The sequence below is a fragment of the Ornithinimicrobium carbonis genome, assembly GCF_977012275.1.
The window spans coordinates 3,287,026-3,342,760 of sequence record NZ_OZ348993.1 but is presented as its reverse complement, the minus strand read 5'-3'; the positions used below and the strand labels follow the sequence as shown (position 1 = coordinate 3,342,760).

Genomic DNA, 55,735 nt, shown 5'->3' with positions numbered 1-55,735 from the left:
GGAAGTAGTCGTACTCCCTCGTCTCGCACGCGAGGTCGACCAGCACGCTGACCGCCCGGACGGCAGTGTTCACGTCGTCGCCGGAAAGTGCCCTGATGCTGTCCTGCGCAAGCGTGCGGAAGGTCGTCCGCCAGCGTGTCCTCTCCTGCCGGGAGACCCTGCGGTCGCCGGCCAGATAGGCCCCCGAGCGAGCCAGGGCGGCGAACTCCGTCACGCGTGCCAGCACCTGTCCTGCGTCGGGTGGCTGCTGGCGGGCCAAGGCCCGTGCCCCCTTGGCCTGGGGCTCGAGGAGGTCCTCGATGCGCTCGCGGACCGGAGCCGAGCCACGCCAGTAGAGGGTCCAGAGGATCTTCACCAGGTCCGCGCGGTCGAACCCGGACACCTTGGCGTGGAACTCGTCGCGGGAGAGCCGTCGTCCTGCCGTCATGCCGCGGACGATACTTCCCCTGCTGCTGACCGGAGCGACACCATTCGAACGCGACTCCCGTCGCTGGCGATCGTCGTCGAACGTTTGGCGAAGGGGACGCGTCAGGCCGTGCGGGGCCGGGCGAGGCGGCGGTGGACCTCGTCCCGCTCCTCCTCGGTCATCCCGCCCCAGACCCCGTAGGGCTCGTGGACCGCCAGCGCGTGCTCGCGGCACTCCCGCAGGACGGGGCACTGCTCGCAGATGGCCTTGGCACGGGCCTCCCGCCGGCGGCGCGACGGGCCGCGCTCACCCTCGGGGTGGAAGAAGATGTCGGGGTTGGTGGTGCGGCACAGTCCCTGGAACTGCCACTCCCACAGGGCGGCCACAGGCTCGGGCTGGTCGGACATGACAGACCTCCTCGGTCTGGGGTGGTCGTCCACCATGGCACCGAACAGTGCACCGGGATCACCTCCCTAGGGGTGAGACCGGTGCAGCGCTGCTCGACGGGCTGCTCCGCAGCGGCTGGGACGGCAGACTGGTCCCATGGCAACGAGCAGCTTCTGGTCGGGCACGGTGCGCGGCGGTGCGCCGTCGGCGGAGCAGGACGCCTCACTGGCCGGGATGGCCGCGTCCGCGAACCTCGTCCACAAGACGGTAGAGGCACTGGCCCGCGGCGACGAGGACAGGGCCCGCCGGCTGGCCGCACAGGCGGCCGCGCGTCCCTTCGACGAGCACGAGGAGATCTGGCCGGGCCCGTGGGCGGCGCACTACGCCCTCTTCGAGCGGGTCACGGACCTGGTCGAGGACTGGCCGGAGGGCGACCACGCCTGGGTCGGCGCGCTGGCAGACCTCATGGGACAGGTGTCGGGACGTCAGCTCGACGAGCTGCGTCACCTGGCGGCCGTCCTGGACCAGGACGCCCGCCTGCTGGGCGTGGACGACGCGGAGGCACGACGGCTCCGCAGCCTCGCCGGCGACGCGGACCCGCTGGCGGAGCCCAGCATCGGTGTCCCCGAGGACGAGCGGGCCGACTACGTGCTCGACCTCTCCCGGCTCGTGCTCCTGGTGCGGACGCGGCTGGAGGACCTTCTGCTCGACGACGTCGCACAGGATGGAGGATCGTGATGAGCCCGACGACGGACGACACAGGCCCCAGGCTGCTCTCGGGCGGCAACCCGCAGATCCCCAAGGGGGAGGGCGACGGGCCGGTGCAGGCCTACATCGCGGCCATGCCCGGCTGGAAGAGCGACGTCGGCCGGCGGCTGGACGACCTGGTCACGGGCACGGTGCCCGACGTGCGCAAGGCGGTGAGGTGGAACCAGCCGTTCTACGGCGCCCACGAGGACCGCTGGTTCCTGTCGTTCCGCTGCTACACGGAGTACGTCCAGGTGCAGTTCTGGCAGGGCACCTCGCTCGACCCGGTGCCACCGAAGGCCTCCAAGCACGACGAGGTGCGCTACCTGGACATCCACGAGGACGACGAGCTCGACGAGGACCAGCTGCGGTCCTGGATCGAACAGGCCAGCAGGCTGCCGGGCGCGAAGGTGTGATGACGCGCGCCCCGGTCGTCACCGACCAGGTGGGTCCGGGCCGCGGTCGGGCCGTCGGGATGGTCGGCCGGCGGTGGGGTCACAGCAGGCTCCGAGGGTCGGTGCCCCTCAGTGCCGCGCGCAGCAGGGCGTGGATGCTCTCCGGGGTGACGGGACGGGGGTTGGAGGCGGGCACGGCGGCGACGATGCGCTCGGTCGCCTCCGGAAGGTCCTGCTCCGTGAGGCCGACCTCGGCCAGCGAGCCCGGGGCGTCGGTGTCCCTGCGGAGCTGCTCGAGGGCCGCCACCGCGGCGGTGGCCCCGTCCTCGCCCGGGGCTGGTTCGCGCCCCAGCGCCGAGGCCAGCCGGGCGGCCAGGTCGGGGGGCACTGCGTGTGCGTTGTGCGCGAGGCTGTAGGCCACCACCACGGCGTGGGTCGCGGCGTGCGGCAGGTCGAACGTGCCACCGAGGACGTGGCAGATCTTGTGGTGCAGGCCCGACCCGGCGGTCGCGAAGGCCCGCGCCGACAGGTAGGCCCCGTAGAGGCACCGGTCGCGCCCGTCGACGTCGTCGGGGGCGGCCACGACGGCCCGCAATCCGGAGGACAGGGCCCGGACCGCCTCGAGGGAGAGCGCCACCACGATCGGGTCGGTGCCCGGCGCCCAGAGGTTGTCGACGCCGTGGGCCACGCCGTTGAGCCCGGAGGACACCGACAGCCCGAGCGGCAGCGTCCGGGACAGCTCGGAGTCGTAGATCACCGTCCGGGGAAGGACGACCGGGTCGATGCCGGTCCTCTTGGTGTGGTCGTCGGTCATGCCCCACATCGCGGTGGCCTCGGAGCCGGCGTAGGTCGTCGGGACGGCGACGACCGGCAGGCCGGTGGTCAGCGCGACCGCCTTGGCCAGCCCGGTCGTCGACCCGCCGCCGATCGAGACGACCAGGTCGACGCCGGCCGACTCCGCGGCTGACCGCGCCCGCTCGGCCAGGGTCACGGGCACGTGCTGGACGACCTCGTCCCAGCGCAGGGCCAGGTCGAGGTCACCGACCACGCGGTCGGCGAGCTCGCGCTCCGCCTCGCCCGCGATGAGCATGACGCGCTGCGCTCCAAGGCGGGAGATCTCCTCACGCAGGTGCCGCGGGGCCGCGCCGGTCTGGAGGATGACCCGCTGGGGGAGGGAGTCGTGAGTGAACGCGAGCGTCATACCGCGATCATCTCCGACTCGAGCCGCGCGCCGGCTGTGGGGGCGGGGTGGACGCCGGCCGGTTCGAGATCCCGAGCCTGCCCCTGGCGTTCACCGTGACCGTCGGTCCTCTGCCGTCCCCGCCGCGGTCGCCCGGCGGCGTCCGTCCCACACCGCCGCGGCCAGCGCCAGGAGCAGCAGCGTCAGTGCGGTGCCGATCGCGGCTCGCAGCCCCGCCCCAGGGTCGCTACCGTCCCCGGCCCCGAGCTGGTAGGCGGTGATGAGGACCGCCGCGCCGATCGCGGCCCCCACGCGCTGGCCGGTCTGTAGCGCGCCGCCGGCGGCTCCGCCCATCCGGGGCGGCACCTCGGCCAGGGTGAGGGTGAAGTTGGGCGAGACGACCGCGCCGCCGCCGAGGCCCGCCAGCAGCAGGGGCAGCACGAGGGCCAGCCACAACCAGGACCGGTCCTGCGCCCAGGAGGCGAGGACCGCCAGCAGCACGAGTCCGGTCATCATCACGCCCAGCGCCCGGACCACCAGCGGCCGCCCCATGCGGGTCACCGCACGGCCGGCCCACATCGAGGACACCGCCGAGCCCACGGCGAAGGGCGTGAGCAGCAGCCCGGTGGCCAGGGTGGAGTAGCCCAGTCCGTCCTGCAGGTAGACCGAGAGCACGAGGAACACACCGGTGAAACCGGTGAAGTAGAGCGCGCCGACGACGATGCCGTTGCCGTAGCCGGGCGTCTGCCGCAGCAGCGCGATGTCGAGCAGGGGTGCGCCGCCGGTGCGGGTGAGCCGCCGTTCCCACGCGACGAAGGCCCAGCCGGCCACCGGCACCCCGAGGAGCAGCCACAGGAGTCCGGTGGCGCCGGACTCGAGCGCCACGACCGGCAGCAGCAGGCACAACACGGCCAGCCCGAGCAGCACCGCCCCGCCCGGGTCCAGCCGGGTGTCGGCCTTCTCGACCTCGACCCGGGTGTCCGGCACCATCCGGGCGATCGCGCCGAGCAGCACCACCCCGATGGGCACGTTGACGAGGAAGATCCAGCGCCAGCCACCCTCCTCGCCGGCGAGCGCGATGATCACGCCGCCGAGCACGGGCCCGATCGCCGAGGCCACCGACACCACGAGTCCGAAGAGCCCGAAGGCCCGGCCCCGCTCGGCCCCGCTGAACAGCTCCTGGATCAGCCCGGTGTTCTGGGGCGTGAGCAGCCCCGCGGAGATTCCCTGGACCAGCCGGGCCGCGACCAGCACCTCGACCGAGGGCGCCAGCCCGCAGGCGGCGCTCGAGAGCACGAAGCCGGTCAGCCCGACCAGCATGAGCCGGCGCCGGCCCCAGGCGTCCCCGAGCCGGCCCCCGGTGACGAGCACGAGGCCGAAGCTCAGGGCATACCCCGACACGACCCACTGGATCGTCGCGGCCGAGGTGTCCAGGCTCGAGCGCATCGACGGGATCGCGACGTTGACGATCGTCACGTCCAGCAGGGACATGAACCCGACGGCCAGGGTGACGGTGAGGATCCGCCAGCGCGCCGGGTCGGGCTCGGCCTCCGTGGGGTTCCCGCTCTGCCGTTCCGGCGTCACGTCGTCGCCCCGGTCACCCGGCCCATGCTAGGACCCGGGGGCGTCGCTGCAGTCCACAGACTAGACGTTGCGCAGCCAGCGAGGACGGGGGTATGACGTGCTCACCCGGCAGATGTAGAGCCACGGTGTGGAGGTCCAGGGTTGCGGGACCGTCGCTCCATCCGGTGGGAGACCGCTGCCGGTCGACGCGGCGGCCGCTACAGGGCGAGGACGAAGTCGATGGGGCTGATGCCGAGCAGCAGCAACATCGCGCTGCCGGCGAGGACCACGGCGGTGACGGCGGCGAGGGCCCCCACGACGGCCGGGTGCCAGCGCCGGGCTCGCGTCCTCCTGGCGAGCCACACCAGGGCGAGCGCGACAGCGACGTTGGTCGTCACCGCGACCAGGAGGGCACGGACGTAGTCGTCGAGGTCGGGAGCCGCGACCACCCCCTGCGGCCGGAAGACCTCGAAGGCGGCGTACGCCATACCGTGAGTCACCAGCAGCGCCCAGGCGAGCAGCCCGAGACCTGCCGTCGTGAGCACGAGGAGGGCGAGCGTCCACCACACCGAGGCGAGCGTCGGGCGCGGATCGACCGAAGCGGACGCCGTCCTACCCATCTGCTGGAGTGTAGGGCGCTGCCGACGCCGGATGAGCCTAGGCTGCCGCCATGGGCGCAGGCGGGGCGACGTGATGGTCGGCATCTGGAGGCGCCGGGCCCGGCGGAAGCCCAGCTCGCCCGACCCGGTCGCGGCTTCCCTGGCGGGCATCACCGTCCCGTTGCGGCCCCGGCGGTCCGACACCGACGTGTCCTGGGAGGACCTGCCGCGCTGGATCGAGGTGTCCGAGGCCGAGGACGTCGACGGCTTCGACACCGTGGTCGGCCTCAGCGACGAGATCCAGCTCTACTGCGACCCCTTCGACGACGGACTCGACCGGGCCCTCGCCGACCAGCACGGGATCTCCAAGGTCGTCGCCGAGGACAGGGACCTGATCTACCTGCGGACCCGGCTGGCGCTGGAGGACGTGAGGGCCGCCGTCGTCCGGGCGGTCGCCGAGATCCACCACGCACGCCGCTCTCCCCGGCCCACGGGCGAGGTTCCGGACACGGTGGTCGAGGAGCTCGCCATCCAGATGGCGCCGCTGCTGCAGCAGTCCGGGTTCGCGCCCAAGCCGTCCTCTCCCAGGTACTTCTGGCGCGCCGGTGGTGACGGGTTCGCCCAGTCCGTGATGCTGAGCGCCGGAGGTGGATACGCCTCGGACGGCACCAGCTGCAGCGGGCTGGTCTCGGTCAGCGGCGGCACCTACGTGCCCGAGCTCGCGCACTGGAAGATCGCGACCCCGGAGCAGATGGTGCCCGGCTACAGCTGCGTGAGTGTCCAGGGATGGGCGCCGCCCGATCCTGGACGGATCCGTGACGTTCTCGCCTCTGTGGTGCTCCCCGCCATGGACGGGACGCGTGACCGCCGGGCACTCGCTGCCTGGGTTGCCGACGACCCTGGACGCGTGGGCATCCCTCTCACCCGGTGCGCCCGCGCCCTCGCCCAGTGGGGTCTGCTCGACGAGGCCACCCGGGTGGTCGAGCACCTCGAGACGGGCTGGCCGTCGCTGGCGGAGGCTCCCGACCTGCTCGAGGCCAAGACCCTGATCCGGCGGGGCAGGGGCGGGTGACCGCGCGCACGCCTGTCAGTTCAACTGGGTGAGCGGGGCGTAGTCATTCCTGCCTGAGCGGCGCCAGGTGGGTGAGGTAGGCGTCGAGGACGAGCTCGCCGTCGTCACTTGTGGCGTGGGTGCTGGCGGCATGCAGGGGAGTGCCGAACTCGCCCAGCAGGTCCAGCGCGGCGGTGCGTGTGTGTTCCAGGTCGAAGCGAAGCTTGCCGTCTACATGGCCCTTCATGTAGCGGATCTCGCGGGTGACCCGGAGGAACGCCGGCACCCAGGTGACCAGGTAGGCGGGAACCCCGGCGGAGACGGCCGGTTGAAGCTTTGTGGCGTCGGCGGAGAGGTATCGCTGCCAGCGGTCACGGATGTCGACGACGTCGCTCGCGTAGATCATCTTCGCCTCGATCATGGCCGCGGGACGGGTGCGGTCGTTTCCTTCCCACACGACGACGTCTGCCCGTGATACCAGTCCCGGGATGGTCTTCTCGCGCTGGGCCAGACGCGCTGGACGGAGCTCGGAGTTCAGCGCGTGGCGCAGCAGGTCGCAGAGTTCGCGCTCGCCACCCTGGCCGCAGATCTCGTAGAGCTCGTCGCCGCTCACCCTCTGCGGGGACTTCTCAAGGGCTCGGACGAGCATGCCTATCATGGTCGTCGAGTCAGACATGGAACTGCTCCAGCTCGGGGACGATGCCAGTCAGGTCGTGGACTCGGACAGCTGCTCCGTCGCCCTGCCTGAAATCCCGGACGGACGTGGACATGTCGTATCTCTCGCTGAACCTGTCCCGCAGCGAGAGCGGCGCGGTCCTGAGCGCCCACTCCACGCTCTGGGTGGAGGTTTCCAGAAACTCCAGCGGGCGCGGACCGACGACGTAGAGCTCTCTGGTCCTCGAACCGTCCGCCAGAACTAGACGGGCGAAGTCCGCGAACGTCGTCCGCTGCCGGGCGACGTTCCCACCGCTGCCCCTCCACACGGCGACCTTGAACTCGGCGACGCGACTCGACGTCTCGAGATCGAACTCCTGGTGAGGTCCCACGCCGGAGGCAAGAGACGGTCTGACCTCGATCTTCTCGCCGTCCTCAAGGATCTTTGCAAGGACCGCCAGGATGACAGTCGCGTGAATGATGTCGCTGATGCGCCCGAAGGCCTGACGGACGACCAGCGTCGAACGCAGGAGATCGTCGGTCATCTCCCGTCCCTCCAGCAACGCCAGGACATCTGCGCCGGCCTTTCCCACAAGATCCTGCTCCACCGAGGCGATGCGGTCGGTCAGGGGAAGCTCGTCCATGAAGTCGGCGAGCTGAGACGTCGCCTCCATCAGGGCGTGGCGGTCGGGTGGTGCTGGGGACGGGTTCACATCGGTCTCCTGTGTTTGCCCGGCTGGACCGCTGTCCGTGCAGCGACGGTTCCGGTGTGGTCGACGACTGGTCGGTCGGCCATGACGCGACGCGACCGCGCCCCCTGTCCGTCCGATGGGGACATTACTGGCTCAGGGGACATCGTGCTGGCAAACTTCCCTCCACGAGGCAGCAGGGGCGGCCGTCGGGGCAGGAGCATCACATGAAGGACGGCCAGGCCGGGGCGCTGCGAGGCCAGTACTCGATCGAGCTCGACGGCTCCTTCGTCGTCGAGGACGTCAGTTTCGACAGCGCCGCCAGGACCGTGATCGGCCGGGGCTGCCAGCTGCCGGACGAGGGGTGGATCCCGAAGCGACTGGTGGTGATCGGGCCGGCCCGCGAGGGCTGGCTCGTCGAGGTGCATCGTGGGCCAGCCCGCCTCTATGGCGAGGCGATGACCGCCGACGTCGACGACGGTGCACGACTGCACTTCGGACCTGGCACCCATCGGCTCGAGTGGCCCCTGCTCAAGCGTCGGGTGTCCCTCCAGGTCGACGTCGTCCTGCCCGGACGCCGGAGAGAGCTGGCTGGCCGTCCGATGTTCCGGGCCACGTCCTTGACGTCGTACCCACGTGCTCGTCGACACGTCCGCGGGGACGAGCGACGCACCCTCGCCGTCGCCTTCCGCTATCTCCTGCAGAACGAGCCCAAGCGCAAGGACCACTGGGCGAACGCCGGCAGGGAGCTCGGGATGTCGGGCGACCAGTTGCGCCGGTGGCTGCACAAGCGACGGGAGCGGCTCCAGCGAGAACTGGCCGACGGCGGTCGACCCGTGGTCTTCCACGAGCTCGACGACTACGGCCGGTGGCTCGTCACCGAGGGTCGGCTCAAGCTGGGCGACCTGCCGCCGCAGCGGTGATGGGGACGCCCGTTCCCATCGGGGAGCACGACGGCCCCGCTCGTCCTTACCGTCGTGACCAACCCGAGGAGGAGCCATGACACAGCAGTCCCAGCACCGCAGCCAGAGGATCGACGACGGCCTTGCCCACGCCTTCGGCGTCAGCCGGCAGGGCACCGGCCGCGAGGAGAACCAGGACGGCTTCGCGATCGACGACCACGTGTGGATGGTGGCCGACGGCATGGGTGGCCACGACGGGGGCCGGCTCGCCAGCGCCGTCGCCGTGGCCACCGCCACGCTGAACGTCGCCCCCGACGCCGACCTGGTCGAGGTCGTCGACCTGTGCCACGTCACGGTGCTGACCGCCGGTCAGGTGGCCGACAGCCCCGACATGGGCAGCACCCTCGTCCTGGCGGTGCGCGACCCTGAGAGGGGCACGGTCCAGGTCGCCTGGTGCGGGGACAGCCGCGCCTACGTGCTGGTCGACGGTCAGCTGCGCCGGCTTACGACCGACCACAACGTGGCCGAGGAGGAGCGTGCCGCAGGAGTCATCAGCGCCGAGGAGGTGCACGACCACCCGGGGCAGGGGATCCTCACCAGCGCCCTCGGTTGCGGCTCGGTGGACACCCCCACGATCGGGCTCGTCGAGCTCGACTCCCGCGGTCGGCTCCTGTTGTGCACCGACGGGCTCACGGCCGGGCTGCGCGACGACGACATCGCGTCGCTGCTGTCCGTCGACGGCCTCACGGACGCCGCAGACAGTCTGGTGGCCGCCGCGGCGGCCGCCGGCAGCACGGACGACACGACCGTGGTGATCGTCGACCTCGAGCGCGAGCTCATGGAAGAGCCCACCAGCACGGATGCCGAGGGCGAGCTGGAGCACGTGGTCGAGGCGGTCACGGCGTTGGGCGCGAAAGTGACCAGGACCCGCGGCGAGGTGGTGGACTTCCAGCTCGGACGCGCGTCCGGCATCGCCTACGACAAGGGCGGTCAGCTCCTGAGGGCGTCCTTCTTCCTCGACCTCGGCGACATCGACCTGGACGAGGCGATCTCCTGGGTGGAGGCACAGCCGCGCTCGCGCACCGGCAGTCTCGAGGTGGGGGAGAGTGACGGACAGGTCCTTCTTCGCCTGCTCGTCGAGCGGGTGCTCCCGCTGGAGGACGGGGACGCGGCGGTGATCGCCGCCGAGGCGAGTTCCTACGCCGACGCCTGGCGCGAGCGTCGCACGCTTGCGGCGGCGGACCTGCCGAGCCCGCGGCATGCCCCTCCGTCGGTCCTCACCCGCCAACCCCAGGACGCCTGGCTGCTCTACGGCAGCCGCAGGTCCGTCTTCGGCACCGAAGAGCGGGCCGGCTTCATGCTGGATTGGGAGGAGGGGATCCACTCGGTCAATTGGACGGTGCCCAAGCACGCACGCCCGGGGGACCTCGTGTGGATCTACTTCAAAGCGCCCCTGAAGGAGATCAGGTATGCCGCGCGGGTGGCGAGTCACCCGTACTTCGATCCCCAGTTGATCGCCGAGGCCGACCGGCCGTTGGCCGCCCAGCAGTGGTGGGCGTGGCTGACCCCGCTGCAGGAGGTGGGGCCCGTGCCGCTGGCGACGCTCCAGGAGATCGCCGGCGAGCGCCTCGTGGGGCGTGTGCACGGCGGCACCTACCTACGCCCCGAGGTCTCGAACGCGCTCGTGGACCTCGTCTCGTCGGGTCCGGCCGCGGGGGAGGGCATCTTCCAAGAGCAGGTATGCCGTCGGCTGGGGCACCGGGACGGGCTTCCGGACCCCGAGACGATGGGGTGGCAGGAGTGGCAGACCCTTCCCGCCCAGCAACTCAGGCTGGAAGTGGATGTCGAGAGGTATGTGGCCGAGCCACTTCTGCGGCGGGTGGTCGCCGCGGTCGAGGGGGCCAGCCTGGTGCGGCAGAAGCAGCTCACGAGGCTGGTGCCTGACTACGCCGTCGAGGTGAACGGTCAGGTGGTGCTCGTCGTGGAAGTCAAGCAGCGCATCACGAGAAGACGCGGTCAGGACTGGGAAGGCGTGGTCGAGGCGAAGCAGCTGCGCCGCTACATGCGGGCCCGCAGCTGTCCTGGCTTGCTCATCGATGCGCACGAGGTGCACCTTTTCGGTTCAGAGACGGGCGATCCGCAGCAGACCGCTGCACGCTCTTCCGCGAGCACGACGCTGGTGGAGCAGGTGGCGGACATGCTCCCGACCCAGGTGAGGTCCAGCGGCGGCTACCAGGAGATGCTCCGCGGGTTGCAGGCGGAGAGTCTTGTGCTCCCGCCCCTGGGGAACGTCGCACCCACCGACGTGCAGTCCCTCGGGGAGTGGTGGTGGGGGTCGACGGCGCTGCGCTACCAGGACCTCTACACCTTCGATCCGGTGTTCCTGGGTCGTGTGGTCCGTCAGGAGGACGTCTTCACACTCGCGCATGTCGGACACGGAGCCAACAGCCACGCGCTGACGTTGGTCACCCGTCTCGGTCCACTGGCGATCTGCCTTCAGATCGCGTACGGCGGGGCCTATCGAGACCGGGACGTCGAGCGGGCAAGCGCCAACAGATGGTTCCGGCAGGTGTCAGAACTTGCCCAGCATGGGGTCACGTCCGAGCCCCCGCGGCACATGCTGATCTACTCGGATTTCTCGGGCTTTCAGGCCCTCGTCAGCCTCGATGAGGTGGAGAAGGGTGGCCGGAGCGTGGTGCACGAGCAGCGACTCGACTCGGAAGTGGAACTGTTCACGCTCGCCAGCGAGCTCGTGCAGAGGCGAAGGCCCTGAATTCGTGGCGGGCGCCCTGCTAGGAGCAGAGGCAGGCGCCGGATTTCGCCTTCTGGGTGAAGCACTTCCGACAGGTCTTCGGGCCGCGGGACGGCTTGCCCGCTGACCGAGGTGCCGGGGCAGCAGCGGCTCGGCGACCCGGCCGTTTGGGTGGCAGACCGTTCTGACGTCGGCGCTCGATGATGCGAGCCTCCGCCTGCCTGCCGCGGGCCCGCGGCTTGCGGTAGCCAAGGCCCGGACCCGTGTCTTGACTCAAGGGTGGCTGCCCATGCTGGCGAAGCAGCGTGGAGACCTCCCGGATGATCTTCAGGTCCTCGAAGCAGGGGCCGCACTCCTTCATCGGCGCGTAGGCACGGCCGCCGCAGGACCGACACTTCCTAGGTTCCTCAGGACCGATGTCGCGAATGTCCTTCCCGGGTGCGGTCCTGCGCTCGGAGGCGCCTCGTGCCCTTAGACGGACCTCGCCGGGGGAGATGCCACCATCATGGAGTCGCACTCGCCCTCTCATGTATTCCTCCTCACCTGCCGTCAGCGGTCATGATCAGGCATCACAGGTCAACCGCAGGGAACCGACTCGCGTTGTTCCCGATCTTCTCCGCCACGACCGCGTCGAGGTCGACCCCCAACACGTCGGTCAGCCGCAGCAGGTAGATCAAGATGTCGGCGACCTCACCCTTCACCTCCTCAGCTCGTGGACTGGCCATCACCTCCTGAGACTCCTCGGGCGTGAGCCATTGGAAAATCTCCAACAACTCGGAGGCTTCGACGGACAGCGCCATGACGAGGTTCTTCGGCGTGTGGAACTGCACCCAGTCCCGCTCCTCGGCGAACTGGCGGAGCCGATCCTGGAGTCGCTCGACGTTCATGCCCGCAGCCAATCGGCGCAGTCCTCGTTGTGCTTGGCCAGAGCTTCGCGGGCGGGCTGCTCGTCCAGCGTCGACGGCACCGTGAGGACAGTGCCGGCGAGGGCTTCATACTCAGTGCCCTGCAGCGCGGGGGAGACACGCACCAGGAGGCTGTCCGCCTCGACGGTCAGGAGGAAGAGGTCGAAGAGGGTATGGAGGTCGGCGCGGAGGAGCAGACCGTTCCAGACCTCGTTGGTCTGCTCGCCCTTGTGCGGCCAGATGTGCGCGGCCTCCAGCACCGACTCGACTGCGGTCCCCGTGATCGCGCACCGTCCCTCGTAGGCACTCAGGAGTGCTCCGCGGAACCGCGGCTGTCCCTGTCGAAGTGCCACCATCTGGACGCGACGGACACGGAGATCCTCGTCCATGTTGTCGAAGATCCTCTCCCGCTGCGCGTCGTTCAGTGACTGCTGAGGATTCGGGTCACCACCGAGGTAGTCGTCCAGGACCGCCTGCTGCTCCGGCTTCAGTGTCCGGACGAAGGTGGGGTTCTTTGGCAGGCCAGTGGCTGCAGCGACGTCGTGCCAGCGGGGCTGCTCGGCCGCCTCGCCCGCCAGCACCTCGAGGGGGAAGCGCTGGACATACGGCTTCTCCTCGGACCCTGGCCAGTCGTCCCACGGTCCCGGCGTCACCTGATCGGCGTCGATCTCGTAGGCATTCTGAAGCACCCGCACCTTGCCAAGCAGCGAGGCCCCGCTCTGCCAGTAGTAGACGACGTCACCGGCTCTGATTCCACGCGCGGTGATCAAGTCCCAGAGGCCGTGCTCCTTCGCGTACTCCCAGTGCTGGGGGTAGTCCTTGCTGATCGTCAGCAGCCATGCCGCCACGGCATGCGCCTTCCGTGTTCATCACGGGGGAGGCGTGTCCAGCACTGGAAGCCTGTCGATCCGTCGGTGTGTGGTTGTGGTCATGGGCGGCTAGGCCGCCCGCTACCTTCGGAGCAAGCTCCGGAGGAAGTCCCTGGTCTGCGGGTCGGTCGAGTAGATCCAGGCGCTGCGCATTCCCCGGGTCAGCAGGACCTTGTAGACGTTGCGCACCAGCCGGTCGAAGTCGCGGTCCGACACTTTCGTGCGGTTGCGCAGCACCGGGTCGCGGTTGCCCTCGCGCACGGCTCGCCACCGCCCGTCGCGCCACACCAGGTCCGGCCCGATGATGATCCCCGCGTGGTCGTACTCGAACCCCTGCGCGGTGTAGATGCACCCCACCTGCCCGAAGCCCGCCGGGTCCGTCGCCCACAGGGCCGCCGCCGGTGCGCCGCCAACAGACCGGTCACCCTTGAGGTTCCACGGCCGCGACCAGTCGCCGATCCGCACGTCCTGCACGAGCGTCCCGTCCGGCTCGGGGTCCGACCACGGCCAGCAGTAGCCTGCGGCCATCCTCGCCGTGTATCCGTCTTCCTGCCGCAGCGCCAGCACGTGCTCCAGCTCGTCGGGGGAGTCCACGACACCCACCTCGAAGGCAGGGTCACCACCCCACCGGATCGGCCCGCCGGGCGCCAGCCCGAGCAGCCGCTCGACCCACTCGACATACAGCGCCGACCCACCGCAGCGGAACTGGTCGTCGAGGTCGATCTCGTGCACGTCCATGCCCAGCGACTCGGCATACTCCGTGATCGCCTGGACCGTGCCCATCTCCCCAGGCCGCACGACCTGGTTCTGGTCCAGCAGGAAGACCGGCACCCGCGCAGCGCTCAGCAGCTCGTCGAGCTGCGGCCGACCCGTGCGGTGCTCCTTGCGGGTGTACCGCGACTCCGACGTCTCCCGGATGCGGTGCGCCTCGTCGAGGATGAGGCACTCGAGCTCGTTCGGCTCGGCCGCCATGAAGCTGTTGAAGTAGCTGAACATCTTGCGCACGCGCGGCGCCCGCGCCGCAGCCACCTTGCGCAGGGTCTTGGTGAACGACTGCGAGCCGGTCGCGTGCATGACCGCACGCCCCTGCCGGGACAGCTCGCCCATGACCGACAGGGCGATGACACTCTTGCCGCTCCCCGGCCCGCCGCTGACGACGATGGCCGTCTTGGTGCTGCCCCGCCGCGCTTTCTCGACCGCGTGCAGCACCAGCTCGTAGGCGTCGCGCTGCTCGTCGAGCAGGACGAACTGCTCACGCCGCTGCATCTCGTCGGCCGCCAGGGCCAGCAGCTGCTTTGAGGGGGCGATGCGACTGCTCAGCAGCCGATCGGCATATTCGGCGCCCGGCACCCCGGGCGCGAAACGGCTCCTAAGGAAGTCGAGGAACTCGCCCCGGTCCTGCCCGCTGAACATCCGCGCCGGCCTCTCGGGGTCGGGGACAGTCATGTCCCGCAGGTCCGCGATGCCCAGGTTGGTCGCGTTGTGCAGGTATGCCGTGCCCGCGAGCTCGTGCTCGTCCTCGGCCAGCGTGACGACGAAGTCGGTGAGGTAGTCGCAGTAGCCGCGCACCTGCTCCAGCGGGTGCAGCACCGGGTGGTTGCCGTAGCCGTCGATCCGCACCAGCACGTCGCTGTCCTCGAAGCGCTCCGCCTCGCTCCACTGCTTGAGCTCGACCACGAGGTATGACGCACGCCTGGTCTGCGGGTGCTGCCCGACGAGGACGACGTCGGCGCGCTTGCTGGTGAGCGGCAGCTGATACTCGACGAGCATCTCGACGTCCCCCAGCCCGGCGTCGAGTAGGTCGGCGCGCAGGCGGGGGAGACTGCGCTCCCACGAGCGCCGTTCGGAAGGTGAGGCCGACCGACCGGTGGTGATGGCCATCTGCTCCGCGATGTGCTGGGACAGCTGCGCTTCGGCGACCGACAGTCCGTGCGCGGACGATCGATGCAGGAACACGAACAGGACTCCCCAGGCAGCACGAAACTCGTGCGGGTGGGGGCGTGTCCAGAGAGGAAGCCCGTCGGGCCGCTATGACAGACGAACCATACAAGTCGTCACTCCCATGCCGGTCGCGGTGTGCCGCGGGTAGAGTGCGTCGTGCAGGGATGCGCCGGTGAACTAGGCGCAAGATGCCAGGGAGGCAGCAATGAGTGTGGGACCCAGCCATCTGCCCCCGCCAGCGCCCCGACGCCGGCCTCCACCGCCACCGATGACCAGTATGCCCCCACCGATCCCGGGCACGGGACTCGGTGCTCGTTCTCCCCGCGTAGGTGCTGAGGCAGTTGTGCCTCCGCCACTCCTCATCCAGCCGTCGCAGACACCGATCCCGGTGCACGCCCACATCCCCCGTCAGGAGCCCAACTCTCTGCAGGGACAGAGTGGCTTCGCTCCGCCAGCAAGCTCGGCGATGGACAAGTCGGTGGGCTTGGCGTACGTCTTGTGGCTCCTTCTCGGCCTGATCGGCGTCCACCACTTCTACATCGGCAAGATCGGCCGCGGGGTGGGGTATCTGCTGACCCTGGGCTGGTTCACCATCGGGTGGTGGGTGGACCTCTTCACGCTGGCGTCCCAAGTCAGGAGACTCAACACCGAACGACGGATGGGCCTGAGATGAGTCCAAGGCGGGGACGCAGGGCCATAAAGGTCGAGGTGGTCGAGCAGGATGAAGAGTACGAGGAGATCGAGGGCAAGTTCAGATTCTTGAAGGGCACCACGCCCGACCTGTCTCGAAAGACTCCGGGCGCGCTGCGCGCGACGACGCGCGACGACCAGAGGCACCTCGTAGGGCAGGCCGAGTTCATCCCAAGAAAAGATGACGACATAGAAGTATGGAGTCTGTCCGCGGACGACGTCTGCGAGACGGACGAAGATCCTCCTGACGTATTCGACGCCGTCCCGTGGCCCTTGGCCGTCGGCTTGCTAGGCCTCAGCGTCGTGGGCGCCATAGTCGAAGCCCGCAAGGAGAAGGAAAGGGTCAATGAAGCGGAGCAGCCGGCGCGGGAGATGGAGGCCGTCGTTGCTGCCCTTCCCCCTGCTGGTTGGTACTCGGTTGCATCCGACCTCCATGAGCTCCGCTATTGGGACGGCTCTGCCTGGACCAATGAGTTTGCAAGAGTGCGGGATGCCTCCACCGCTGTCCCTGCCGATTGGTACCCAGACCCCACCGCGCCGGCAAGCCGTTTGCGCTACTGGGACGGATCGTCATGGACAGAGCACCTCCAACCGACGAACGTTCCCGCTGACTGGTACCCCGATCCTTCAGACCCATCGTTCTTGCGATGGTGGGATGGCGCAATGTGGACCCACCACGTGGCTCCCGCGGTTGACGACGGGCGAGCGGGCGGGCTGTCGGTTGCTGTGAACGTCGGCCAAGACGACATCTACATGAGCTGCGGGGAATGGGAGGCTCACGTACGCGCATGGGCTGCCGCTGGCGCCCTCGAGCAGTCGCTGTGGTGGCGCATCACGCACGCCCACATCACGGATGCCTACCCTGGGATCTTGGAGACTCAGCGACGGATGCAGACCCTGACACCCGCCGAGAGCGCTGCGTGTCTGCAGTCCATCGTGCAAGGCAACCCAGCACTGACCCAGCAGTTTGCAGTGCACGAGCTGCTGGCGTTTCTTACCCGAGGGGAAGGGCGAACTGGCTCTAGACATCGGATGATGCTCAACGAGTGGCCCTAAGCCTGGCCCTGGGACGAGGTGGCACTCGACGTGATCAGTTCACCGCCTCGGAGCCACGCTCGTCCATGGCCCGCGTCTCCTCCAGGATCTCGTCCACATCGACGATCTCCTCCTCCGAGAGCGTCGGAACTGACGAACTCGTCCACTCACCGGGATCGATGCCGTACCTCTCCGACAGGGCGCGCAGGCGGTACACGGCCTGCGCCCGCTCGAAGGTCTTGTCGACGAGGGATGCCGTGAGGGCGGCATTGATTCCGATTCCAGCCACCGGCACGAGCTGAGCAAGCTTCCTCTGGGTGAGGCGGAGACCAAGGCGCTGGTAGACCTTCTGGAGCACTTTCACCAGCAGGTGCTTGTTCAGCTCGTTCCACGTCGCCCTGCGCATCATGCGCTGGGTCAACCGCGACAGGGCGGCCAGGGCCTGGGTTTTCGCACCGACATCACCGGCCATTCCCAAGGACAAGACACCCATCGCGAAGAGTTCCTCACCCGGATCTCGCATGTCGTAGCCGTACCGGCTGGCGATATCTCCTACGGCGCGTCCCATGAGCGCCAACGAGGCGACCGCATCCACGGCGACAGCGGCTACGACCACACCGGCAGTCGCACCGCCGCTGACGGTCGTCGCCACCTCTGACCCCGTCACGGCGACCGCAGTCGCTGCGCCCTCGCCCGCGGCGATGCCGGTGTAGAACTTCCGAGACGGCTGACGATGGTCCCTGTCCTCGAGCGGAAGCTCACGAACCTCGGCCATGCCGAGAACAGCCGTGCCCTTGCGTCCGTACATCTTCAGGACCGAATCGGCGGTGGCGGTGCGCAAGGCGGGCCTGAACGTAAGGGACAGGGTGCCGTCCATCGCGCGGCTGACGACGCCCTGGACGGATTCGGATCCTGGCAGCTCCTGGAACCGTTCTCCGGCACTTGAGACAAGCGCCGCGGTTCGCGCACGAACACGCGCGGGGACGATCTTGCGCCGAGACGCGTGCAGCACCCGGATCGAGTCGTCCCAGGCCCGTCGCTCATACGGTGTCATCCTGCTCAGGTCCGCCATACCTTCTCCTGCAGTTGTGCCGTTCATGCTCAACGCTCTTCGAACTGCGACTGGTCGAACTTGAGCACCGTCGCGTTCTCCTTGACCGTGCGCACTGTGGATTCGTCAAAGCCGGCATGGTCCTCCGCCTCAATCTCGACCCGCACTGTGACCGTGCGTCCAGGCTTGGCCAGGTGGACCAGCACCTCGTCGGCGATCTGCCTGAAGTCCAGCGTGTACCGGATCGGGTCGAGCACTGCTGTCGCGAAGTATCGGGTCATCACTTCCTCACCCGGCGAGGGAGGTGGCAAATCAGGGTCTGGTCCCGGCGACACCGGAGGTACGACCGTCACGTCGGGCGTGTCGGGTCGCTCCAGTGCCTCGAGCCGACGCTGCTCAAGAGCGACCTCGGGCCTGACCACCAGCCATTGGTCCGTCGGCTGGGGCGCCGGTGACTCACCGGGCAGCCACAGCCCCAAGTAACGCCCCGCTGCCTCGTCATACCGCTCCGCCAGAGCCACCCCGTCCCGCTCCCACGTGAGCGTGGTCGACTGGGTCAGCCCGTCCGTCAGGACGCCGCGAGCGGTCAACCGGGGCATGTAGGGGTAGTCCGTGTAGAGCCCCCACAGCTCGCCGACGCTCATGTGACCTGACGCCCACACTGTCGGCACCTGGTTGATCGCCATCCGCGCCGACGTCATCGCATGGACGTCGGCCAGGTCGCCGTCCGTCTTCAGTCGCTTGCCGACTTTCTCGGCGAGGGAGCCAGATCCCTCGACCTTGGTCTCGGCGATCACCCACGGCTCACGAGCGTTCGGCTGCCGTGCGTGCAGCACCCACTGGTAGGTCAGCTGCAGCCGGGCGGCAGCCGTCTCGTCCGCACGTTTGAGCTTCTCGTTCGCCTGCGCTTTTTGGTTGTCGGTCAGGTCCAGATCCGTGCTGGAGAGCACGTACCTCCAACCCAGGTACTCCCTCACCGAGCGCTCCAGCTCCTCGAGCCTCGACTCGTCCGCTGCGAGGAAGACGAGCATGTTGCGGTGGGTCCTATTCGAGCTCCCGCGCTTCTCGAGGGTCTGTCGTGCCGCATCGACCGCGGTCGAGCCCGGCTCCGTCCCGCGACGGCTCCTGTGAGACACCTTCGGGTGCAGCACCACAAGACGAGCCTCATCGGTGTCCGGTACGTCCGCGTCGGACTGCGGGCAGACATGGACGGCGCCGAAGATGCCACGCAGGCGGCCTTCCTCGGCCAGCCGCCTGACGATCTCCGCCCAGACGTCTTCGGGGTGCAGCCGCTCGGCCTGGTCCTTCGCGCTTCGGGAGATGTTGGCCTGGAGGTCGTACCAGTGCTTGCCCTGCCCTGAGTAGTAGTAGGTGGCCCGGTCCCCGAGGGCGTTGAGCGACGCGTGGAAGTCCCCCGTGCGGTCGCCAGGGACTGCCGTCCCCAGGAAGACCCGCTGGGTGTCGAGCCCCTTGTGCGCCGACCCGATCGTCGGGACCGCGCCGAAGAAGACCGTCCGCGCCAGTCGCTTCGTCAACGATCGGGACCCAAACTGCGTCTTCTCCTTGTCAATCCGCGCAGGTTCGGACTCCAGCCCGTCGACGTCCGCGTCGATGACTGCCTTCCACGAGTCCTGGAGGTACTGCGAGATCTCGGAATTCACCGAGGCAGCCGCGAGTGGGAGAGAACCTGGCATGATCAGCGGCCAGTTGTCCTCCCCCACCCAGAGCGCGTGGACGACGGCGTTCATCAACCGGAGCACACCACGCGTCCGCTGGAACCGCTCAAGGCTGGACCAGTCCTCGTAGAGACGTTCGAACAGCTCCGGATGGATCGGGTAGGTGTGCCTGATCCTCTCCTCGTAGTTCGGGTCGCGGGACTCGGCGGGGAAGTCGCCGGGGTTGGCTCGGTAGAAGTCCACGAAGGCACGCGCTGTGGCACCGATAGCCGCAAGGGCCTCCGCGTCGGGCGTGGTGAAAAGCCGTTGGCGCACGATGTGGTATGCCTCGGTGGACGACGCGGACCGCCACTGCTCGGCAACGCGACGCACGACGTTCTGCAGACGCTTGAGCGCCTCCATGCCGTGGGATCCGCCCACCTCTTCCATGTGGCCGACTGGCGGCTCCTGCCCCGCCTCGGAGACGCCCGTCTCCGATGCCGGGATCGAGATGGCGAGAACTATGCCGCCCGTGCCCTTTGCCGCCTCTGTCAACGACTGCGCGAACGTGAACTGATTGTCGAAGGTGCCGCCGGTGATCCGCTCCTCGTCCGGGCCTACGCCGTACAGGCTGCGGGCGTAGGCCACCCACTCGTCGATCAGGATGACCGCGGGGGAGTATGCCGCGAGGAGGCGGTGGAGGGCGGCGCCGGGCGGGGTGGAGGCTCGGTCGGCGTCGGCGACTATGGCGTAGCCCTTGGCGCCGCCGAGCTGCCAGGCCAGCTCCCCCCAGATGGTGCGGACGAATGTGCCGTCGGGCTTCTGCTCGCCGGTGGGGGCGAAGTGGTTGCCGACGATGGCTACCCGGTTGACGCGCTGACCGTCGAGCAGCTCGAAGTTGTGGGCGGCGAGCAGCTCCTGGACCTCCTGAGGGTAGTCACCGAGTCGCGTGGCCCCGGCGAGGTGCCACAGGGAGAGCATGGAGTGGGTCTTGCCGCCGCCGAAGTTGGTCTGCAGGTTGATGACGGGAGAGGCGTTGTCGTCACCGCGGAGCCGGTCCACCGCGCGACCTATGAGGTCTCGAAGGCCCTCGGTCAGGTAGGTGCGGCGGAAGAACTCGACCGGATCGGCGTAGTCCCTGCCGCTCTCCTCGCCGCTGGCCACCTTGTACAGGTCAGCCGCGAACTCCGAGGCCTTGAAGTTGCCGCTCGCCACGTCCTGGTGGGGCGGAAGGACCTCGCGCCATGGACGCAGCCCACCTGAGAGCGGACTGGTCGACACGGTCTGCTTGAGGGTGCGTCGGTCGTCCTTGTCGGCGCTGACGCGACGCAGGTTGGTGCGGATGCGGGCCACCTGCTCGGCCGCGGCAGGAGCGCCGACCACCGTCAGTAGGCGTTCTGCGGTGTCCAGCGCGCGGTAGGCGTCGTCGTCGGTGAACGGCTTGTTGTGCGCCCAGGCGTTGCGGACCTCGCGAAGCTCGCTGGCGTAGGACTCACCTGCGCGCCCGATGGCGTCCGACAGCGGATACCAGTGGGGCCGGTACCCGGTCGTGATGTTCTTCTCGGTCAGCATGCGGAACTGCACCTGCGGGTCCAGCGGGTCGTACTCCTTCCCGGCCGGCGCACCGTTGCGCACGTCCTTGCCTTGGACGAGCTTCGTCCAGTCAGCACCGAGGGCAGGGTCGTCACGTCCCACTGCGGTGGAGATGAAGTCGTCCAGCGCCGGAGCGAGAAGCTCGAACATCTGCCCGATGCGATCGCGATTGCTCAAAGCCATATCAGGACGCCTCTTCCTCGATCAAGTCCTCAGCAAGCTGTGCTTCGTCGAAGTGGGCGGAGTCCTCTTCCGCGTGACCTTCGTCGACGTCACGCTGGACGGACTTGCCGATAGCGGTCTCGACCAGCAGACAGAGCCGTTCTCGCCGGGCGACGAAGTATTCGTCGAAGTCGTCACTGCGCAGATGTGAGGCGTCGATGAGGTGGGTCGAAAGCAGCTGGTCGAGCCGCGTCGCGTCCACCTGGGCACGAGACTCGATAGAGCGCAGGTATTCGGATGGGGCTGCGCCCCCGATGGTCCTGTTGGTGCGAGCGCTGATCGTCGTCTTGTTGACGATGCTTTCGCGGCGCTCGTCGTCGATGGCATGGTCCGCACACCACTTCTGCGGGAAGACGTGGTGGATGTCCACGGCCAGGTCCATGTACTGCACCTTGTCGAGCGCCTTGTCCTCCATCCAGTCCCTCGCGCCTCCTCCCAGGATCAGAGCAGCGATGCCCTTGTATGCCGCCGCATTACGCGTCCGCAGCGAGTGAAGTCGCGACTCGGTGAAGTTGGCGTCGGCAACGGTGCGGGGCAGGGGCTGTTGGGCATCTGTGGCCCACGGCGGGACCATCTCGATGTCGCGGGCGAACCGGCTCTCGATGGCCGACCCGTACAGTTCGCCCAGGACGCCGCACCAGTACCAGCGAGCGAGCCGCTCGCTCACCCCCAGCAGGTCCGCGTCTTTTCCGAGGACGACCTTGATCGCGGCCAGCGGGACCAGCTGCTTGGCATAGGGCACGTCTCGCTTGGTGAAGATATGGCGGTCTGCCAGGAAGGTCGCCGCCCACACGAACGCTTCCCGCAGAGGCTCGCGCCACTCCAGGTAGTCGTTGAGGGTGAGCTTCAGCACGTCTTCGCGCTTGGCCGAGATGGCCGGTGGTCTGTCGGACGTGTCCGCCAGGTGGCGCTTCCGCGTGGTGAGCATGGTGACGGCTTGGAGGAAGTCGGTGTTCTCAACGGCGGTCAGCACCTGCTGTGCCGCCCAAGATTGCTGGATCTCTCGCCAGTCGTCGTTGAGCCTGAAGTCCTCACCGGTGCGGGCGAAGTGTTCTGGGTCACCGGCGAACATGGCAGTGAGGAGTTCGAAGACGTTGAGCGGCAGGCCCCCGATGTTGACCTTCTCGAAGACCGTCGCCACGGCGGCCTTCTCTGTCCGCTCGTCCAACACGATGGCGGGGATGTCGTACGTGGCAGCCGGCTTGATGAAGTCCTCGTGGAAGCGTTTGCCGAGTGCGCGGTCCTCAAGTTCCAAGATCCAGCTCATGTAGTCGCCGTACAGGAGGTGCAGAGGGAAGTACCCCTGCTCTCGCTGCTTGTGCTCGTCGCTGAGGTCCAGAACCACGTCCTTGCCGAAATTGGTGCGGATGACACCGTCGGCAGGAACGGAGATCACAGCCTCGTCGACCCGGTCCGAGCCACTGAGGGCCGTCTCCATGTGGACCAGGTAGCGCCGCTCGAGCAGCTTGCCCCGGCTGTCCTTGGTGTCCACGTGGCCCGTCCCGCTGAGCGCCTGTGTCAATGACGTGAGCCGCTGCTGACCGTCGAGAAGCAGGAAGAGAGCCTCATGGCCGGGAAGGAGTTCCACACCCTCGATGGCCCTGGGCTTGAACCGTACCTGCGTGTTGCCTGTCTTGAGCAGCATGACCGCACCCATGGGGTGGCCGCGCAGGACAGTGATCAGCAGCTGCCTGATTCTCTCGTCTTCCCACTTGTAGCCGCGCTGGAAGTCAGGAAGCTGGATGCCCCCGGAGCGGGTCCATGTCAGATACTCACCCAGCTCGTACATCGGTGTCAGGAACCCCATGGTGAACTACTCCTCCTCGAACGTGAACGCGTCTTGCCTGCTGCCGGGTCGGGCGTCGGCGGCGTCGATGATGTCCGGCCACGAGGTGACCACGCTGTTGAACGCGATCGCGTCCTGAGTGCGGCCGTCCTGCTCCGCAATGCGGAACAGCAGGTGGCCGAGCTCCTTCAGGAGGTCAGCTTCCACGTCGCCCTGCGTCCTCGCCAGCGTTTTCGACAGAAATGCGCCAGCGCCGGTGATGCCGTCAGCCTCGAGTACGCGCAGCAGGTGGTGCAGCACCTCCCAGGTGCTCACCTGCAGATCGGCACCCACGTCATAGGTCGCATCGAGGTTGGCAGGCTTTCGGAGCGTGACGCTGCCGGCGCGGGAGGTGAGGATGCCGTAGCGCTCGAGTGCGTCCACCGCAGTGTTGCGGGCCCGGGCCAGGTTGTCCGCGTCACCGTACTTGCCTGTGCCGTACCCGTGCTGGCGGTACCACGCGATCGCGAACCGCGTCGTCGCGTCGAAGTCAGTCTCCTGCTCAGCGAGAACCTGATCGAGGATCTCGTTGATTCGTTCGAGCGCTGATCGGACGGACATCGCGCTACCGTCCGGCTCGAGGACGGCGGAGTAGCGCGAAAAGACTGCCATGCCCGGACCGATCGCGGCCTGCGGTAGGTCAACCGGTGCGATCGCACCTTGCTGCAGCTTGCGAAGGGCCTCGGGAAGTTCTGCCTGTAGAGCGGCGATGAAGCCTCGCCGGTCGGTCGTGGACGCGTCGTCGGGGCGAGGGCGAAGCGCAAGGACGATGGATGACGCCAACGCGTTAGTGCCCGCACCGATCATGCGTGTGGACATTTCCGTCCGTACTGGCCATGTTGCGGTGACCGCCCATCCACCCTCAATCATCCCCTCCAGAAGCGTCTGCCAGCCAGAAGAGGACTCGCCGGAATACGACGACTCTGACTGCTTAAACGCGTAGTAGACAGTCATCAGAGTGTCGACGACGGCTGCCTGTCGAGCCTGTCGGAATACATCTCGAAAACCGTCTTCGAAGAAGGTCTTGGCGCCCTCTTTGCCCTGGTGGCGATACTGGTTTGCCACGAGTTCGTCGTTCTTTGGAACGAGCAGGGTTGTGAGCAGTGACGGGTGAACTGCTCGCAGTGTTTTGCGAAGCCACACGTAAAAGAAATCCGAAAGGTCGGAATAGCCTATGTTGTCGTAATACGGCGGATCTGTCGAGATCGTCATCGCCAGCGACCGTCTGCGTGCGTCGGCTTGATTTGCAGTCCCTATGGTTGCAGCTGGCGAGCTCGCCACAACTTTGGAGGCGCCGTCGACCACTCCAGTCCAATCACCGCCCGCACCTGCAAAAGGCATCGTCTCTGCGTAGTCCCACACCATGGGTATCGCCTGTCGACCGAATGCTGGCGCTGTCTTGTCGGCGTCTGGACGCCATCTCGCGAGTGTGCAATGAAATACCGACATTTTGCTGGCGCAGAGACCCAGATATGTGGCGACGGCGTCTGCGTAGGCGGTAGCGTCGGTGCCGCCCGCCTCGAGGGGGTCGCCCTCGTCCATGCCGGAGGCAAGAGCGTCGGCGAGGACTCGATCGCGGGCCTCCATGACGAGGTCGCTGAAGGTGGTGAGGGCGGTCAGCTGCCTAGCGGTGAAGAGGTTCACGAAGCGAGTCAACCCGTATCGGTAGACGTTGATCCGCCCCGGCCAATCGAAGAGCTCACCTGGGGGGACATCCTCCGGTGCCTCGACCGCCGCAGCTGTCACGTCTTTCGGTGTCGGGGCCAGGTAGACCCTCGAGCGACTTCCCTCCGCGACAACGGCCATCAGCCTGGCGCCCAACCCGATCTTGCGACTGGTCGACCGGACATGCTCCAGAGTGACGCCCGATTGACAAGCGATGCAGATAGCACCAGTGCGTCCGACCGTTCCATCAGTCGTGGTGGTCGGCGCCGTGGCCTTGTCGTGGCCGATGTCGAACGTCACCCGCAAGCCTGACGGATGCATGGGGTCGCCGACGACGGAGGGCACGACATACGCCTCCTTGCCCTTCTTCTTTCCAAGCCACCACGACCTCACGAGCGGCATCTCGATCCCGCACGCCGGGTTCGGGCAGGTAACAGTGCGAGCCCAGATCCACGCAATGACCGTTGCTTTGGTGCCGTCAGGCAGGTCGGCCTTCGGGTAGAGGTGACCGATGCGCCGCTGGGCCTCGTCGCGCATCCACTCACCGTAGGCGCGGACGTCAGCCGCCAGCCCCTGGGCTCTCTGCCAGCTGACGAGCTCGTCCTGCAGCGAGGGGTGAACCGGGGGACGGCCGGAGAACTTCGGCGGGATCTCGATGAGCGCCTTGTTGATGAGAACGGCCACCGGGTTCAGATCGGAGGCGTGGACCTCCAGGCCGAGACGCTGTGCCTCGAGCGGGATCGTCCCTCCGCCCGCGAACGGATCCAGGATGGGGGGCGGGTTGCCGTTGGTGGACTTGCGGATCTCCTGGCGTGCCTCCTCGAGGACGCGCTCGTCCTTCGTCGCCTCCCACGGGACGAGCCGCTCGAGGATGCGGTGCAGCCGTTCCCGCTCAACGCGCTGATCCTCCTCCGTAGGGAACTTGTCTGGGTGGCTCGACGGATCGTCGACCAGCTGGGCGAAGAGCACAGCCCGGGCGGCGGCGAGGGGGCGACGGGCCCACCACAGGTGCAAGGTCGAGGGGTGGCCGTGGCGGATCGACTTCTCTCGCGCCGACTCCCGGTTGATCACCTCGAGGGGGAGTGCGACCTCGATCAGCTTGCGCCGTGGCGTCTCTGCCATGTGATGCCCCATCTGTCGTCAACGCTGGGCGCGCCGACGACATCCCCTGATGCGGATGGCCTGAGCGTGCCCACTCACTTCCGTCACACCATACAAGTCGGATTGGCGGCTCCTGCGGGCGGAGTAGCACGTAGCGGTTGCCATCCGAAAGGCGGGGAGCGCCACCCAGAAGACGGCAAACTCACACGGGATCTCGACCGGAGACCCACGTTTTGTTCCAGCTCAGGACGACCTTCTCGGTGAAAAGACTGCCGAGGTCGACGGTGCGGAAATGGTCGACCAAATAGCGGATCTCGTCGTGCTCGGGCCCGCGAGGGTCGACCTTGACGAGCACCAAGCGGTGGGCGTTGGTGGTGTTCTTCCCGACCATGACCTCGCTGTGGGTCACGACGAAGTCGTCGGCTCCTTCGACACGGGCCTTGACCTCAAGAAAGACAGTGCTCCCGTCGGGGGAGACAGAGGCGATGTCGTAACCCTTGTTGTTGTGGGCCATCTCGGTGGGCTCACGTCCCAGTGCACGCTCGGCGGCCAACGCAGCGTCCACGCCTCGACGTTCGCTCAAGGTTGTGTCGACAGGGGGGCGGTCGCCAGGAGGCTCGGTCGTGTCTCGATTTACGTCGTCCAGCCACGACGCGGGCACGACGACGGCTGCGCACGCCACCCGCGGGGGAGGGGTGCGCATGGTGCGCTGACGCTCGATGTGCGCCAGTCTCTGGACGAGCCGAGCCTGGAGGTCGTCCGCCTTCCGGCTGAGGCTGGCCGAGGACTCCTTCACCGCCTGCCCGACCGACTCCTTCGCGGACGCGGCCAGTGCCTCGCTCCCGAGACGGGTGATCTCTGCGCGCAGCCTCGTCTCGACCGCGCGAGCCGCAGCGTCGAGCTCCTCCCGGCGGCGGGGGGCGAGCTGCGCGACATAACCGGGGAGTTCGTGCTCGACGAGCCAGGAGACTGCCGCCGACTCCGCACCGTCCAGCCACGCCATACTTCTGGCTCTCTCCGTCAGCGACTCCTCGGGAGCTGCGACGCAGTCGAGGTACGGGGCGGCGCCTGCTGCGGTCACGGTGCCGTGCTCGTCGGCGTAGGCGTAGCCGAACGTGCGCCCGACGACCTCACCCGTACCGTCGAGGACCTCCTCGGTGACGCCGACGAGGAGCCGTGGCTCGTCGAGGTCGGGGGAGACTAGGACGGTGCCGCGCTCGAGGGCTTCGCCGGCTTGGTCGAGGGTCACGGCCATGACGGCGTCGTGCAGCGGGTGACCGGGTGCGAGCAGGTCGGCGCGTTCGCTGCCGGGGTGGTCGATCGACGCGATGTCGAACGTGACGCGAAGGTAGCGGGAGGCGATCGCTGCCCTGCGTGTGCGCAGCTCGGCCGGCACGCGGCTGATCTCGTAGCGCCCTTTCTCGCGTCGTGCAATGCGCCCGCCGAGTCGCTCGAAGCCGGCGCGGAAGGCCATCTCGATGTAGTGCGGCTGCAGCCGACGTGCGCGGGCCTCGTCCATGCGGCGCCGGAGGTTGGCCAGTTCCTCGGGGGAGAGGATCTCGTGGGCCAGGGCCTGGTTCATCAGCTCGTTCAGGCCCTCGGCCACACCTGCGTCGATGACCTCCTGCATGCGGGCACGCACCTCGGGTTGGTCGCCGTAGCGGATGGCCTCCATGAGCAGGTCGCGAAGGGCTTGGTCGCCGAAGGCGTCGCCACCGAGGACGTCGAAGATCTTGCCGCCGTACGCCTCGCGCTGCTCGTCGATCTTGTCCAGGAGACGCTTGAAGACCTCACCCTCACGGGTCGTGATCGCCACGAGGTTCCAGAGACGGCATACCTCGGTCTGCCCGATGCGGTGGATGCGGCCGAACCGCTGCTCGATGCGGTTGGGGTTCCACGGAAGGTCGTAGTTGACCATGAGGTGGGCGGCCTGGAGGTTGAGCCCCTCCCCGGCGGCGTCGGTGGCGACGAGCACCTGGCACTCGGGGTTCTTGGTGAACTCCTCGGCGATCCGGCGACGCTCCACCCGGTTGACCCCTCCGTGCATGGCGACGATCGCCTCCTTGCGCCCGAGCAGGGTGCCGATGCGCTGGACGAGGTAGTCAAGGGTGTCCCGGTGCTCGGTGAACACGATCAACTTGCGCGGCGTCGCCCCGTCGCGCCTCAGGACGTTGCCCTCGAGGATGGAGCGCAGCTCGGCCCACTTGACGTCGCGCTGGCTCGACCGCACCAGCCCTGCCTGCTGGACCAGCACGTCGAGCTCGGCGATTTCGGTGCGGAGCTCGGCCTCCGTGCGCGCGGCGGTGGCCGCGTCGACCAGCTCCTCCTCCCAGACCTCGGCCTCCTCCGCGGACCAGTCGTCGTCGGCCTCGGGGAGGTATGTGGTTGGTGCCGGACTCGCGAGGACTCCGACGCCGTTGGCGAGGTCGTCCGCACGACTGCGGAGGCGGGCGGTGCGTCGGCGAAGTGACTCGTGGATGGCGGCGGGACTTGAGGCAAGGCGGCGTTGCAGCACGGTGAGGGCGAAGCCAACCGTGCGGCGACGGCCGCTGTCCAGGGCGTCCGCTCGGCCCATTCCTTCCCGGACGTAGTCGGTGACCGAGTCGTAGAGGTCCTGCTCGAGGGGCGACAGCTCGTAGCTCACGGTCTCGGCGCGCCGCTCCGGGAAGAGCGGTGTGCCGTCGAAGGTGAGGAGGTCCTCCTTGATCATCCGCCGCATGAACCTCGAGGTGTCGACCTTGCGGTTCGGTCCATCCGACGCGGCCTTCCCGGCGAACTCGTCCCGGTCGAGCAGCGAGAGGAAGGTCTGGAAGTCCGCCTCGACCCCGTTGTGGGGTGTAGCCGTCATCAGGAGGAGGTGCCTGGTGATGTTGCCCAGGCGTTCACCGAGGTCGAAGCGACGAGTGCGGTTGAGCTTGCTGTTGAACCAGCGGGCTGACATGCGGTGTGCCTCGTCCACGACGACGAGGTCCCACTCGGAGTCGTTGAGCTGCTCGAGCAGGAGCTCATTGCGCGCGAGCTGGTCCATACGGGCGATGAGGTAGGGCTTGTCATCGAAGACCGAGCGACCCGGCGCGGTGTCCCCGTCACCCGCGGCCAGGACGCCGAAGCGCAGGCCGAACTTGAGGAAGAGCTCGTCCTGCCACTGGTCGACCAGACCGCCCGGTGCAACGATCAGGCATCGGTGGACGTCGTCGCGGAGCATGAGCTCCTTGATGAGCAGGCCGGCCATGATGGTCTTCCCTGCGCCGGGGTCGTCGGCCAGCAGGAAGCGCAGAGGTCGCCGGGGAAGCATCTCGCCGTAGACGGCGCGGATCTGGTGGGGGAGCGGCTCGACCTCGCTGGTGGCCACGGCGATCATCGGGTCGAAGAGACCAGCCCGCTGGATGCGCTGCGCCTCGGCCGCGAGCTTGAAGTCGTCGGCGGGGGCGTCGAAGGGTCGGCGGGAGCCGACCGCGAGGCTGAGGCGGTCCTCGTCCGAGCGGTAAAGGACTGCCTCTTGGATCGGGCCGGTCGGTGGGCGGTAGACGAGGTTGAGGGCATCGGCCCCGTGCCATGCAACGGCAACCACGGTGACGGAGGTGTTGGGTACGACACCAGTGACCGAGGTACCCGCGTTGATTTCTTCGAGACGCACGGTCCTGACCCTATGCGGCCAGTTTCCCGATGGGCTCCGGGGCCGTGGCTGAGAACTTGACCAAACGGATCAGTCGACCTCGGGCTGGCCCTCCAGAGCGCCGTCGATGGCACTCACCATCGCCTTGGCCATCTCCTGATAACCACCCCGCCACTTCTTGCTGCGCTCGTAGTTGTCGTCATCGACGAAGCTGCGAAGCGTCTCGAGCTGCTTGCGGGTAAGGAAGCCCGACACGACGTAGCCAAGAACCTCCCCGCCCTTCTCGACAGGCTGGGCATCGAACGTCACGGGGCTGTACCTGGGCATCGCTTCTCCTCGCACTACGTTGTTCGTGTGTGAACTATAGGCCGAACGGGGCACACCGTGCTGCGTCCTTAACCGGTGCGGCGAGTGTCCGGTGGTCTACGATCTGGGTCCTGACGACACTGTCGGGCTCAGCGTCATCAATCCCTCATGTGAGCAGGGAGAGCTGGCAAGGGTGACCAACGAAGGATGGACTCGCGCAGGGACCGACTGAAAGCAGAGTAGATGACCGAGACCCCAAACGAGAACGACTTCGATGAGGTGCTCGACACAGGCATTCGGACCTGTACCAGCCATCTCGAACCCGACGACCTATTGGAGGTGTTTCGCGGCCGATCAGGTGAGGCGGAGCTCAATGACCTGCTCCGACACGCCCTGAACCGTAGCGTCCGAGAACGTGGCTGGGTCGCCGAACGTGAGGTGACTGACGGGGTCGAGGGGTTAAGGCGAGTGGATCTTGCCGTGACGGATACTTCCCGTGGTTGGACACGTCCCGCCCGGGTCGCGTGGATCGAAGCCAAGCTCCAGTACCCGGCCAACGCGTTCATCAGTCCAGGTATGTTCACCGGCTTGGCAGGCAAGTCGTCGGCCGCCGACGAACACAGGCTCGCCGCGGCGGCGACCTCGACGCCGAAGTACTTGTTGACGTGGGTGCCTCACTTGGCGAGGTCGGTCCGTCCCATCAAGTACGCACGTGGGCACATTCGGCGCGGTGATGAGTGGGTCTCGAATCCCGCATACGACCAGTGGCGAGAGGTAGGAACGCGGCTGCTCGAGGGCCTTGGCTCCACTCGCGTACTGACGATCCGAGAAGAACGTGGCAGCAGCGGAGACCTGACCTTGGACGCCTGGGTTACGCGCATCGCAATCCCACGGAGCGATTGAGGGAGCTTGGCCGGGCAGGGGCTGTACTTCGGAGCGGGCAGCAGGAGACTGCTACCGATCCTGTGGCCCTGTTGAGCTGACCACGTCGACGGTGCCGCCGCTCATGCACAAAGTCGCAGCTACCTCTGAATCGCCGACGGCGCGGCCGACCAGATCGGCGTAGGCGAACACCTGGGGGGCGTAGAACCTCGCCCTCGACTCAATGGCCTCCGCAGGAACGTCGTCCGTCTTGTAGTCGACGACCACCAGGCCCCCGTCGTCCTCGCGATAGAGCAGGTCGACGAACCCCTCCAGCACCGTGCCGTCCTCCTGCACCGTCGCGACGTAGGACTCCCGCCAGTGGTCGTGCTCGGCGGCACGGCGCACCACGTCCGAGTGCAGGAACGATCGGGCCAGGTCTCTCACCACCTCGGCGTAGTCCGTCACGCTCTCGGCCCAGCACTGGGCCGCCACGGCGTCGTCCAGACCAGCACCTGTGGCGAGGTCGACGGTCTGCATCACGCCGTGAACAGCACGGCCTATCGCCGAGCCGTACCGCCCCTTGACCCACGCTGGCCGTTCCACGTCGCGGCCCCCCTTCGCTGTGGACCTCGCCACCTGATCGCCCTCTGCCACCGCGACGTTTCCGCCCATGCCAGCGTCTGCGGACGCAGTCCCCGCCGGAAGACCGGTCAGCTCGATCTCGGGGTCGGTGCCTTCCACCCCGGACGCGCTGATAGCACTGCGTCGCCGTGACGCGGCGACCGCCTCGTCCAGGCCTGCGCGCCACGACGTCCAGTCTGGTGGCCGCGGAACGGTCCGTGCCGCCCTGACCGGCTGCGGCTCGCCGGGACTCCCCACGGATTGAAGCGTCGCCGCGCCACCCACCTCCGCAGCCCCGACGCCCGCCAGCAGGTGCGACATGGTGCCGTTGCCGCTGCGGCCGTTCGCCGACCGGTGCATCGACACCACCAGGTGGTCCTTCGCCCGGGTCGTCGCGACGTAGAGCAGGCGCCGCTTCTCCAGGTCGCTCATCTGCTCGTCGACCGGCTGGGCGTCGGCGAAGTCACCGGTGGTCAGATCCTTGCCGAGTGAGATCGCGAAGCCGTCGTCGGTCCACAGCAGCTGGACGCCGCCGCGGTTGTTCGGCTTCGACGACAGGCCCGAGACCACCACCATCGGGAACTGCAGCCCCTTCGCAGCGTGGACGGTCATGATCCGCACCGAGTCGACGTCCGACTCCGGCAGCACCGCCTCGCCGGCGCGGGAGGTCTCCGACGCCTGCGCCTGCGCCCAGGCCAGGTAGGCGCGCAGCCCGCCGTGCTCGGTCTCCGACCATGCCCGGGCCTGGTCCACGACATACCGCAGCCGCCGCTGCCAGGTGTCCCGCACGCGAGGTCCGTGCGCCGCCACTTCCTGCATGCGGCGGTCGACCATGAGCCGGGTGAGCACCTCGCTCGGGGTGAGCCAGCGCGCCTCGTCGTGCAGGCTCCGCAGGTATGCCGTGGCCCGCCCCACGGGGTGGTCGCTCAGGTGCTCGGACACCGGGCTCAGCAGGTGGAAGGTTCCGCCGTCCCGGCGGTAGGTGAACAGGTCGTCGTCACCGCAGCCGAACAGGCTGGACCGCAGCGCCGTGACGAGGGAGAAGCCGTCGGAGGTGTCCGCGATGCTGCGTAGGGCGGCGAAGAGGTCGCGCACCTCCTGGGCCTGGTAGACGATCGAGCTCGACTCGGTGCGGTAGTCGACACCGGCCGCGTCCAGCGCCTCCTCCAGGAAGGGCACCGACGTCCGGGCGGGCACCAGGATCGCGATGTCGTCCTCACGCAGCGGTCGCCAGACACGACGGCGCCGGCCGTGCTCGTCCCGCTCGTCCGTCTCCGCCTCCGTGGTCCACCCCTCGTCGAGGGCGCGCCGGATCGCGGCCGCGACGTCGGTCGCCTCCCGGCGGCGCACCTCGTCGGCGGACGGCTTGTCCGTGTGCTCGTCCGAGCCGAGCACGGCGACCGCCGGCCCGACCGTCGGGGCGGACCGGTGCGGTGCGAGCGCCTCGTAGGCCGGCTGCCTGTCGGGCTGCTCGGTGATCAGCTGGGCGAATACGGCGTTGACCCACTCCAGCACCGGAGCGCCGCTACGGAAGTTGGTGGTGAGCGAGACATGGTCGCCCAGCGTGTCGCGCGCCTGGAGGTACATGCGGATGTCGGCCCGGCGGAAGCGGTAGATCGACTGCTTAGGGTCGCCCACGACGAAGAGGGAGCCGGCCGGCACCTCCACGTCGCGCCAGTCGGGCTGGTCGGCCGCCGCGCCGCCGGCGATGCGGACCGCGATCTCGACCTGGATCGGGTCGGTGTCCTGGAACTCGTCGAGCAGCAGCCGCCGGTAGCGCTGCTGCAGCGTCTGCCGCACCTCGGGGTTGCGCAGGAGCAGGTCGCGGGCGAGCACCAGCAGGTCGTGGAACTCCAGCCGGCCCTCCCGCCGGCGCGCGTGGGCGGCCTCGAGCACCCGCTCGCCGCACCAGCGTACGATGACCCGCAGGCAGCGGTCCTTCAGCTCGGCCAGCACCTGGGCGACCTCGGTCTGCCAGGTCCTGCAGTCGGATCTGAGCTGTCCCAGGTCCGACCAGTTCTTGCCCCGCCCGTGGTGCCACCGCAGAGCCTCCACCGCCTGCAGCGACTCGACGGTCGATGCGGGGTCTGTCGCTCCCGCGCGATGCGCCTCGACCCACTCGGCCAGCTTGGTGAGGCGCCCGACGAAGAGATCCTCGGGGTCGGCACAGGTGTCGGCGTTGGCGGCGAGCTCCACCGCCCGCTCCACGAGGTGGTCGACGTCGGGCAGCGTCGCGGGTTCCGGCGCCGGCCCCCCGACGACGTGCGTCTCCACGAGGTCCCAGTCCGCGTTGAGCTTGGCCACGATCGCGCGCACCTGGTCGACCTTCACCCCGGCGGCCAGGGCCAGCTCGAGCGTGGGCGCGAGCTTCTCGTCGTCCAGCAGCAGCCCCCGCAGCTCCGCCCACCGGGCCTCGAACGCGACGGAGGAGCCGACCTCGTCGAGCACCTCGACCAGCGGCGGCACACCGGCCTCGATCGGGTGCTCGGAGAGGATCCGCTGCGCGAAGGAGTGCAGGGTGCCGATCGCGGCCAGGTCGAGCCCCTCGAGCGCCGCCTCGGCGCGGGGGCGCTGCTCGTCGTCGCCCACGCGTGCGACGTGCTCGAACGAGGCACGCAGCCGGTCGCGCAGCTCCGCCGCGGCGCGCTCGGTGAAGGTCACCGCCGCCACCGCCTCGATCGGTATGCCGTCGCGCAGCACGAGCGTGGACACCCGGTCCACGAGGGACTTGGTCTTGCCCGACCCCGCGCCCGCCTCGACGAAGAGGGTCTCGTCGGTCCGCTCCCGGATGCGCCGGCGGGCGGCCTCGTCGGTGAGCTGCGTCATACCCCGTCCTCCTCGGCCTCGGCCGGCGCGGCCAGGGCGTCGGGCTCCACCAGCCCGGTGTAGTCCTGCAGCTCGGGCGTCGTGCGGAGCAGCTCCCACCGCTCGCGGATGTCGGCGTGCCCGAGGCCGTCCGGGTTGCACGCCGAGCACTGCGTGAAGCTGTAGTCCGCCCTCTCCGGCGCCCGTTGGGGGAAGGCTCCCCGGGCGATGCCGTCGACGAGCAGGGCGAGCGTCTCGGCATACCGCTGCATGACCGCCTCGGTGAGCGGCAGCTGGACCCGGCCGGTGTCCTTGCCGGCGAACCAGTAGAGCGCCTCGACCGGGGTCTGCCCGTCCCCGTGCGCCGCCCGGGCGGCCAGTGCGTAGGCCGGGAGCTGCAGCTTGCTGCCCCCGAGCACCGGGTCGTCCTCCATGCCCTGGAATGAACCCTTGCGGCCGGTCTTGATGTCCGTCACGAGCAGACCGCCGTCTCGGCGCCGGTCCACCTTGTCGGCGGACCCGCGCAGCAGGACCTCCCGGCCGTCCGGCAGCGCGACGTGCACGGGCGCCGCGCCGTGTATCCCGAACCTCAGCTCGCTGGTGACGACCGCCGCGCCGTGCTCCGCGCGCCAGGCGTCGTCCTCGCTCAGCATCCGGTCGAGGACGGTGCGGAGCCACTGGCGCTGCCGGGCCCACAGGCGGTGATGCCCGGTGCGCCCCTCCGCCTCGTAGCGCTCGCCGAGCTCCTCCCCGAGCTCGAGCAGCCGCGCCCGCTGGGCCGGGGTCCACGGCTGCCCGTGACTGGGCAGCTGCCCCTGCGCCGCGGCCTCGGCGACCAGGCCGTCCAGGGCCTCGTGGACGAGGGAGCCGAGGTCGGCGGCGCTGATGGTGATGATCTCCTCGGGGGCCTCCACCGGCTCGACCCGCAGCAGCCGCTGCAGGAAGTAGGCGTGCGGGCAGGTCGCGTAGCTCTCCAGGGCGGTGGGGGAGACGGCGGACGTGCCCGCCCCGTGGTCGGGGAGCCCGGTGACGCCCGCGAGGTTGCCGTCGAAGCGGCTGAACGTCTCCCCGCGACGAGCACGGACCAGCTCTTGCGTCGCGGCCACGACCGGGTCGTGCGGGGCGACGCCTGCCAGGTGCGCCCGGACCCGCCACTCCTGCTCCGTGGCCGGGTGCCGAGTCGTGCGCAGGCTGCCGGCGAACGAGGGGGAGCCCTCGATGGTGTCGCGCGCGTTGCTCGCGCCGCGCTCCCACTCGGTGGCGGGGAGGTCGGGGTCGCCGCTGAGCGCGCGCAGCGAGGGGAGCAACCAGCGCGAGGGGAGCCGGTGGGAGTGCCGGCGCAGGTCGCCGCGGGGGAAGCTGGCGGTCACGTGCGGGGCGGAGTCGAACGCGGCGAGCAGGCTCCGGAGCGTCCTGTCGGCGCGGCGTCGGCGGCTGCGCAGGGCCCAGCCGGTGGCCTCCCGCGCGCGCTCGGGCAGGAGGGAGTCCTCCCGCAGCGTGCCGGGGCAGAGGTCCTCGGTCAGACCCACGACGAAGAGCGCGTCGAGGTCGAGCCCGACCGCCTGCTCGACCGGGGCGACGAGGACGCCCTGGCCGAAGGTGCCGACGCGGGGGAGCGCGCCGTCCAGCTCGAGGCCCAGGATCTCCTCCACGCCGGCGAGGGACGGGGTGGTCGGCGTGCTGTCGAGCGCGCGCAGCCGCGACAGCGCGCTGCGCACCGTCACGAGGGCGTGCTGCTCGGCGGGCGGCAGGTACCGGTGGGTGGAGGGCGGCAGGAGGTCCTCGAGTATGCCGTGCAGCACCTCGGCGGCCGCGGTCCAGGTGGGCGCCCGGTCCAGGTCGGCGAGCCGGCGGCGCAGGGTGGCCATGAAGCGCTGCATCGAGGCGGTCGCGTCGCGGTGCCGGGTGAGCCGGTCGCGGGTGCTGTCGTAGAGGTCGTCGTCCTCGAGCTGCCGCTCGAGGGAGTGACGGTGGAAGTCCAGGCGCTCGTGCCAGTCGTCGCCGGAGACGACGCCGGCCTCCCGGGTGATGCGCTCCCAGAGCGGGAGGGGCAGCGTCGTGGTCCCGCGGTCCGGGTCCTCGAAGGTGGTGACGGGGAGCTCGCCGACGGCTCTGAGCACGTCGGCGCGGCGGTAGCCGGTGCGTGCGGTCTCCAGCAGGCCCAGGACGAGCCGGGCGACCGCCCGCTCGGCGACGGGGCGCACCCCGGGGCCGTTGACCTCGATGCCGGCGGCGGCAAGGTGCTCGTGGAGCAGGCGCGCGTAGGGGTCGCGAGCGGCATACAGGACCGCGACGCGGTGCGCGGGAGTGGTCCGCAGGGTCTGCACGACGTCCCGGACGACGCAGCGGACCTCGTCGTCGGAGTCGGACGCGTGCAGGACGCGCTGCACCGTGGGTGGGGTGCGGGGCGGCGGGGGCGGGACGTCGGGCGCGATGGCTGCGACCGACTCGGTCACGGCGGCGTCGGCGCGAGCGTCGCCGGTGTGCCCGGCGACGATGTGGGTGTCGGTGAGCCCGGCGAGCGTCGCCGCCAGGGCGGTCTCGGCGTGAGTCAGGTCCAGGGGCAGGTAGATCACCACGCTGCCGAGCTCGGCCGCGCGATCGGCCGTGAGGGTCGCCGCCGCCGTGTGGAGCAGGTCGGTCTCGTCGTAGTGGCCGTCGGCGATCCGCTCTCGCGCTGCGCGGTGGACGCGCACGACCTCGGCGCACAGGCTGCTGGTCCCGGAGACCAGGTCGCACGCGGAGTCGTCCACGTCGCGCAGGTCGTGGTGGGCGCGGGCGAGGGCGCGCGCCGTCGACGGGTGGTCGGCCACCTCGCCGAAGACGCCCGGGTCGTCCAGCAGCACCCCGCGGACCGTGGCGCCGACGAACGCGCGGGTGGCGGGTCGGCGGCCCGTACCGGTGAGCCGTGGTGCGGCGAGCTGCTCGGCCAGCCGGGGGAGCGTGGTGATCCACAGGCCTGCGACGGCCGGCCGGTCGGGATGGAAGCCGCGAGCGAGGTGGCGGCGGGCGACGATGCCGGAGATGTTGCTGGGAACGACGAGGGTGACGGGGTGAAGGGGGTCGTCCTGCTTGAGGTGGGCGACCACCTGGGTGAGGGCGTCCGGCGCCGATCGGCCGTAGGACGACCACGTCACATCTACCGGCACCGGCCCTCCTTCAGTGTCCTGATGACACCGTACATAGAGCGCCGAAGGCCTTGGGGCAGGGCATCCGCCGCGGAGAACACTTGTTCTTCGCTTAACTGAGAGATATCTTCCGTCTATGCGAAGTCAGGGGCCAGCCCTGCTGCCGATCTTCCGCTCGCAGCACCAGGCAGAGCTGCTCATGTGGCTCTTCCTGCACCCGGAGCAGGAGTACGGGGTGACCGAGCTTGCCGACCGTGTTCGTGCCCCGCTCTCGACTCTCCACCGTGAAGTGGTCCGCCTCGAGACGGCCGGTCTGATCTCCAGTCGGAGCCTGGGGCGCAACCGTCTTCTTCGCGCCAACCTGGGGCACCCGGCGAGCCGACCGCTGGCCGAGCTCCTCGACCTGAGCTTCGGTCCCAGGGTGGTCGTGGCGGACGAGTTCGCCATGCCGGGGGCCGAACGCGTGGTCATCTTCGGGTCCTGGGCTGCGCGGTACGCGGGCGCGGTGGGGCCTCCGCCGCACGACATCGACGTGCTGGTCGTGGGAGACGTCGACCGGGCAGACGTGTACGAAGCGGCGGAGCGGGCCCAGGAACGTCTGGGTCTGGAGGTCAACCCGGTCGTGCGGTCTCCTCAGGAGTGGCGTGAGCCTGTGGATGCGCTCGTGGCTCAGATCAGGAGCACCGCTCATACTGCTGTGATCGGAGGCGACGAGGGGGAGGGCTGATGGTCCGGTGGGGACAGGGCGAAGCTTCGGTGCGGTCCATGATCGAGGCGGGCGATCTTCAGCAGGTTTCGGGTGGGGCCGCCAACGGTGAATCGCTCCTGACCAGAGCGTCCACGACACTTGAGAGCGCTCGGTCCGTCCTTGAGAACGACCCGGACTCTGCGTTCGTCCTCGCCTACGATGCCGCGCGTCACGCGTTGACAGCCCTGCTGACGCACCAGGGTCTGAGGCCGACGACCCGAGGCGGGCACTACGCTGTCGAGCGCGCGGTGAAATCTCAGTTCGGCCCCGTCTTCCGTCAGTTCGGTGCTCTGCGGCGTCGACGTAACGAGCTCGAGTACCCGACGCGTCCAGGCAACGACGCCACCACGGACGAGGCTCGCGACGCAGTCGAGCGGGCCGCTGAGATCATCGACGACGCCGCGCGACTGCTACCGGACCTGGGGCTCTTCTGACCTGACCAGTTCGCCCCACCTCCGGGGGGCATGGAGGACTTCACCGTAGGGGCGGGTCTTTACCGGGCTGATGCAACGTGTTCCTCGACACCGAGGAGAATGGCTGAAACCCAGGACGGGCCGGGGAGACGGCCGCGGACGACGACGGAGGCGCGATGCGGCATACCCCGCACTATCTGATGACCGACCCGGACGAGGTCCGGCGACTGATCCGGAACCATCCGTGGGCGACGATCGTCTCGCCGAGCAGCACCGGTCTGGTCGCGTCGCACTACCCGGTCATCCTCGACGAGCGCGCCGACGGCCCGGACATCACCATCCTCAGCCACTTCGGGCGTCCCGACGACCGGCTGCACGAGCTGGGTCGGCACGAGATCCTGGTCATCGTCCAGGGGCCGCACGACTACATCTCGCCGAGCTGGTACGCCCCCGGCGACCTCGTGCCGACCTGGAACCACGTGACGGCACACCTGTACGGGACGCCCGAGATCCTCGACGAGGAGGAGAACTACGCGGCGCTCTCCCTCCTGACCGACCACTTCGAGCGGGACCGGCCCGGCGGTCGCTCGCTCGCCGAGGACGAGCCGGCCACCCGGCGGGAGGCCAGGGGCGCGGTGAGCTTCCGGATGCGGGTCGACCGGTTCGACGCGCGCGCCAAGCTCAGCCAGAACAAGTCGCCCGAGGTCATCGACAACGTGATCGACCACGTGGCGGAGCACAACGCCGGTCTCGCTGAGGAGATGAAGCGGGTCCGGGAGGGACGCCCGGAGTTGTGATCTCGCGCCAGGACGATGCCGGTTCGCCCTGGATGTGTGGTCGGCTCAGTCGAGGCCCAGCACGGTCAGCATCGCCTCGTCAACGGCACTCATCTCCGCAGACTCCAGCCGCCCCGCGAACTCGCCCAGACGGACCTCGGGATCGATGACGGTCAGCTGTTCGACCATCACGCGCGTCTTCACTCCGTCGATCTCCACCTCGGGACGGAAGGACGCCTCGCGTCTGCCCGTCGACGTCGGCGCCACGAGCCAGGTCGACAGCGGAAGGTCGTCGGACTGCACGACCACGACATATCGCGGGCCGGACTGCCCGTGCCCTCGGGCATCCTTGGGCGCCCGCAGGCGGTAGACGTCACCACGCACTCGCGTCGTCCATCTCGGCAGCCAGCTGGCGCGAGGCGGCGACATCCTCAGGATCGTCGCGCAGAGCCTCGGCCTCAGCCCTCAGCCGGGCTCGTCGGTGCGCGCGCTCTGCCTCGAGGATCGCTGCACGGGCGGCCTCCGAGCGCGAGAGGCCCCCACTGGTGAGCACGGCAAGAGCATGCTCCACCGCCGCGTCAGTGCGAATTGTCAGCGTCGACATACGACAAACTGTACAACGAGGTCCGTGTGCTTGGCCGAGGCTTCCGTCATGGCCTCTGGGAGAGGATGGGCCCGTGGATCAACACGACCTGCTCATCCGCCATGCCGTCGCCTGGGCCGACAAGCGCCGGCAGCCGCTCGACCGTGACCTGCTCGAGACGGTTCTCAACCTGCGCGACTTTCTCGACCTCAGCGCCGCAGGACTGGCCGGCCGGCAGCGCCGAGCACCTGATGCTCGTCCGCTGGCCCTCCCACGGCCCCTCCGGCGTGCCCGACGTCGACCGGCTGGTCGAGACCCTGGACAGCTTCTGGCGCTTCCTGCGGGGCACCGGCCGGATGGCGTCCTCTTCGGCCGACCCACGTGAGCTGGCGAAAGAGGCGCGGCGCGCGGCGCCGCGCATGCCCGACGCCTGCGCCGACCCGACGCGGCACGGCGCGGCCAAGTCGCTCGTGGAGTTCGGCGAGAGCATCGGGCTGACGCTGGACGGCGCCGGGTCGATGGAGGAGCTCAACGAGCGGATGCAGCAGATCGTCGAGGCGTGGAACGCGTTGCCCGACGACCAGCGGATCGCTATGTCCTCCCCGTCGGCGCACCAGGGGAGCCTGCGCGGGATGGCATCGACCGACCTCATGGCCTCGCTCAGGGACGACGACGGTCTCGAGGACGTCTTCGGCCTCGGGGACGAGGACGGCAACATCCCCTTCGCCGACCTGTCGGAGGTCGCCGCCGACGTGCGGGCGGCGCCGTTCGTGCAGCAGTGCCGGCGCCTGGTCGAGTGGGTGGGGGAGCGGGGCAGGGAGATCACCTCCACGGAGGTGCTGCGGCTGGCCCCCGCGCGCGAGGCGTACGACCTGCTGGGGCTGAGCGAGTGGGAGCGCGAGGCGGACCGGTTGGCCTACGGCGACCTGGTGTCCGAGCTCCCTCTCGAGTCGCAGGAGCTCTGGGTGGCGGCGGCGAGGGAATCCTTCCGCAGCGCGGCGGACTGCCGGCCGTTGCACCGGCTGTGGACGGCCTGCCTGGAAGCGGGGCTGCTGGAGCTGAGCCGCACCCGGGTCTACGCCGCCTGGGACGAGCCCACCTCCGACGAGGAGTGGCGCCACCTCGGTGTCGTCCTGGCCAGCGCCGTGCTGATCCACGCCGCCCCCATCCACGTGTCACCGCTGATGGGTGCGCTGCTGCACCTGCTCGACCCGGCGCGGGAGTCCATGCCCCTCACGGAGCTCGAGGACTGGTGGTGGCAGAGCCCCAAGAACCACCACACCCTGGTAGGGCGTCGGGACGAGTCCGCGCGCAGTTGGAGCGACAGTGCTCTCCACCGGGCGCTGCACGAGATGGGGGACCTGCGGGTATGGCGCAGGGAGGGTGACGCGCTCCTGCCCACCGCGTTCGGCCACGACGTCGCGCTGATGGCGACGACCCTGGTCGAGGAGGGCGTCGTCGACACCTGACGTTCGGGGCGCAGCTCCGCTATCGCGTCAGCGTCCCGGCGCGAGGCGGGGAACCCGAGCAGCCGTGTCGCCTCCGCGAGGCGGTCGTGATGGTCACCACGCCCAGCAGGTCGTCCTCGCGCATCAGTACGACCTCCGGGTGTCGCGCTGGTCCGCGCGGTCCTGGCTGAGCGCCTCCGACAACGTGGTGCCCGGGGCGCCCTCCGGCCGAGGAAGGTCCGCCAGCCGCCTGCTGGGCGGGCGGGCGAGCCCAGCGGCATCCATCACCTCGTCGAGATCCCCGTCCCAGCCGGAGCCCTCGAGCGCAAGGAGATCCTCACGCGTGGGCACCGGGCCGGCGAGCCGGCGCAGCGCGAGGTCGACAGCCTCCGTCTTGGTACGTAGCCCGTACCGCCGCATCACCGTGGCGACGAGCGCGTCGTCGATGTCGATGTGGGCGCGCGACATGCACCCAACGCTACGCCTGACCGTCCCAGCCCGTCCCTCGGCGCGCACTGCGGGACCTCTTCGCAGGCGGGCGCATTCCGGACGCGCGGCCCGTCAATGGCCCCTGAACGCCTCCTCCAACCACCAGGACGCCTCGTCCTGCGTGACCTTGGCATGCACCAGCATCGGTCCGGACGGGCCGCCCGCCACCCACTCGCGCACGGGCGCGAGGTCCTCCACGGACGTGACGGTGACCCCCTCCATCCCGTAGCCCCGCCCGATCGCGGCGATGTCGGTCGGCGGGAACTGCACGGTGGCCAGGTCGTGGCCGCCCGGCCCGAAGTGGTGCACCTCCGCGCCGTAGGCCTCGTCGTCGTAGACCACGACGAGCATCGGCAGGCCCAGCCGCACGACGGTCTCCAGCTCGGCCGCGGCCATGAGCGCACCGCCGTCGCCGAGCGCCGCCACCGGCAGCCGGTCCGGCCAGGCGAGCGCGGCACCGATCGCCGTGGCCAGGCCGAGCCCGATCGACTGGAAGGCCTGCGTGAAGCAGAAGCCCTCCTCGTCCGGGACCGACAGGAACATGCTGGGGTAGCCCATGAAGTTGCCCGAGTCGACCGCCACGACCCGTTCGGTGGGCAGTACGTCGTCGAGGGCGATCGTCAGAGCACGCGGGTCGATCCGCCCGTCGCCGCTCCTGTCGTCGAAGGGCACGTCGCGCCACCGCAGCTGCGCCGCGAGCCGCTGGCCCACCTCGGGGGTCCGGTACGCCGTGCGCGTCGCCTCGAGCGCGTCGCCCACGGCCTCGGCGGTCCGGGCCACGTCGCCGACCACGCCGAAGGTCAGGTCGCGGTGTGTGCCGATCGCGTCGGGCGTGTCGTCGACCTGCACCACGGTCGCGCCGTCGGCGATGAGGCGGCCGTGGCGCATCGTCCACATGTTGAGGGCGCAGCCCCACCCGACGATGAGGTCCGCGCCGCGCACCAGCTCGGCCGTCAGCGGCGTGGAGAAGCCCCCGGAGACGTCGATCTGCCAGGGGTCGTCGGAGAAGAGTCCCTTGGCGACGGCCGAGGTCGCGAGCAGGGCGCCGGACTTCCCGCCCAGCGTCCGCAGGGCATCCCGCGCCTGCGCCGACCGGCTGCCGCGTCCCGCGACGAAGACCGGCCGCTGCGCCGTGGACAGTGCAGCCACCAGCCGCTGCACGTCCCCCGCCGACGGCTCGACCGGGTCCGGGGCGGGCGGCAGTCCGACGCCGTCGAGCGCGCCCGCCGGCACCTCGTGGCCCTGCACCGGCAGCGGCAGGTTGAGCACGACCGTCCTCCGGCCGTGCACCGCCTCGGCCAGCGCGGCGACGGTCTGGGCGACCGCCTCCTCGCCCGAGGTCACACGGTGCGGCACGGCGCCGACAGCCCGCGCCATCGCCTCCTGGTCGACGAAGAAGTTGGACCGTGGCTCCCTCACCTCGGCGGCCACGACCACCAGCGGCGTGCGCGACTTGGCCGCCTCGGCGATGCCCGTCATCGCGTTGGTGAAGCCGCACCCCTGGTGCACGCTCACCGCGGCGGGGCGACCCGAGACACGGGCATACCCGTCGGCCGCGGTGGAGCCCCCGCCCTCGTGGCGCGTCGCGACATACCGGGCGCCCGCGGCGACCATCGCGTTGGTGACGTGGAAGTTGCCCGAGCCCACCACGCCGAAGACGTGGTCGATGCCGCAGGCGACCAGGGCCCGCCCGACCGCCTCTGAGACGAGCATGTGACCAGCCCGACCTAATGCTCGACGAGGGCGAGCACGCGCACGGGAGAGCCCGAGCCGTCGACGATCTTCAGCGGCGGGGCGAGCACCATCGCGCCGGTCGGGGGCAGCTTGTCCAGGTTCTGCAGCTGGGCCAGGCCGTACTTGCCCGCACCCAGCAGCAGTGCGTGGCACGGGAACGCCGGGTCGAAGGAGTGGGCGGCGCCCGCGTCGGTCCCGACGGTCTCCACCCCGATGCCGATGAGGTCGGTCTCCTCGGCGACCCACCGCGCGCAGTCGACCGACATGCCCGGGCTTGTCGGGCCGGTCTCGGTGTTGTTGATCATGTCCTGCTGCGTGGTGCGGCTGGACCAGCCGGTGCGGCAGAGCAGCCAGCCACCGGACGGCAGCGGGCCGTGCTCCTCGACCCAGGCCTTGACGTGCTCGCGCTCAAGAAGGAAGTCGGGGTCGGCCTCGACCCGGTCGACGACGTCGATGACGGCGGCCGGCCGGAGGAAGACGCCGACCGGCACGCTGGAGACGTCGTCGAGGTCCTTGCCCGTCACCCAGTGGTTGGGCGCGTCGAAGTGCGTGCCGGTGTGCTCGCCGGTGCGGAAGTTGTTCCAGTACCACGCCGGGCCGCGGTCGTCGTAGCGGCTGATCTCCTCGTGCTGGAACTGCGCCGTCTGCCCGAACTGCGGCGGCAGCTCCAGGAGCGGGGTCTCGGACGAGAGCGGCGCGGTGAGGTCGACGACCTCCACGCTGCCGTCCCTCAAGGCGTCTGCGAGCTGGGCGAGGACGGACATGGTGGCCTCCGAGGACGGGGACGAGTGGTCCGCGCAGCCTATGAGGGGCCTGTGACGGGCGTCAATGAGGCAACAGAAACGCCCCGTCGCCTTCACTTCCGGGCCGGTCGGCCCTAGCCTTGGCCGACCTCGACCCGACTGACGACGGAGCTGGCCATGACGACCCGTGACCTCATCAACCCCGACGCACTCCACCCCGCCCCCGGCTTCAGCCACGTGAGCGTCGCCCAGGGAGGGCGCACGGCATACATCGCCGGCCAGGTGGCCCTCGCCCCCGACTTTTCGGTGGTCGGCGGGGACGACCTGCGTGCCCAGACCGTGGCCGCCATGCGCAACCTGCAGATCGCGCTCGAGAGCATCGGCGCGGGATGGGATCAGGTGGTGCGCCGCACGATCTACACGACGGCCCCGACCGAGTACGAGGCGATCACCGCCGGCATCGAGGAGGTCCAGGGCAGCGACCAGCACCCTGCCCAGACCATCGTCGGCATCACCGGGCTCGCGGTTCCCGGCCTGCTCATCGAGATCGAGGCGACCGTCGTGCTCGACTAAGGCGGCGGTCCCTCAGCGCCAGGGTCCGAAGTCCGGCGCCCGCTTTTCGGCGAAGGCGTTGGCGCCCTCCTTGGCCTCGGGCGTCTCGACGAAGAGGTCGAGGCCGGCGAAGGCGATGTTGCCCAGGCCCTGCATGTGGTCGGAGTCGGCGTTGAAGCTGTGCTTGAGGAAGCGCAGGGCGGTGGGGGAGTAGGAGGAGATCTTTCGGGCGTACTCCCGCGCCTTGTCCATCAGCTCCTCGGCCGGGACGACGTCGTTGACGAGGTTCCAGCGCTCGGCGGTGTGCGCGTCGTACAGGTCGAGCAGGAACCAGATCTGGCGGGCGCGCTTCTCGCCGACCACGCGCGCCAGGTAGGCCGAGCCGAAGCCGGCGTCGAAGGACCCGACCCTCGGTCCGCTCTGGCCGAAGCGGGCGGTCTCGCTGGCGATCGACAGGTCGCAGAGCACGTGCAGGACGTGCCCGCCACCGACCGCGACCCCGTTGACCGCGGCGATGACCGGCTTGGGGATGTCGCGCATGGTCTGGTGCAGCTGCTGGATCTGGAACAGGCCGAACTCGGTCTCGCCGTAGCTGCCGGTCTCCGCACGCTCCTTGACGTCACCGCCGGCGCAGAAGGCCTTCTCGCCGGCCCCGGTGAGGATCACGCACGCCACCCGGCTGTCGGCCCAGGCGTGCTTGAAGGCGGCGAGCAGCTCGTCGACCGTCCGGCCCCGGAAGGAGTTGTAGCGCTCCGGACGGTTGATGGTGATCACCGCCCAGGTCTCCTCGATCTCGTAGGTGATGTCGGTGAACTCGTCCGGCTTCATCGGTGCTCCTCATCGTCGGTATGTCGCAATCTTGACGGTCGTCATGGAGCGTGGCAAGGTCGCCGCCATGCCGCCACCTCCCGGAATGCCCGTCGCCCTGGTCACCGGAGCCGGGCGCGGCATCGGCGCCGGAGTCGCGCTCGCGCTGAGCCAGGAGGGGTATGCCGTCGCCCTCACCGCGCGCAGCCGGGAGCAGCTCGAGGAGACAGCGGCCGCCTGCCCCGGTCCCACGCTCGTGCTGCCGGCCGACATGACCTCGCCCGGCGCGGTCGAGGAGCTTCTTGACAGCATCGAGGAGCAGTGGGCGGGACCCGAGGTCGTCGTCGCGAACGCCGGTGCCGGGGTCTCGGCCTCGGTGGAGAAGACCACCGACGAGCAGTGGCAGCAGATGCTCGACCTCAACCTCACCGCGCCGTTCCGGATGCTGCGCCGCACCATCCCGGCGATGAAGGCGGCCGGTCACGGTCGGATCGTCGTGGTGGCCTCGGTGGCGGCCAAGCTCGGGGAGCCCTACATCTCCGCCTACACCGCCAGCAAGCACGGCGTGCTGGGGCTGGTCCGATCGGCCGCCATGGAGCTGGCCCGGACCGGCGTCACCGTCAACGCGGTGTGCCCCGGGTACGTCGACACGCCGATGACCGAGGCGACGGTGCGGGGAATTGTGGAGAAGACCGGCCGCACGCCCGAGCAGGCCCGGGCTGCGCTGGAGGCCAAGCAGCCGATCAACCGGCTCATCACGGTCGACGAGGTGGTCGAGGCCGTGCTGACCTGCGTCCGCAACGGCGGCATGACCGGTCAGGGCATCAACGTCGACGGAGGAGGGCTCCAGTCATGATGCAGGGGAGCGGTAGCGGTATGGAGCTCGTCAACCCGCCGGAGCTGGGGGAGCCCAAGGGCTTCAGCCACGCCGTCGTGGGCACCGGGCGGGTGGTGTTCCTCGCCGGACAGACGGCGCTGGACCGCGAGGGCAGGATCGTGGGGGACACGGTCGTCGACCAGTTCGAGGTCGCGCTGACCTCGCTGCTGACCGCCCTGCGCGCGGCCGGCGGTCAGCCGACCGACCTGGCCAGCCTGACGATCTACATCGTCGACATGGACGACTACAAGGCTCACGCCCGCGAGATCGGCCGCGTCTGGAAGACGCTCATCGGCAGCCACTACCCGGCCACGGCGGGCATCGGGGTGTCCCGGCTCTGGGACGTCGAGGCCCTCGTGGAGGTCCAGGGGATGGCGCTGCTGCGCTGACACGTGTGGCGGACACGTGTGTCGGGTTGTGGACGAGCGACACGGGCACGGCATATGGTGCACATCACACACGCGGCGCGACGGGGCGTCCGCACCACCTGAGGAAGGTTCTGCGCACATGACCACTCGACGCACGGCATCCATGCTCTCCCTGGTCGCGTCCGGAGCGCTCGTCCTGGGCGGCTGCGGAGGAGGCACCCTCGGCGGCGGCGGCGACGGCGGGGGCGACGGCGATGACGCCACGGCCGAGGGCCCCATCAAGGTCGGCCTCCTCGTGCCGCAGTCCGGGGTCTACAAGAGCCTGGGCGACGACATGAAGGCCGGCTTCGAGGTCTACCTCGAGGAGCACGACAACATGCTCGGTGGCCTCGAGGTCGAGGTGATCCTCGCCGACGAGGGCGAGACCGCCGACTCCGGCAAGGCGGCCGCGGACAAGCTGGTCAAGCAGGACGAGGTCGCGGTGGTCACCGGCGTGGTCAACTCCGCGGTGATGAACGGTGTCGCGGACCTCTTCGAGACCAGCAAGATCCCGCTCGTCGGCTCCAACGCCTCACCCACGACGCTCACCGACGCCACCTACATCTGGCGCACCTCCTACGTCAACGACGAGCCGGGGGAGGCGCTCGGTGCCTACGTCGCCGAGAACGTCGACGGCGGCGTCTACTTCCTCGCGGCCGACTACCAGGCCGGCAAGGACGAGGTCGAGGGCTTTAAGAAGACCTTCGAGCCCGCCGGCGGCGAGATCGTCGACGAGGTCTACACCCCCTTCCCGGGCACCACGAACTTCCAGCCGTTCCTGGCCAACGCCCTGTCCTCCGACGCCGCGGCGCTCTTCTCCTTCTACGCCGGCGGCGCGGCGGTCGAGTTCGTCAAGCAGTACGACCAGTTCGGCCTCAAGGGCGAGATCGATCACTACTCGGCCGGCTTCCTCACCGAGGGTGGAGTCCTGCAGGGTCAGGGCGACTCGGCCGAGGGCACCTTCACCGCGATGAACTACAACTACGACCTCGACAACGAGCTCAACACCAGCTTCGTCGAGGCCTACAAGGCCAAGACCGACCGCAACCCGACGACCTACGCGATGGCCTCCTACGACGCCGCCAAGGTCCTCGACATGGCCATCGAGGCTGCGGGCGGGGCCGACTCCGAGGCGATCAACACGGCGATCGGCGAGATCACCGAGGTCGAGTCGCCGCGCGGCACGTGGTCGTGGTCCGACATCGGCACCCCCGTGCAGATGTGGTACCTCCGCGAGGTCCAAGAGGTCGACGGGGAGCTGACCAACGTCGTGGTGCAGGAGCTCGGTGAGCTGGGCAGCGACTGAGGCAGCGGGCGCGACGGTCCCCGGACGCTCCTGCATGCTCCCGACCTCATGATCGGTTGGCTCGACGCGAACTTCGTCTCGATGGTGGACGGGGTGGCCTACGGTCTCCTGCTGTTCACCCTCGCCGTGGGGCTGTCCCTGGTGTTCGGGATGATGGACGTGCTCAACCTGGCGCACGGCACGCTCTACCTGGCCGGCGCGTACACCGCGTACGCGCTGTCGGACGGGAGCTGGCTCGGCCTGCTCGTCGCGCTCGTGGTGGGGCTGGTCGTGGGGCTGCTGGGGGGCGCCTTCCTGGCCGCTGCCGTGGCGCCGCTCCAGGGCCGGGGGCATCTGGACCAGGCGGCGCTGACTCTGGGCATCATGCTCATCGCGGGCGAGCTGCTGATCATGGTCTTCGGTGCCGAGGTGCTGCCGACGGCGCCGCCGAGCGCCCTCGGCGGCTCCATCTCGCTGCTGGGCAACGCCTACCCGCTCTACCGCCTGGTCTTCATCGGCGTCGCGGGTCTGCTGGCGGCGTTCGTCTACCTCGCCTTCGAGCGGTCCTCGGTCGGCGCCCTCGTGCGGGCGACGGTGGCGGACCGCGACATGGTGCGCGCGATGGGCGTGGACACCCGCAAGATCCTCTTCGGCGTCTTCGGCTTCGGCGCGGCCCTCGCGGCGGTCGGCGGTGTCCTCGGCGCGCCCATCATCGCGCCCGGCCCGGGCATCGACGAGCGGGTCCTGGTGCTCTCCCTCGTCGTCATCGTCATCGGCGGGCTCGGCTCGGTCCGCGGCGCGCTGCTGGGTGCCCTGCTCATCGGTCAGGTGCAGACGCTCGGCGTCGCCGTCGTGCCGGCCTACGCGCCCTTCCTGCTCTTCGGGGCGATGCTCCTGGTCCTCGCCCTGCGCCCGCAGGGCCTGTTCGCCCCGGCGCGCGCATGAGCACGCGGACGACGGGTATGCCGTCGCGCACCCCCTCCCGGCGCCCGTTCCCGGTGCGCACGGCGCTTCTGGTCGCGGCCGTGGTCGCCCTGCTGCTGGCGGTCCCGTGGGTCTTCGGGACCTTCACGGTGATGACCTTCACCCGCGCCGTGATCTTCGCCGTGCTCGCCATGAGCGTCAACCTGCTCACCGGCGTGACGGGCATGCCGACGCTGGGCCAGGCGGCCTACTTCGGCGTCGGCGCCTACACCGGGGCGCTCGTGGGGATCCATTGGTCCGAGCTCGGCGTCGTGCAGCTCCTGGTGGCCACCCTGGCCGGTGTGGTCGCCGCGGTGCTGACCGGCCCGCTGGCCATCCGGGGCCGCGGCGTCGCCTTCCTCATGATCACCCTGGCGATCGGCGAGATCGCCTACTCGGCCGCCGGTCGACTCGACCGGGTGACGGGCGGGACCGACGGGCTCAGCGGCATACCCCCGGTCGTGGTCGCACCCGGTGGCGAGGGGCTCGTCAACGAGGGCCTTGTCTACTACTACGTGCTGGCCGTCGCCGTCCTGGCCTACGTCGGGGTGCACGTCCTGCTGCGCTCGCCGTTCGGGCTGACGCTGCGCGGGATGCGCGACAACGAGCCCCGGCTGCGCTCCGTCGGCTACCGCACCGACTCCTACGCCCTGGCGGCCTACGTCTACGCCGGCGGCCTCGCCGCGCTGGCCGGGTCGCTGTGGACCTCCTCGCAGCGGTTCGTCGCACCCGGCGACATGGGGTTCTCGATCTCGGCCCTGGCCCTGCTCGCCGTGATCGTCGGTGGTGTCGGCTCGATGTGGGGGGCCTGCCTGGGGGCGCTCCTGGTGGTCTTCACCCGCGACTACCTGGGCCAGATGTTCTCCGGGCACTCCTCCCTCCTGCTCGGCATCCTCTTCGTGCTGACCGTCTACCTGCTGCCCCAGGGCATCGCGGGCGGGCGGGCGCAGTGGCGGCGGATCTTCCCCCGGGACCGCGGCGGACGGTCGCCCGGGTCGACCAGCCGGAGCGCGTCGCCGGCGGGAACGCCGGCATGAGCGAGCAGCCCGCCCTCCGGGTCGAGGGCCTCTCCCGGCACTTCGGCAGCCTCAAGGCCGTCGAGGACGTGAGCTTCGAGGTGCGGCCCGGAAGCCGGCACGCGGTCATCGGACCCAACGGGGCGGGCAAGTCCACCCTCTTCGCGCTCGTCGCCGGTGCGCTGCGGGCCACCTCGGGGCGGGTGTGGCTGCGCGGCGAGGACGTCACCTCGCTCTCCGAGCACGCCCGGGCCCGGCGCGGGCTCGTGCGCACCTTCCAGCACTCCTCACTCTTCCTCACGGCGACCGCGCGGGAGAACGTCATGCTGGCCGTCCAGCGCCGGCACGGGGTCCAGGCGCAACCCTGGCGCGCGGTCGCGCGGCGGCGGGCGCTGGTGCAGGAGGCCGACGCCGTCCTGGAGCAGCTCTTCCTGCACCACCGGGCCGGACAGGCCGCCGGTGCCCTCTCCCACGGTGAGCGTCGCCAGCTCGAGGTCGCCGTCGCCCTCGCCACCTCTCCCTCGGTCCTGCTCCTGGACGAGCCGGCGGCCGGCATGTCGCCCGCCGACACGGCGGCCTTCCAGGAGATCGTGCTCGGGCTCCCGTCGGAGGTCACCGTTCTCCTCGTCGAGCACGACCTCGACCTCGTGTTCGGTGTCGCCGACGAGGTGACCGTCCTGCACCTCGGCCAGCACCTGCTCACCGGTGCGCCCGACGACGTCCGCGCCAGCGACGCGGTGCAGAATGCCTACCTCGGCGCGGAGGACACCTCCGAGCTGTTCATCGAGGGAGAGGTATGACGAGCACCAGCCAGGAGGGCCCGGGTCGGGGCGGCGCGGGTCGGGGCGGCACGGGCCGACCGGGAGCGGCGGACCCGATCCTGTCCGTCCGCGGCCTCGTGTCCGGCTACGACGGCTCCCGGGTCCTGCACGACGTCGACCTCGACCTGCCCGAGGGGGGCGTGCTCGCCCTCCTCGGGCGCAACGGCGTCGGCAAGTCCACCCTCGTGAGCACGATCATGGGGCTGGTCCGACCGATGAGGGGCTCGATCACCGTGGCGGGCCAGGAGGTCGCGGGCGCCCGTCCGGACCGGATCGCCAGGCTCGGCGTGGGGCTGGTGCCCCAGGGGCGCCGGGTCTTCGCACCGCTGACGGTGGCCGAGCACCTCGACGTCGCCGACCGCGCGGGTCGCAAGGGCGACTGGACCCAGGAGCGCGTCCTCGAGCTCCTCCCGAGGCTGGCGGAGCGGCTGCGCAACCGGGGCGACCAGCTCTCCGGGGGCGAGCAGCAGATGCTCGCGATCGGGCGTGCCCTGCTGACCAACCCCACCGTGCTCCTGCTCGACGAACCCTCCGACGGGCTGGCGCCCTCGGTCGTCCACCAGGTCGCCGACGTCGTGCACGAGGTGTGCAACGCCGGCATGTCCGTGCTCATCGTCGAGCAGAACCTGCGTCTCGCACTCTCCGTCGCCGACCATGTCGTCGTCATGCAGAAGGGCGCGGTGCGGTGGGAGGTCCCCGTCGAGGAGTTCCGCCGCAACCGGGCCAAGGCCGAGGAGCTGCTGGGCATCTGAGGCGCTCAGCGCACCTGGTCCACGAACGTGTGCGAGGGTCCCTCCAGCCTGCGCTGCAGGGCGAAGAACAGGTCGGCGGCCCTGGTGCCGGACCAGTCCCGGGGGAGCAGCTCGGGTGCCAGACCGGGGTCGAGGTAGGGCAGGCGGCGCCAGGAGGTGAGCACGCGCACGTAGTCGGCGAAGGCGGTCCCGGGGTCGTCCTTGCTGCGCCGGGCGCGCCACCGGGCGAGCACCGGCGCGTGGTCGTCGCAGAACTGCCGGTAGAGCTCCTCCAGGCTCTGCAGGTCCCACCAGGAGCCGACCTGCTCGGCCGCCCGCCCGAAGCCGAGGTAGTTCGCCTCGAAGAGGTCGACGTAGTCCGCCAGCTGTTCCCGGACCAGCACCTCCCGGGCCTCGGCCTGCAGGTGGGCGGGTGCGATCCAGACCCCGGGGCCGACGGAGCCGAACCCGAGCCAGGACAGCCGGGACCGCAGGGTGTGCCGGCGCTGCCGCTCGGACTCGGGGACGCTGAAGACGGCGAGCACCCAGCCCTCGTCGAGCGTCCCCCGGCGGCGGCGGAAGATGCGTCGGTCGCCCGCCTCCAGGATCTCGCGCGCCTGGGCCGACAGGGCGTAGCCGGCGCGGCCGTCGAGCCGTTCGGCCTCCAGGATCCCCCGGCGCTTGAGGCGGGAGATCGAGGAGCGCACGGCCGGCTCGTCGACGTCCAGCTCGGCCATGAGGCGGATGAGCGTGCTCACGCTGAGCCAGCCGCCGACCTCGCGGGCGTAGAGCCCGTAGATGGTCACGATGAAGGCGCGCAGCCCGGCGTCGGCGCCGCGGCCGTCGCGCGGTGCGACAGGGACGGCAGATAGCGTGCCCTTGACTGTCGTCATGCAACTAACATACTGGGAGCCTGTCGGCACCGTGGCCGGCGGGAGCGAGACGAGAGGGGCCCCGATGCCGCAGAACGAGCTCACCCCGAGCGCGCACGTCGACACCTTCTGCCGCGACAACCTGCCGCCACGGGAGCTGTGGCCGCAGTTCTGCTTCGACGTGCCCGAGGTGCACTACCCCGAGCGTCTCAACGCGGCCACGGTGCTGCTCGACGACGTCATCGACGGCATGCCGGGCGGTGCCGACCGGCCCTGCGTGCTCGCGACCGACGGCACGCGGTGGACCTACGGCGAGCTGCGGGCCCGCGCCAACCGGGTCGCCCACGTGCTGGTCGAGGACCTCGGACTCGTCCCGGGGAACCGGGTGCTCCTGCGCGGGCCGAACAACCCCTGGCTGGTGGCGGTCTGGTTCGCCGTGCTCAAGGCCGGTGGCGTCGTGGTGCCCACGATGCCGATGCTGCGACCCAAGGAGCTGGCGGCGATCGGGGAGGTCGGGCGGTTCGACATCGCGATCTGCGACCACCGTTTCACCGAGGACCTGCTGCGGGCCGGCGTGAAGGACCTGCGGACCTTCACCTACGGGGGCGCGGTGGAGGGTCTGGCGGACATCACCGCCCTGGCGGAGAGCAAGCCCGACGTCTTCGACGACGTGGACACGGCCGCGGACGACGTGTCGATGCTGGCCTTCACCTCCGGCACGACCGGCCGCCCCAAGGCCACCATGCACTTCCACCGGGACATCCTGGCCAACGCCGACACCTTCTCCCGCTACGTCCTGCAGCCGCGGGCCGACGACGTCTTCATCGGGACGCCGCCGATCGCCTTCACCTTCGGCCTCGGCGGGCTGGTCGTCTTCCCCCTCCGGGTGGGCGCGAGCACGCTCATGGTCGAGAAGGCCACGCCCGAGCAGCTGGCCGACCTGGTCGCCGAGCACGGCGCCACGGTCTGCTTCACCGCTCCCACGGCATACCGGGCCATGCTCGCGAAGGGGAAGGCGCCGCAGCTGCGCACCCTGCGCCGCGCGGTCTCCGCGGGCGAGCACCTGCCGCGGGACACCTGGGAGCGCGTCAACGAGGAGACCGGGCTCCGGCTCATCGACGGCATCGGCTCCACCGAGATGCTGCACATCTTCATCTCCGCGGCCGACGACGACATCCGGCCCGGCTCGACGGGCAGGCCGGTCCCGGGATACCAGGCCAAGATCGTGGACAAGGCCGGCCGCGACGCCCCCGACGGGACCCCCGGGCGGCTCGCGGTCAAGGGTCCGACCGGGTGCCGCTACCTCGCCGACGAGCGCCAGGTGCTCTACGTCCAGGACGGCTGGAACCTGACCGGTGACACCTTCATCCGGGACGAGGACGGCTACTTCTGGTACCAGGCGCGCTCGGACGACATGATCATCAGCTCGGGCTACAACATCTCCGGGACCGAGGTCGAGGAGGCGCTCATCTCCCACCCCGAGGTCATGGAGTGCGCGGTCGTGGGCGCCCCGGACGAGGACCGGGGGCACGTGGTCAAGGCCTACGTCGTGCCGCGCGGCGGGGTCGCCGCGCTCGGCGGGGCGGAGGGCGAGGCGACGCTGCGCAAGGCGCTCCAGGACCACGTCAAGGGGATCATCGCGCCCTACAAGTACCCGCGGCAGATCGACTTCATCGACGCCCTCCCGCGCACCTCGACCGGCAAGGTGCAGCGCTTCGTGCTGCGCCGGGAGGCCAAGGAGGGCGCCTCCTCGTGACCCGGGCCAGCGTCACCCGCGTCGTCGACTGGTGCGACACCGACGCCGCCGGGCACTACCACCACTCCGCGGTCATCCGCTGGGTCGAGGCGGCCGAGAACGAGCTGCACACCACGCTGGGCCTGCCGCAGCTCTACGGCGCCGTGCCCCGCGTGCGCTACGAGGTGGACTACCTCGACCGGCTGTGGTTCCGCGACGAGGTGACCACCTCCCTGTGGGTGGAGCAGGTGGGCGGCTCCTCGCTCGTCTACGGCTTCGAGGTCGAGGGTCCGCGCGGGCCTGCCGCGCGGGGACGGATGGTCTGCGTCAACGTGGGCAGCCGCTCCGGGCAGGGCCCGCACGACGGCGAGGGGCCTCCGGCGACCCCGTGGCCAGACGAGGTGCGGGCGGCGCTGACCTCCTGAGGCCGGGGGACACGGCATCTAGCGCAGCTCGTCGACGTCGCCGTCCCAGCCGGTGCCCTCGAGCTCGAGGAGCTCCTCACGCGTGGGTACGGGGCCGGCGAGCCGACGCAGCGCGAGGTCGACGGCCTCCTCCTTGGTGCGCAGCCCGAAGCGCCGCATCACCGTGGTGACCAGTTCGTCGTCCATGCCGACGTTCGTGCGCGCCATGTCCCATCTATACACCTTGGGTGTCGGCTCAGAGCGGCATGAAGCGGCCGCCGTTGACGTCGAGCACGACGCCGGTGATGTAGGACGCCCCCGGACCGGCGAGGAAGAGCACCGGGTCGACGATCTCGCGCAGCTCGGGGAAGCGCGCGAGGGGGATGGCGCCGAGCACCTCGTCGCGCTCGCCCGCCGGCATCTCGTCGTACATCTGCTGCAGGCGCCCGGTGAGGAAGAGGCCGGGCGCGACCGCGTTCACGCGCTGTCCGCGGCCGCCGACCTCGCGGGCGAGCCGGCGGGTCAGGCCCAGCACCGCGGCCTTGGACGCGGCGTACGGCACGCCGGTCACGGGGGAGGGCTGCCGCCCGCCGATCGAGGACACCGTCACGACCGCGCCGTCGTCGGGCATCCGGGCCAGCGCGGCCTGGGCGCAGTAGAAGGTGCCCTTGACGTTAACGTCCACGACGAGGTCGACGTGCTCGGGCTCGATCTCGTCCAGGCCCTTAGGCGTGCCCAGCGACCCGCCGGCCAGCGTGACCAGCACGTCCAGGCCGCCCAGGTCGGCGAGCACCGAGTCCATCACCGCCACCACGGCGTCCCGGTCGCTGACGTCCAGCTCGTAACCCCGGGCGGGCACCCCATACCCCTCGCGGAGCGCGGCCGCGGCCTCCTCGGTGCCCTGCACGTCGAGGACCGCCACGGCGGCACCCTCGGCGGCGAAGCCCTCGCCGACCGCCCGTCCGATGCCGCCCGCCCCGCCGGTCACCACGGCGACCTTCCCGCCGAACGCGCCCTCGCCCGCCATCGCAAACCTTCTTCCGTGTCATTGACGACCGTCGTGAAGTCAACATAGTCTGCCGGTGCTGGCAACGACAACGGCGAAGGAGTCGGT

The 55,735-nt window shown here is 69.8% G+C and carries 49 protein-coding genes (1 of these 49 cut by a window edge); 22 read left to right on the top strand and 27 right to left on the bottom strand.

The genetic code is table 11. From position 1 onward, the window contains the following. Positions 1-427 carry the start of a hypothetical protein gene (locus ACWHYA_RS15350; protein WP_425940856.1) on the bottom strand. It extends 461 nt beyond the left edge of the window, so only the first 427 of its 888 coding nucleotides appear in the window; the start codon lies at positions 425-427; its stop codon lies off the left edge, out of view. A 101-nt stretch (positions 428-528) separates the two neighbouring features. Then, positions 529-813: a WhiB family transcriptional regulator gene (locus tag ACWHYA_RS15345; protein ID WP_425940858.1), complete on the bottom strand. Its 285-nt coding sequence runs from the start codon at positions 811-813 to the stop codon at positions 529-531. A gap of 136 nt (positions 814-949) precedes the next feature. On the opposite strand from ACWHYA_RS15345, the gene ACWHYA_RS15340 reads away from it, so the two are divergent. Continuing rightward, positions 950-1,531 (top strand): hypothetical protein, encoded by a 582-nt coding sequence (locus tag ACWHYA_RS15340; protein WP_425940860.1) that lies wholly within the window; start codon positions 950-952, stop codon positions 1,529-1,531. Continuing rightward, complete coding sequence (locus ACWHYA_RS15335) at positions 1,531-1,956, top strand: DUF1801 domain-containing protein (protein ID WP_425940862.1); 426 nt, start codon at positions 1,531-1,533, stop codon at positions 1,954-1,956. The genes ACWHYA_RS15340 and ACWHYA_RS15335 overlap by 1 nt, the downstream gene beginning before the upstream one ends. A gap of 79 nt (positions 1,957-2,035) precedes the next feature. On the opposite strand, the gene ACWHYA_RS15330 is transcribed toward ACWHYA_RS15335, so the two are convergent. From ACWHYA_RS15330 to ACWHYA_RS15320, 3 genes are all read right to left on the bottom strand, one after another. Next, positions 2,036-3,136, bottom strand: a complete 1,101-nt coding sequence (locus ACWHYA_RS15330) for a maleylacetate reductase (RefSeq protein WP_425940864.1) — start codon at positions 3,134-3,136, stop codon at positions 2,036-2,038. Positions 3,137-3,226: 90 nt separating this feature from the next. After that, a complete protein-coding gene (locus ACWHYA_RS15325; protein ID WP_425940866.1) occupies positions 3,227-4,699 on the bottom strand; it encodes an MFS transporter in 1,473 nt (490 codons plus the stop codon). 197 nt (positions 4,700-4,896) lie between these two features. Further along, positions 4,897-5,298 carry a hypothetical protein gene (locus tag ACWHYA_RS15320; protein ID WP_425940867.1) on the bottom strand — a complete coding sequence of 134 codons (402 nt, stop codon included), beginning with the start codon at positions 5,296-5,298 and terminating at the stop codon, positions 4,897-4,899. A gap of 70 nt (positions 5,299-5,368) precedes the next feature. On the opposite strand from ACWHYA_RS15320, the gene ACWHYA_RS15315 reads away from it, so the two are divergent. Then, on the top strand, positions 5,369-6,349 hold the full coding sequence (locus tag ACWHYA_RS15315) for a hypothetical protein (protein WP_425940868.1): 981 nt from the start codon (positions 5,369-5,371) through the stop codon (positions 6,347-6,349). 43 nt (positions 6,350-6,392) lie between these two features. Here the strand turns inward: ACWHYA_RS15315 and ACWHYA_RS15310 are convergent, their stop codons facing one another. Together ACWHYA_RS15310 and ACWHYA_RS15305 are read right to left on the bottom strand one after the other, a co-directional pair. Further along, positions 6,393-6,941 (bottom strand): hypothetical protein, encoded by a 549-nt coding sequence (locus tag ACWHYA_RS15310; protein ID WP_425940869.1) that lies wholly within the window; start codon positions 6,939-6,941, stop codon positions 6,393-6,395. Positions 6,942-6,996: 55 nt separating this feature from the next. Beyond that, on the bottom strand, positions 6,997-7,695 hold the full coding sequence (locus ACWHYA_RS15305; RefSeq protein WP_425940871.1) for a hypothetical protein: 699 nt from the start codon (positions 7,693-7,695) through the stop codon (positions 6,997-6,999). A gap of 203 nt (positions 7,696-7,898) precedes the next feature. Here ACWHYA_RS15305 and ACWHYA_RS15300 point away from each other — a divergent pair, with 203 nt between their 5' ends. Continuing rightward, the gene (locus ACWHYA_RS15300; protein WP_425940873.1) at positions 7,899-8,594 is read left to right on the top strand and encodes a hypothetical protein; all 696 of its coding nucleotides are present in this window, start codon (positions 7,899-7,901) and stop codon (positions 8,592-8,594) included. Positions 8,595-8,670: 76 nt separating this feature from the next. Beyond that, positions 8,671-11,346: a PP2C family protein-serine/threonine phosphatase gene (locus tag ACWHYA_RS15295; RefSeq protein WP_425940875.1), complete on the top strand. Its 2,676-nt coding sequence runs from the start codon at positions 8,671-8,673 to the stop codon at positions 11,344-11,346. 548 nt (positions 11,347-11,894) lie between these two features. Here the strand turns inward: ACWHYA_RS15295 and ACWHYA_RS15290 are convergent. From ACWHYA_RS15290 to ACWHYA_RS15280, 3 genes are all read right to left on the bottom strand, one after another. Further along, a complete protein-coding gene (locus tag ACWHYA_RS15290) occupies positions 11,895-12,212 on the bottom strand; it encodes a nucleotide pyrophosphohydrolase (RefSeq protein ID WP_425940877.1) in 318 nt (105 codons plus the stop codon). Further along, positions 12,209-13,078: an HNH endonuclease gene (locus tag ACWHYA_RS15285; RefSeq protein WP_425940879.1), complete on the bottom strand. Its 870-nt coding sequence runs from the start codon at positions 13,076-13,078 to the stop codon at positions 12,209-12,211. The genes ACWHYA_RS15290 and ACWHYA_RS15285 overlap by 4 nt, the downstream gene beginning before the upstream one ends. A gap of 102 nt (positions 13,079-13,180) precedes the next feature. Further along, a complete protein-coding gene (locus ACWHYA_RS15280; RefSeq protein ID WP_425940880.1) occupies positions 13,181-15,055 on the bottom strand; it encodes a DNA/RNA helicase domain-containing protein in 1,875 nt (624 codons plus the stop codon). A gap of 451 nt (positions 15,056-15,506) precedes the next feature. Here ACWHYA_RS15280 and ACWHYA_RS15275 point away from each other — a divergent pair, with 451 nt between their 5' ends. Together ACWHYA_RS15275 and ACWHYA_RS15270 are read left to right on the top strand one after the other, a co-directional pair. After that, positions 15,507-15,713: a TM2 domain-containing protein gene (locus tag ACWHYA_RS15275; protein WP_425940881.1), complete on the top strand. Its 207-nt coding sequence runs from the start codon at positions 15,507-15,509 to the stop codon at positions 15,711-15,713. 35 nt (positions 15,714-15,748) lie between these two features. Continuing rightward, a complete protein-coding gene (locus tag ACWHYA_RS15270) occupies positions 15,749-16,786 on the top strand; it encodes a DUF2510 domain-containing protein (RefSeq protein ID WP_425940883.1) in 1,038 nt (345 codons plus the stop codon). 34 nt (positions 16,787-16,820) lie between these two features. On the opposite strand, the gene ACWHYA_RS15265 is transcribed toward ACWHYA_RS15270, so the two are convergent. From ACWHYA_RS15265 to ACWHYA_RS15240, 6 genes are all read right to left on the bottom strand, one after another. Beyond that, positions 16,821-17,837, bottom strand: coding sequence for an EcsC family protein (locus ACWHYA_RS15265; RefSeq protein ID WP_425940885.1), 1,017 nt, complete (start codon positions 17,835-17,837; stop codon positions 16,821-16,823). A gap of 29 nt (positions 17,838-17,866) precedes the next feature. Beyond that, the gene (locus ACWHYA_RS15260) at positions 17,867-21,214 is read right to left on the bottom strand and encodes a Swt1 family HEPN domain-containing protein (RefSeq protein WP_448095606.1); all 3,348 of its coding nucleotides are present in this window, start codon (positions 21,212-21,214) and stop codon (positions 17,867-17,869) included. 34 nt (positions 21,215-21,248) lie between these two features. Continuing rightward, positions 21,249-23,093, bottom strand: a complete 1,845-nt coding sequence (locus ACWHYA_RS15255; RefSeq protein ID WP_425940889.1) for a GmrSD restriction endonuclease domain-containing protein — start codon at positions 23,091-23,093, stop codon at positions 21,249-21,251. A gap of 6 nt (positions 23,094-23,099) precedes the next feature. Next, entirely contained in the window at positions 23,100-25,898 is a 2,799-nt protein-coding gene (locus tag ACWHYA_RS15250; RefSeq protein ID WP_425940890.1) for a DUF1156 domain-containing protein, read from the bottom strand. A 181-nt stretch (positions 25,899-26,079) separates the two neighbouring features. Beyond that, positions 26,080-29,448 (bottom strand): helicase-related protein, encoded by a 3,369-nt coding sequence (locus ACWHYA_RS15245; protein WP_425940891.1) that lies wholly within the window; start codon positions 29,446-29,448, stop codon positions 26,080-26,082. 135 nt (positions 29,449-29,583) lie between these two features. Next, positions 29,584-29,802, bottom strand: a complete 219-nt coding sequence (locus ACWHYA_RS15240; RefSeq protein ID WP_425940892.1) for a hypothetical protein — start codon at positions 29,800-29,802, stop codon at positions 29,584-29,586. 240 nt (positions 29,803-30,042) lie between these two features. Here ACWHYA_RS15240 and ACWHYA_RS15235 point away from each other — a divergent pair, with 240 nt between their 5' ends. Further along, the gene (locus ACWHYA_RS15235) at positions 30,043-30,702 is read left to right on the top strand and encodes a hypothetical protein (RefSeq protein WP_425940894.1); all 660 of its coding nucleotides are present in this window, start codon (positions 30,043-30,045) and stop codon (positions 30,700-30,702) included. A gap of 51 nt (positions 30,703-30,753) precedes the next feature. Here ACWHYA_RS15235 and ACWHYA_RS15230 read toward each other — a convergent pair whose 3' ends face one another. After that, positions 30,754-34,110, bottom strand: coding sequence for a UvrD-helicase domain-containing protein (locus ACWHYA_RS15230; RefSeq protein WP_425940895.1), 3,357 nt, complete (start codon positions 34,108-34,110; stop codon positions 30,754-30,756). Then, positions 34,107-37,238: a PD-(D/E)XK nuclease family protein gene (locus tag ACWHYA_RS15225; protein WP_425940897.1), complete on the bottom strand. Its 3,132-nt coding sequence runs from the start codon at positions 37,236-37,238 to the stop codon at positions 34,107-34,109. Before ACWHYA_RS15225 ends, ACWHYA_RS15230 begins: the two co-directional genes overlap by 4 nt. Before the next feature lie 115 nt (positions 37,239-37,353). On the opposite strand from ACWHYA_RS15225, the gene ACWHYA_RS15220 reads away from it, so the two are divergent. The 3 genes from ACWHYA_RS15220 to ACWHYA_RS15210 all read left to right on the top strand — a co-directional run bounded on the left by ACWHYA_RS15220 (position 37,354) and on the right by ACWHYA_RS15210 (position 39,175). Further along, positions 37,354-37,944: a hypothetical protein gene (locus ACWHYA_RS15220; protein WP_425940899.1), complete on the top strand. Its 591-nt coding sequence runs from the start codon at positions 37,354-37,356 to the stop codon at positions 37,942-37,944. Between the two features lie 38 nt (positions 37,945-37,982). Continuing rightward, positions 37,983-38,399, top strand: a complete 417-nt coding sequence (locus tag ACWHYA_RS15215; RefSeq protein WP_425940901.1) for a HEPN domain-containing protein — start codon at positions 37,983-37,985, stop codon at positions 38,397-38,399. Between the two features lie 155 nt (positions 38,400-38,554). After that, positions 38,555-39,175 carry an FMN-binding negative transcriptional regulator gene (locus ACWHYA_RS15210; RefSeq protein WP_425940903.1) on the top strand — a complete coding sequence of 207 codons (621 nt, stop codon included), beginning with the start codon at positions 38,555-38,557 and terminating at the stop codon, positions 39,173-39,175. Between the two features lie 45 nt (positions 39,176-39,220). Here the strand turns inward: ACWHYA_RS15210 and ACWHYA_RS15205 are convergent, their stop codons facing one another. Together ACWHYA_RS15205 and ACWHYA_RS15200 are read right to left on the bottom strand one after the other, a co-directional pair. Then, positions 39,221-39,583, bottom strand: coding sequence for a type II toxin-antitoxin system PemK/MazF family toxin (locus ACWHYA_RS15205; RefSeq protein WP_425940905.1), 363 nt, complete (start codon positions 39,581-39,583; stop codon positions 39,221-39,223). Then, positions 39,528-39,758, bottom strand: a complete 231-nt coding sequence (locus tag ACWHYA_RS15200; RefSeq protein ID WP_425940907.1) for a hypothetical protein — start codon at positions 39,756-39,758, stop codon at positions 39,528-39,530. Before ACWHYA_RS15200 ends, ACWHYA_RS15205 begins: the two co-directional genes overlap by 56 nt. A gap of 230 nt (positions 39,759-39,988) precedes the next feature. On the opposite strand from ACWHYA_RS15200, the gene ACWHYA_RS15195 reads away from it, so the two are divergent. Continuing rightward, on the top strand, positions 39,989-41,206 hold the full coding sequence (locus ACWHYA_RS15195) for a hypothetical protein (protein ID WP_425940909.1): 1,218 nt from the start codon (positions 39,989-39,991) through the stop codon (positions 41,204-41,206). Positions 41,207-41,329: 123 nt separating this feature from the next. On the opposite strand, the gene ACWHYA_RS15190 is transcribed toward ACWHYA_RS15195, so the two are convergent. The 3 genes from ACWHYA_RS15190 to ACWHYA_RS15180 form a co-directional block, all read right to left on the bottom strand. Continuing rightward, complete coding sequence (locus tag ACWHYA_RS15190; RefSeq protein ID WP_425940911.1) at positions 41,330-41,653, bottom strand: type II toxin-antitoxin system VapB family antitoxin; 324 nt, start codon at positions 41,651-41,653, stop codon at positions 41,330-41,332. Positions 41,654-41,746: 93 nt separating this feature from the next. Then, complete coding sequence (locus ACWHYA_RS15185) at positions 41,747-43,387, bottom strand: thiamine pyrophosphate-binding protein (protein ID WP_425940913.1); 1,641 nt, start codon at positions 43,385-43,387, stop codon at positions 41,747-41,749. A gap of 14 nt (positions 43,388-43,401) precedes the next feature. Then, on the bottom strand, positions 43,402-44,172 hold the full coding sequence (locus ACWHYA_RS15180; RefSeq protein WP_425940915.1) for a cyclase family protein: 771 nt from the start codon (positions 44,170-44,172) through the stop codon (positions 43,402-43,404). Between the two features lie 156 nt (positions 44,173-44,328). Between ACWHYA_RS15180 and ACWHYA_RS15175 the strand changes: the two genes are divergently transcribed. Then, entirely contained in the window at positions 44,329-44,724 is a 396-nt protein-coding gene (locus ACWHYA_RS15175) for a RidA family protein (protein ID WP_425940916.1), read from the top strand. A gap of 12 nt (positions 44,725-44,736) precedes the next feature. Here ACWHYA_RS15175 and ACWHYA_RS15170 read toward each other — a convergent pair whose 3' ends face one another. Then, positions 44,737-45,531: an enoyl-CoA hydratase-related protein gene (locus ACWHYA_RS15170; protein ID WP_425940918.1), complete on the bottom strand. Its 795-nt coding sequence runs from the start codon at positions 45,529-45,531 to the stop codon at positions 44,737-44,739. A gap of 67 nt (positions 45,532-45,598) precedes the next feature. On the opposite strand from ACWHYA_RS15170, the gene ACWHYA_RS15165 reads away from it, so the two are divergent. The 7 genes from ACWHYA_RS15165 (at position 45,599) to ACWHYA_RS15135 (ending at position 51,631) form a co-directional block, all read left to right on the top strand. Continuing rightward, the gene (locus ACWHYA_RS15165) at positions 45,599-46,366 is read left to right on the top strand and encodes an SDR family NAD(P)-dependent oxidoreductase (RefSeq protein ID WP_448095605.1); all 768 of its coding nucleotides are present in this window, start codon (positions 45,599-45,601) and stop codon (positions 46,364-46,366) included. Continuing rightward, positions 46,363-46,776, top strand: coding sequence for a RidA family protein (locus tag ACWHYA_RS15160; protein ID WP_425940922.1), 414 nt, complete (start codon positions 46,363-46,365; stop codon positions 46,774-46,776). The genes ACWHYA_RS15165 and ACWHYA_RS15160 overlap by 4 nt, the downstream gene beginning before the upstream one ends. 118 nt (positions 46,777-46,894) lie before the next feature. Beyond that, positions 46,895-48,100, top strand: coding sequence for an ABC transporter substrate-binding protein (locus ACWHYA_RS15155; protein WP_425940924.1), 1,206 nt, complete (start codon positions 46,895-46,897; stop codon positions 48,098-48,100). Positions 48,101-48,148: 48 nt separating this feature from the next. Next, positions 48,149-49,024, top strand: coding sequence for a branched-chain amino acid ABC transporter permease (locus ACWHYA_RS15150; RefSeq protein WP_425940925.1), 876 nt, complete (start codon positions 48,149-48,151; stop codon positions 49,022-49,024). Beyond that, positions 49,021-50,079 (top strand): branched-chain amino acid ABC transporter permease, encoded by a 1,059-nt coding sequence (locus ACWHYA_RS15145; RefSeq protein WP_425940927.1) that lies wholly within the window; start codon positions 49,021-49,023, stop codon positions 50,077-50,079. Before ACWHYA_RS15150 ends, ACWHYA_RS15145 begins: the two co-directional genes overlap by 4 nt. Further along, a complete protein-coding gene (locus tag ACWHYA_RS15140) occupies positions 50,076-50,858 on the top strand; it encodes an ABC transporter ATP-binding protein (RefSeq protein WP_425940929.1) in 783 nt (260 codons plus the stop codon). Before ACWHYA_RS15145 ends, ACWHYA_RS15140 begins: the two co-directional genes overlap by 4 nt. Next, positions 50,855-51,631, top strand: a complete 777-nt coding sequence (locus ACWHYA_RS15135; protein ID WP_425940931.1) for an ABC transporter ATP-binding protein — start codon at positions 50,855-50,857, stop codon at positions 51,629-51,631. The genes ACWHYA_RS15140 and ACWHYA_RS15135 overlap by 4 nt, the downstream gene beginning before the upstream one ends. Before the next feature lie 5 nt (positions 51,632-51,636). Here ACWHYA_RS15135 and ACWHYA_RS15130 read toward each other — a convergent pair whose 3' ends face one another. Continuing rightward, positions 51,637-52,503 (bottom strand): PaaX family transcriptional regulator, encoded by an 867-nt coding sequence (locus ACWHYA_RS15130; protein ID WP_425940933.1) that lies wholly within the window; start codon positions 52,501-52,503, stop codon positions 51,637-51,639. Between the two features lie 64 nt (positions 52,504-52,567). Here ACWHYA_RS15130 and ACWHYA_RS15125 point away from each other — a divergent pair, with 64 nt between their 5' ends. Beyond that, entirely contained in the window at positions 52,568-54,238 is a 1,671-nt protein-coding gene (locus ACWHYA_RS15125; RefSeq protein WP_425940935.1) for an AMP-binding protein, read from the top strand. Continuing rightward, positions 54,235-54,642 (top strand): acyl-CoA thioesterase, encoded by a 408-nt coding sequence (locus ACWHYA_RS15120; protein ID WP_425940936.1) that lies wholly within the window; start codon positions 54,235-54,237, stop codon positions 54,640-54,642. Before ACWHYA_RS15125 ends, ACWHYA_RS15120 begins: the two co-directional genes overlap by 4 nt. A gap of 18 nt (positions 54,643-54,660) precedes the next feature. Here ACWHYA_RS15120 and ACWHYA_RS15115 read toward each other — a convergent pair whose 3' ends face one another. Together ACWHYA_RS15115 and ACWHYA_RS15110 are read right to left on the bottom strand one after the other, a co-directional pair. Then, a complete protein-coding gene (locus ACWHYA_RS15115) occupies positions 54,661-54,849 on the bottom strand; it encodes a type II toxin-antitoxin system VapB family antitoxin (protein ID WP_425940938.1) in 189 nt (62 codons plus the stop codon). Between the two features lie 28 nt (positions 54,850-54,877). Beyond that, positions 54,878-55,648, bottom strand: coding sequence for an SDR family NAD(P)-dependent oxidoreductase (locus tag ACWHYA_RS15110; RefSeq protein ID WP_425940939.1), 771 nt, complete (start codon positions 55,646-55,648; stop codon positions 54,878-54,880). Positions 55,649-55,735 lie beyond the last annotated feature (87 nt).

What these genes read in the sequence shown, in the direction of transcription:
- ACWHYA_RS15345 (WP_425940858.1), bottom strand. Translation starts at nt 813, where the DNA reads ATGTCCGACCAGCCCGAGCCTGTGGCCGCCCTGTGGGAGTGGCAGTTC.
- ACWHYA_RS15340 (WP_425940860.1), top strand. Translation starts at nt 950, where the DNA reads ATGGCAACGAGCAGCTTCTGGTCGGGCACGGTGCGCGGCGGTGCGCCG.
- ACWHYA_RS15335 (WP_425940862.1), top strand. Translation starts at nt 1,531, where the DNA reads ATGAGCCCGACGACGGACGACACAGGCCCCAGGCTGCTCTCGGGCGGC.
- ACWHYA_RS15330 (WP_425940864.1), bottom strand. Translation starts at nt 3,136, where the DNA reads ATGACGCTCGCGTTCACTCACGACTCCCTCCCCCAGCGGGTCATCCTC.
- ACWHYA_RS15320 (WP_425940867.1), bottom strand. Translation starts at nt 5,298, where the DNA reads ATGGGTAGGACGGCGTCCGCTTCGGTCGATCCGCGCCCGACGCTCGCC.
- ACWHYA_RS15300 (WP_425940873.1), top strand. Translation starts at nt 7,899, where the DNA reads ATGAAGGACGGCCAGGCCGGGGCGCTGCGAGGCCAGTACTCGATCGAG.
- ACWHYA_RS15295 (WP_425940875.1), top strand. Translation starts at nt 8,671, where the DNA reads ATGACACAGCAGTCCCAGCACCGCAGCCAGAGGATCGACGACGGCCTT.
- ACWHYA_RS15290 (WP_425940877.1), bottom strand. Translation starts at nt 12,212, where the DNA reads ATGAACGTCGAGCGACTCCAGGATCGGCTCCGCCAGTTCGCCGAGGAG.
- ACWHYA_RS15275 (WP_425940881.1), top strand. Translation starts at nt 15,507, where the DNA reads ATGGACAAGTCGGTGGGCTTGGCGTACGTCTTGTGGCTCCTTCTCGGC.
- ACWHYA_RS15265 (WP_425940885.1), bottom strand. Translation starts at nt 17,837, where the DNA reads ATGGCGGACCTGAGCAGGATGACACCGTATGAGCGACGGGCCTGGGAC.
- ACWHYA_RS15260 (WP_448095606.1), bottom strand. Translation starts at nt 21,214, where the DNA reads ATGTTCGAGCTTCTCGCTCCGGCGCTGGACGACTTCATCTCCACCGCA.
- ACWHYA_RS15255 (WP_425940889.1), bottom strand. Translation starts at nt 23,093, where the DNA reads ATGGGGTTCCTGACACCGATGTACGAGCTGGGTGAGTATCTGACATGG.
- ACWHYA_RS15250 (WP_425940890.1), bottom strand. Translation starts at nt 25,898, where the DNA reads ATGGCAGAGACGCCACGGCGCAAGCTGATCGAGGTCGCACTCCCCCTC.
- ACWHYA_RS15235 (WP_425940894.1), top strand. Translation starts at nt 30,043, where the DNA reads ATGACCGAGACCCCAAACGAGAACGACTTCGATGAGGTGCTCGACACA.
- ACWHYA_RS15230 (WP_425940895.1), bottom strand. Translation starts at nt 34,110, where the DNA reads ATGACGCAGCTCACCGACGAGGCCGCCCGCCGGCGCATCCGGGAGCGG.
- ACWHYA_RS15220 (WP_425940899.1), top strand. Translation starts at nt 37,354, where the DNA reads ATGCGAAGTCAGGGGCCAGCCCTGCTGCCGATCTTCCGCTCGCAGCAC.
- ACWHYA_RS15215 (WP_425940901.1), top strand. Translation starts at nt 37,983, where the DNA reads ATGATCGAGGCGGGCGATCTTCAGCAGGTTTCGGGTGGGGCCGCCAAC.
- ACWHYA_RS15210 (WP_425940903.1), top strand. Translation starts at nt 38,555, where the DNA reads ATGCGGCATACCCCGCACTATCTGATGACCGACCCGGACGAGGTCCGG.
- ACWHYA_RS15205 (WP_425940905.1), bottom strand. Translation starts at nt 39,583, where the DNA reads ATGTCGCCGCCTCGCGCCAGCTGGCTGCCGAGATGGACGACGCGAGTG.
- ACWHYA_RS15200 (WP_425940907.1), bottom strand. Translation starts at nt 39,758, where the DNA reads ATGTCGACGCTGACAATTCGCACTGACGCGGCGGTGGAGCATGCTCTT.
- ACWHYA_RS15195 (WP_425940909.1), top strand. Translation starts at nt 39,989, where the DNA reads ATGCTCGTCCGCTGGCCCTCCCACGGCCCCTCCGGCGTGCCCGACGTC.
- ACWHYA_RS15190 (WP_425940911.1), bottom strand. Translation starts at nt 41,653, where the DNA reads ATGTCGCGCGCCCACATCGACATCGACGACGCGCTCGTCGCCACGGTG.
- ACWHYA_RS15185 (WP_425940913.1), bottom strand. Translation starts at nt 43,387, where the DNA reads ATGCTCGTCTCAGAGGCGGTCGGGCGGGCCCTGGTCGCCTGCGGCATC.
- ACWHYA_RS15180 (WP_425940915.1), bottom strand. Translation starts at nt 44,172, where the DNA reads ATGTCCGTCCTCGCCCAGCTCGCAGACGCCTTGAGGGACGGCAGCGTG.
- ACWHYA_RS15175 (WP_425940916.1), top strand. Translation starts at nt 44,329, where the DNA reads ATGACGACCCGTGACCTCATCAACCCCGACGCACTCCACCCCGCCCCC.
- ACWHYA_RS15170 (WP_425940918.1), bottom strand. Translation starts at nt 45,531, where the DNA reads ATGAAGCCGGACGAGTTCACCGACATCACCTACGAGATCGAGGAGACC.
- ACWHYA_RS15165 (WP_448095605.1), top strand. Translation starts at nt 45,599, where the DNA reads ATGCCGCCACCTCCCGGAATGCCCGTCGCCCTGGTCACCGGAGCCGGG.
- ACWHYA_RS15160 (WP_425940922.1), top strand. Translation starts at nt 46,363, where the DNA reads ATGATGCAGGGGAGCGGTAGCGGTATGGAGCTCGTCAACCCGCCGGAG.
- ACWHYA_RS15155 (WP_425940924.1), top strand. Translation starts at nt 46,895, where the DNA reads ATGACCACTCGACGCACGGCATCCATGCTCTCCCTGGTCGCGTCCGGA.
- ACWHYA_RS15150 (WP_425940925.1), top strand. Translation starts at nt 48,149, where the DNA reads ATGATCGGTTGGCTCGACGCGAACTTCGTCTCGATGGTGGACGGGGTG.
- ACWHYA_RS15145 (WP_425940927.1), top strand. Translation starts at nt 49,021, where the DNA reads ATGAGCACGCGGACGACGGGTATGCCGTCGCGCACCCCCTCCCGGCGC.
- ACWHYA_RS15140 (WP_425940929.1), top strand. Translation starts at nt 50,076, where the DNA reads ATGAGCGAGCAGCCCGCCCTCCGGGTCGAGGGCCTCTCCCGGCACTTC.
- ACWHYA_RS15135 (WP_425940931.1), top strand. Translation starts at nt 50,855, where the DNA reads ATGACGAGCACCAGCCAGGAGGGCCCGGGTCGGGGCGGCGCGGGTCGG.
- ACWHYA_RS15130 (WP_425940933.1), bottom strand. Translation starts at nt 52,503, where the DNA reads ATGACGACAGTCAAGGGCACGCTATCTGCCGTCCCTGTCGCACCGCGC.
- ACWHYA_RS15125 (WP_425940935.1), top strand. Translation starts at nt 52,568, where the DNA reads ATGCCGCAGAACGAGCTCACCCCGAGCGCGCACGTCGACACCTTCTGC.
- ACWHYA_RS15115 (WP_425940938.1), bottom strand. Translation starts at nt 54,849, where the DNA reads ATGGCGCGCACGAACGTCGGCATGGACGACGAACTGGTCACCACGGTG.
- ACWHYA_RS15110 (WP_425940939.1), bottom strand. Translation starts at nt 55,648, where the DNA reads ATGGCGGGCGAGGGCGCGTTCGGCGGGAAGGTCGCCGTGGTGACCGGC.